The organism is Nonomuraea sp. NPDC049607 (genome assembly GCF_040675375.1).
Classification (GTDB): domain Bacteria; phylum Actinomycetota; class Actinomycetes; order Streptosporangiales; family Streptosporangiaceae; genus Nonomuraea.
The window spans coordinates 167,910-222,095 of the sequence record NZ_JBFAOV010000017.1; the positions used below are offsets into that span (position 1 = coordinate 167,910).

Consider the following 54,186-nt stretch of genomic DNA (forward strand, 5'->3'; position numbering starts at 1 on the left):
ACCCGCGCGGCCGCCTGCGGGGAGCTCTCCCCCGGCTTGGGGTCGCGCAGGAGGTGGGAGAAGTAGGCGACCTCGCTGAAGTAGGCGCCGGTCCCGCCGCCGAGCGCCGCGTGCAGGTAGCGGTCCCATTTGAGGCGCATGGCCTCGGCGGCCCCGGCGGCCGACCCGCCGGCCTCCAGGAAATAGTTGTACTTGCCGATCCCGTGCACGCCCACGATGGCCGTCACAGCGCCTCCCCCACCCCTGACCGCTCGATCTTCCGCGGATATTGGCATACGCCGCTCGTCCACGCGCGTCAAGAGCGGTCGGGGTTTAGGCTTGCCTAAAGGTTTAGGTAGAGCTAAAGTGGAGTCACGAGGACGGACAGCGTCGAGAGCGAGACCGAGATGGCCTTCCGCCGGAACTCCCGCGACGAGGTGGGCGGTCTCGCCCAGGAGGTCGTCGACGAGATCACCTGGTACATGCGGGAGCACAAGATCACCCGGGCCGATCTCGCCGCGTCGCTGGGCGTCTCGCCCGGCCGGGTGAGCCAGATACTCTCCGGCGACGAGAACCTCACGTTGCGCACGCTCGGCGCGGTCGTCGACGCGCTCGGCGCCCGCCTGGAGCTCACGCTCGGCGACGCCGAAGGCTCCCCCACGGCACTCACCTGAGCCGGTTCAGCGCGCCCGTTCAGCGTGCTCGCATGATGTGCTCGCCGGCGCGGGCCCGTGACGGCGGCACGTACCCCGGCAGGGAGCGGTAGCCGGCCCGGTAGGCCGCGGCCAGCAGGCGCAGCACGTCGTTCTCGGCGTCGTGCCGCAGCACGCCGTGCAGGCGGTTGAGGTTGCCGAGATAGCGCTCGTACCTGGGGGTCTTGGTGTGGCGGGAGAGGGTGAGCGCGGTGGCCACCTTCGAGCGGGCGGCGCCGTCCTCGATCAGGGCGGCCACGTCCAGCCTGCGCTCGACGGCGTCCAGCCGGGCGTGCACCCGTTCGCGCCGCCGGTCGTCGGCCGACAGGCGGTCGCGCATGCGCTCGTGGTAGCGCGCCGCGGCCAGGCTCAGCTCGTAGACGTTCCAGGACGGGTCCACCCGCTTCTCGCACCAGACGCGCTCGTCCTCGGCCATCGCCTGGTCGAGCCGGGCCAGCAGCGACACCAGCCAGAACGTGGCCGCCTCCCGGGCCAGCGAGCGCCGCTCGTCCTGCCTGGCCCGCATCTGGCTGAGCCACAGGCCGCTCGGCGCGACTGCGCCCAGGACGGTGGCGAGGGAGTCGTTCAGCAGCGCGTGCCCGGCCAGCGCGACAGTGGCCGACAGGCCGCCGGTGAGCAGGCTGATGGCGACCGCGAGCCGCCGCCCGGCGGGCCCGAACGGCCGCCCCTTCCCCTGGCACCGCAACAGCAGGAAGACGACGGCGGAGACCACCGCGAGTCCAACGGTGAGCGCCGCCTGGGCGACCCACTTCGGGTCCATGGAATTAGCCCCTCCCGCGGAATGTTCTCTCCATATTCGCAGTGAGGGCAAACATTGAAAATGCCGTTGCGTACGGTATATGTCGCTCATATACGGTGACAATGACCTCGACAAGGCGCATCCACCTGGAACAGGAGCCCCACCCATGCCCGGCCCGCTGATCGTCAACGACTCGATCGTCATCCCCGACGCCGAGCTCGTCTGGCGTTTCTCCCGTTCCTCAGGTCCGGGCGGCCAGGGTGTCAACACCACCGACAGCCGCGTGGAGCTGGTCTTCGACGTGGCCGCGAGCACCGCGATCCCGCCCGCGCTCAAGGCCCGCGCGCTCGACCGCCTGGGCGCCGGCACGATCACCGTCGTGGCCTCGGAGTACCGTTCCCAGCTGCGCAACAGGGAGGCCGCCGGTCACCGGCTGGCCCAGCGCCTCAGGGAGGCCGTCGCGCCGCCGCCCAAGCGCCGCCGTCCGACCAAGCCCAGCCGCGGCTCCGTCGAACGCCGCATCGCGGGCAAGAAGCTCCGTTCCGACGTCAAGCGCCTGCGCCGCGCCCCGCACTGATCCCCGCGCGGGCTCAGAGGGAGAACGCCGGCTCCCTGACGCCCGCCGGGCAGAGCTGCCCGATCACCGCGCGCACCTGGCCGCGCAGCACGGGGTCGGTGAGGTGGCCGTCGTCGTCGAAGTGCGGGCAGGCCGGCGAGATGACCAGCTCGGCGCCCATCACGACCGCGTCCGCGCCCTGGAGCCGCTTGTAGAGCTCCGCCTGCGCCCACATCGCGCCGCACGCCCGCGCGCTCGCGCTCATCACCGCCACGTGCTTGCCGGACAGCACGTCCCCCGCCGACAACCACTCCAGCGTGTACGTCAGCTCCACCGGCAGCAGGCTGTGCTCGGGAGCCGTCAGCAGTACCGCGTCGGCCCCGGCGACCAGCCCGAGCAGTTCCCTGGCCGCCACCGGCACCTTGCCCGGCTGGTACGGCGGGACGTCGCCCATCCCCGTCCAGATCTCGAACCGGACGCCCTCCGGCAGTTCGCCGCCCGCTGCGTCCAGCAATCTGTTGATGAATGACCCCGCGTGGAGACTGGCGGCGATCCCGATGATTTTCACCTATGCTCCCCAGGCGTTCCGGTGTCACCTGGAAACTTCCCGATGCCTGGGATGTCCAAGACCAGCTCAAGGTCAAAAGCAGCTCTGTCTTCGGCTCAGCGCCGGTGACGCTCCTGGTCAGGCGGGCGCCGGAAGATCAACGCGAGCACCCGCAGCACCATGATCGCCGCGATCACCAGCAGGTTGTAGCCGAGGAGCTGGTACAGGCTCGTGGTGCCGATCACCACGGGGCCGCCCTCGATGCCGAGCAGCAGCACCGCCATGAGCCCGGCCGTGGCGCCGAGCACGGTGAGCAGCACCTGGTGGACCAGCCCGGTGACGTAGCGGCGATCGCGGTCGTCGGCCAGCAGCCGGACGTTCAGGCTGAACCTGCCGTGCTCGGCGGCGCTGGCGATGCGCTCGACCCGGCGGGGCAGGCGGCGCAACATCGGCAGCAGCGCGGCCAGCTCCTGCCCGACGGCCTCCTTGACCGACTCGGGCCCGGCCCGCTCGGCCAGGTAACGGCCGGCGAACGCGCGGGCCTCGCCGATCAGGTTGAAGCCGGGCGACAGGCGCACGAGCGTGCCCTCCAGCGTGGCCAGGGCGCGGAAGACGGCGGCCACCTCGGGCGGGATGGACAGCCCGTACTCCGAGACGATCCTGAACAGGTCGGTGAACATCTGCGCGCTGTCCATGCCGGGCCCGAGGTGCCGGGCCATGAACTGGCCGAGCGCCCTCTCCAGCGCGGCCTCGTCGATCTCCTCCGGCCGCGGCACCACCTCCAGCAGCGCGTCGGTGACGCCGAGCGGGTCCTGCCGGTTCATCGCGAGCAGGAAACGTTGCAGGGCCGAGCGGACGGAGGCGTCCAGGCGGCCGACCGAGCCGAAGTCGAGCAGGCCGAGCGTGCCGTCGTCGAGCAGCATGAGGTTGCCGGGGTGGGGGTCGGCGTGGAAGACGCCCTCGACGAGGATCTGCCTGAGCAGGCAGTCGAGCAGGTCGCGGGCCAGCCCGGGGCCCTGCTCGGGGGCGGCGGCGGTGACCGGGCCGCCCGACAGGCGCCGCATGACCAGCACCTGTTCGGTGCAGAGCGCGGGGAACGGCTCGGGGTAGGTGACGCCGCCGCTGCCGGAGGCGGCCACGGCGGCCATGTTGGCGGCCTCGACGCGGAAGTCCAGCTCCTCGCGGATGGCGGTGGCGAACCCCTCGGCCAGGTCGCGCAACCCCAGCGAACGCCCCCACCGCGTCCTGGACTCCAGCGTGGCGGCCAGCCGGCGGACGATGTCGAGGTCCTGGGCCACCACGCGCTCGATGCCCGGCCTGCGGACCTTGACCACGACGCTCTCGCCGGTGTGCAGGCGCGCGGTGTGGGCCTGGCCGATGGAGGCGGCGGCCAGCGGCGTACGGTCGAAGGCGGCGAACACCTCCTCGACCGGCCCGCCCAGCTCGGCGGCGAGCACCGGCTCGATCCGCTCCCACGGCGCGGGGGCGACGTGGTCCTGAAGGCGGCCCAGCTCGTCGATGAACTCGGCCGGCAGCAGGTCGCGCCGGGTGGACAGGACCTGGCCGAGCTTGACGAAGGTGACGCCGCCGTCGTCGAGCGCCTGGCGCAGCGATCTGGCCAGGCGCACCTTGCCCGACCTGTCGTCCAGGCTGTCGCCGCGGCCCCGCAGGTAGGGGCCGAGGCCGTGCCGGAACGCGATCCTGGTGATCTGCGAGTAGCGCCTGGCCCGGCGGATCCGTCCGCGCAGCGAGCGCAGCACCTCCAGCGGCCCCGGCACCGAGCCGGGCGGCACCAGCGCCTCGGCGAGCACCAGGATCACCATCGGGATGAGCACCATGCACATGGCGACCAGGAGCAGCATCCCGAGCGCGCCCGCGTCGGGCGTGGTCTGCGGGTCGACCGGCCCGAACGAGGCGATCACCGGCGTCAGCATCGGCTGGGCCAGGCCCCAGGCCACCATCGCGGCCAGGAAGGTGCGTAACGCGCCGAACCTGACCCCGAGCAGGCGTTGGGCCGCCGTCGCCAGCAACAGGATCATCACCAGGATGGCGAGCGAGACGAACAGCGTGCCCAGGAGCTCCATGAGGAGGGATCATGCCACGCCGCGCGGGTGGCGGCGGCGCGCCGGCCCCGGTGCCGGCCCCTGGCGTCAGCCCTTGGCGGCGGCGCGGGCGCGGCGCTCGTCGCGGCGCTCGACGAAGCGGGCCGCGGTCACCTCGGTCTTGGCCAGGAACGCCGACAGCTCCTCGCGGGCCTGCTCGCCCTCGGCGTCGAGCCCGGTCTTGTCGAAGACCGCCCACTGCCGCAGCACGGGCATGAGCACGTCGTCGAGGTGCAGGCGCAGGTCGTAGATGCCCTCATTGGCGATGATCATGGCCTTGCGGGCGAAGCCCTCCATGCCCGTGCCGGGCATCTGGAAGGTGGTGACGACCTCGGTCACCGCGCGCATGGTCTGGTTGGGGTCGAGCTCGAAGGCCGCCTTGAGCAGGTTGCGGTAGAAGAGCATGTGCAGGTTCTCGTCGGCGGCGATGCGGGCGAGCAGGCGCTCGCAGCCCTCGTCGCCGGAGGCCCTGCCGGTGTTGCGGTGGGAGATGCGGGTGGCCAGCTCCTGGAAGGAGACGTAGGCGAGCTGCTGGAGCATGGTGCCGTACGCGGTGGTGAAGCCCTGCTCCATGTGGTGCATGCGGGCCCGCTCCAGCGCGACCGGGTCGACCGCCCGGGTGACGGTGAGGTAGTCGCGCAGAGCGGTGCCGTGGCGGTCCTCCTCGGCGGTCCAGCGGTGCACCCAGGTGCCCCACGCGCCGTCGCGGCCGAACGTGGTGGCGATCTCGTGGTGGTAGCTGGGCAGGTTGTCCTCGGTGAGCAGGTTGACGATGAGCGAGATGCGGGCGGCCTCGGGGATCTTCGAGTCGCCCTCCTCCCACGCCTTGCCGCCGTAGATGCCGTCGAAGTCGCGTCCTTCGCTCCACGGGATGTACTCGTGCGGGAACCACTCCTTGGCCGTGGAGTTGTGGCGATCGAGCTCCACGCCGACAACAGGCTCAAGCTCGTGCAGCAGTTCCGTCTGAGACATCGCCATAAAGATCTTCTCCTTCAGGTTACGGGACCGTAGGTTAGGCTACCTGAAGGACATGTGATGCGGTGTCTACCTGGTTGTCCTAAATGCCAACGCGTTGCAACAAGCGGTCCAGCTTGATGTTCAGATCGAGGATCTCCGAGCGCAGCGAGTTGAACTCCTCGGCCATCGCCGTCCGGACGAACCTGAGCTCCTCGGTCACCTCGACGCGCAGTGTCGCCAGCTCCTGCGCGGCCTGCGCGTCCTTCTCCCCGGGCTCGTCACGCCACATCGCTGCCTCCCCGAAATCGGTAAGTCACCTTCCGCCACCAAGGATCTCAGCCGGACGGGCGCCGCGCCGCCGGACGGCGGACGCCGGGAGTGGTTTTCTTCTCCCGCGCCGCGATCCTTCGCGCCCCGGGAGAAGAGTTGTCACCCTGCTCGCGCTCCCCGCCGGGCTCAGATCAGGTCGACGAGGTCGGCGACCGACTCCACGACCAGGGAGGGACGGTAGGGGAAGCGGTCGATCTGGTCGCGCTGGGTGACGCCGGTCAGCACCAGGATCGTGAACAGCCCCGCCTCCATGCCGGAGACGATGTCGGTGTCCATCCGGTCGCCGATCATGGCGGTGGTCTCGCTGTGGCCCTCGATGGCGTTGAGCGCGCTGCGCATCATACGGGGGTTGGGCTTGCCCACGAAGTAGGGCTCGACGCCGGTCGCCTTGGTGATCATCGCGGCCACCGCGCCGCAGGCCGGCAGCGAGCCCTCGGTGGAGGGGCCGATCGGGTCGGGGTTGGTGGCGATGAAGCGGGCGCCGGCCTCGATGAGGCGGATCGCGCGGGTGATCTGGGTGAAGCTGTAGGTGCGGGTCTCGCCGAGCACGACGTAGTCGGGGTCGAGGTCGGTCAGGACGTAGCCGACCTCGTGCAGGGCCGTGGTCAGGCCGGCCTCGCCCATCACGTACGCCGAGCCGCCGGGGCGCTGGTCGTCGAGGAACTGGGCGGTGGCCAGGGCGGAGGTCCAGATGGACTCGGCGGGCACGTCGAGCCCTGCGCCGGCCAGCCGTACGGAAAGGTCGCGCTGGGTGTAGATGGAGTTGTTGGTCAGGACCCGGAATTTCTTGTCGGACTCCTTGAGCCGTTTGATGAATTCGTCCGCACCGGGGATCGGCCGCCCCTCGTGGACGAGGACGCCGTCCATGTCGGACAACCAGGAGTCGATCCGCTTACGCTGAGTCACCCGCTCATGGTATCGAGCGAGCCTTGTCGACTTCTCGCCGCACACATGAACAATGTTCATCATGTCGTTCACTGAATCCGCCCTGGACATGCGGGACGAACTCATCCAGCTCCGCCACTCCCTGCACACCACCCCCGAGCTCGGACTGCATCTGCCGAGGACGCAGGAGAAGGTGCTGGCCGCGCTCGACGGGCTCCCCCTGGAGATCACGACCGGCAAGACGCTCAGCTCGGTCACCGCGGTGCTGCGCGGCGGCCGTCCCGGTCCCGCGGTGCTGCTGCGCGGGGACATGGATGCCCTGCCGGTCGCCGAGCGCAACGACCTGCCCTACATCTCCCAGACGCCGGGCCAGATGCACGCCTGCGGCCACGACCTGCACACCGCCATGCTGGTCGGCGCGGCCCGCCTGCTCAGCGCGCGGCGCGAGGACGTCGCCGGTGACGTGATCTTCATGTTCCAGCCGGGCGAGGAGGGGCACGAGGGCGCCAAGCACATGATCGGCGAGGGCGTGCTCGACGCGGCCGGCACGCGGCCGGTGGCGGCGTACGGGATGCACGTGGTGTCGGCCATGCTGCCGCCGGGGCTGTTCGCCTCCCGGCCGGGCCCGATGATGGCGGCGGCCGACGTGTTCTGCGTGACGGTGAAGGGCAGCGGCGGGCACGGGTCGAGCCCCCACCGCGCCAAGGACCCGATCGCGGCCGGCTGCGAGATGGTGACAGCGCTGCAGACGATGGTGACCCGCACGTTCGACGTGTTCGACCCCGTGGTGATCACCGTGGGCACCTTCCACGGCGGCTCGGCCGACAACGTGATCCCCGACGAGGCGCGCTTCGAGGCGACCGTGCGCACGTTCAGCAAGGAGCACCGGGTGCTGGTCAAGCGGCGGCTGGTGGAGGTGGTCGAGGGCATCGCGGCCGCCCACGGGCTCCGGGTCGAGACGTCGTTCGGCATGGGCTACCCGGTGACGGTCAACGACCAGGGCGAGGCCGGGTTCGTCTCGGCGACCGCCGACGAGCTGTTCGGCCCCGGCCGCTACTTCGTGGCGCCGCAGCCGGTGATGGGGTCGGAGGACTTCTCGTACGTGCTGGAGGAGGTGCCGGGCGCGTTCGTCTTCCTGGGGGCCTGCCCGCCCGACCGCGACCCGGCCACGGCGCCCTACAACCACTCGCCGGACGCCCTCTTCGACGACTCCGTGCTGTCCGACGGCGCCGCGCTGTACGCCTCGCTGGCCTACGAGCGCCTGTCGGGTTCGTGATGCGCGCCTGGGTGGTGGACCGGCCGGGGCCGATGGCGTCCGGCCCGCTCGTACCGGTCGAGCGGGACGTCCCCGAGCCCGGCCCCGGCGAGGTGCTGGTCAAGGTGGAGGCGTGCGGCGTGTGCCGGACCGACCTGCACCTGGCCGAGGGCGACCTCGCGCCGCGGCGGCCGCGGACCACCCCCGGGCACCAGGTGGTGGGCCGGGTCGAGGGCTCCGGCGAGCGGGTGGGGGTGGCCTGGCTGCGCTCGACGTGCGGCCGGTGCCGCTACTGCCTGCGCGGCACGGAGAACCTCTGCCCGGACTCCACATATACGGGCTGGGACGCCGACGGCGGCTACGCCGAGTACGTCGTGGCCCCCGCCGACTACGTCTATCCGCTGCCCGGCGACGTGCCGGCCGAGCGGCTGGCGCCGCTGCTGTGCGCGGGCATCATCGGCTACCGGGCGCTGGCGCGCTGCGACCTGCCGCCGGGCGGCCGGCTCGGCATCTACGGCTTCGGCTCCTCGGCCCACCTCACCGCGCAGGCGGCCGTCGCGCAGGGCGCCACGGTGCACGCCGTGACCAGGTCGGCCGCCTCCAGGGAGCTGGCGCTGGAGCTGGGCGCGGCCTCGGCGGGCGACCGGCCGCCCGAGCCGCTGGACGCGGCGATCCTGTTCGCGCCGGTCGGCGACCTGGTGCCGCCCGCGCTGGAGGCCCTCGACCGCGGCGGGACGCTGGCGATCGCCGGCATCCACCTGACCGACGTGCCCCCGCTGAACTACGAGCGGCACCTGTTCCAGGAGCGCACGCTGCGCAGCGTGACCGCCAACACCAGGGCCGACGGGCGGGCCTACCTGGAGCTGGCGCTGGCCCATCCGCCGCGGGTGGCGACCACGCTCTACCCGCTGGCCGCGGCCGATCGGGCGCTGGCCGATCTGGCCGCCGACCGGCTCAGCGGCGCCGCCGTGCTGGTCGTGGACTGAGGCCCCAGGACCCGTCGTCCGAGGTCGCGCGATGGAGATTGGCGCCATGCCGGACCTCTATGAAGGAAAGTTACATTACACTCACAACATCTGGAGATTATTGACGCTGCCTGCTGGCGACCGTAGGGTCCGGTCAATTCCCTACAGATCCTCAACAGGTCCGACATCCCCCGGAGCGGCAGATGAAGCGACTGGCAGCGGTAGTGGCGTTGCTGGGCCTCGCCACCGCCACAGCGGCGTGCAGCGGTGGTACTAACAACAAGTCCGGCGGCTCGAGCGGTGGTGGTGGCGGGCTCTTCACCACGATCGACGTCAACAGGCCGGGCCTGGAGGCCACGGCCCCGGCCAACCCGTACAACCCCAAGGGCAACTCCTTCCCCGGCTACACGGCGATGAAGCTGGGCTGGGTGAAGAACCACCTGACCGACCCCAACCAGGCCCTCCCCGGCATCGCGGAGAGCTGGGAGATCGCGCCGGACAACTCGGCGATCACCCTCAAGCTCCAGCCGAACGCCAAGTGGTCCGACGGCAAGCCGGTCACCGCCGACGACGTCAAGATGTCCATCGGCATCGCCTACACCCAGGGCAGCACGGCGTTCTCCATCACGCCGGGCGCCGCGGGCGCGGCGGCGGACGTGACCGTGGTCGACCCCCACACCCTGAAGATCACCCAGGACATGGCGAACCCGAGCCCGAAGTTCGCCCGCGGCGTGCTCGACACGTTCGTCCTGCCCTCCCACGTGTGGAGCAGCGTGCTCCCCGCGGACTTCTGGGACCAGCTCAAGGCCTCCAGGGGCGAGGGCGCCGACGCCGACAAGGCGCGCGAGACGATCACCGGCCTCGGTGAGAAGGTGCTCACCTTCGCCCCGCCGAAGGACACCTCGGCCGGCCCGTTCGTGCTGGAGCGGGTGAACCCGTCCGAGGCGCTGCTGGTCAAGAACAAGTACTTCTACAACGCCGCGAACGTGGCGCCGGCTCAGGTGAAGTTCCTCAACTACACCGGCAACGAGCAGATCTGGAACTACCTCACCGCGGGCAAGCTCGACCACGCCGGCTTCACCGCCGCGCCGTCCGACGTGATGAACCGGATCAAGGCGGCCGCCGGCAACGAGGTCATCAAGGGCTACTCGCCGGTCGCGGTCAGCATGGCCTTCAACCAGTCCAAGAAGCCGTACGACAACGTGCACGTGCGCCGCGGCCTGGCCTACCTGATCAACCGCGAGGAGGTCACCAAGGTCGCCTCCCCCGAGGGCGGCACCGCGGCGGTCACCACCAGCGGCATCCACCAGAAGGCCGCGCAGGCGTGGATCCCCGACGAGCTGCCCAAGCTGGAGCCGTACGCGCCCGACGTGGCCAAGGCCGAGGAGGAGTTCAAGCAGGCCGGCCTCACCAAGAAGGACGGCAAGTGGACGCTGGCCGACGGCTCGGCGTGGAAGGTCTCCATGCACGCGCCCGCCGGCTTCTCCGACTGGCTGTCGGCGCAGGAGAACATCAAGAGCCAGCTCGTCAAGGGCGGCGTGGACGCCGAGGTCGTCACGTCCAACGACTACCCCCTCTACCTGGAGGAGCTGGCGGCCGGCAAGTACGACGTGGGCTTCTGGCTGATGGCGCTCGGCCCCGCGCCGTACGACATCTACCAGCGCCTGTACGGCGCCTCCAACGGCTGGACCAACGTCGCGGGCAAGGTCAAGCACTCCGAGCCCGGCAAGGCCGGCAACTGGATGGGCGGCCCCGAGGAGATCGAGGTCGACGGCACCAAGATCAACCCCGGTGAGCTGACCGGCAAGCTGAACTCGGCCACCGAGGACGAGGCCAAGCCGATCATGGCCCAGCTCGCCAAGGCGGCCAACCAGGACCTCCCGGTCATCCAGCTCTGGGACTACGTCAACACCCAGTTCGTCAACAACAGCCGCTTCACCGGCTGGCCGCACGACGACGAGATCCTGCGCATGGGCGCCGGCGTCCTGCCCTCGGGCGTCTGGATCCAGCTCGGCATGATCAAGGCGAAGTCGTAGTTCATGGCGCTCATCGCACGACGACTCGCGGGCCACCTGGCCCGCGGGTTCGTCATGATCCTCGTAGTCGCGACGATCAGCTTCTTCATCATCAACAACATCCCCGGCGACCCGATGGCCGCCCGCTACGAGAAGCTGGTCGAGCAGGGCATGTCGCCCGAGGCCGCCGCCCAGGCCGTCAAGGTCCTGTACGGCTTCCTGCCTGACGGCACGCTGTGGCAGCAGTACACCGACTACATGACCGGCCTGCTCCACCTCGACCTCGGCATGTCGGTCAGCCGGCCCGGCACCCCGGTGCTCGACGTGCTCACCGACGCGGCCAAGTGGACCGTTCTACCGGTGCTGGTCGGCACGCTGCTGAGCTTCCTCGTCGGGATCGTCCTCGGCGTGTACGCGGCCATCAAGCGCACCGGCAAGCTGGGCGACGCCCTGGCCATCTCCGGCTCGCTGCTGCACGGCATCCCGCAGTACGTGCTGGCGATGCTGCTCGTGGTGATCTTCGCGACGCTCATCCCGATCCTGCCGGCCGACGGCACGGTGGACATCCTGTTCGAGCCGGGCTTCAACGCCGGCTACCTCGGCTCGCTGGCCGAGCACGCGGTGCTGCCGGTCGTCACGTACGCGCTGTCGGCCTACGGCGGCTGGATCCTGGCCATGAAGTCGAGCGTGGTCACCGTGCTGGGCGACGACTTCATCCTGGCCGCCGAGCTGCGCGGCATGAAGCGCTCGATCGTGTTCCGCTACATCGCGCGCAACGCGATCCTGCCGCTGTTCACCATGCTCGCGCTCTCGCTCGGCCTGCTGCTGGGCGGCGCGGTCTTCATCGAGAAGATCTTCAACTACCCGGGGCTCGGCTGGCTGCTGATCAGCGGCGTGCAGGACCGCGACTACGGCCTGATGGGCGGGGCGTTCCTGCTGATCACGGTCGGCACGATCATCGCCAACATCGTGGCGGACCTGTTCTACACGGTCATCGACCCGCGGGTGCGCAGCGGAGAGGAGGGCTCGTGAGCGCCACGCTCATCCCTGAGGCCGCGCCGGCCGCGTCGGCCATGCGCCGCAACTTCTGGAACGGCGTGTGGCGGGTGATGAAGCGCAAGCCCAGCCGCATGGCCGGGGTCGTCATCATCGCCGGCTTCATCGTCATGGCGGTGATCGGGCCGATCCTGCTGCCCGAGCACCTGCCGGGCAACGCGAGCGCGATCACCCAGCCGCCGAGCTGGGACCACTGGTTCGGCACCGACCCGCAGGGCCGGGACGTGACCTCGCTGGTGATCAAGGGGTCGCGTTACGTCCTGCTCACCGCCCTGGTCACCGCGATCATCACGGTCGTCGCCGGCACCGCGATCGGCCTGTTCTCCGGCTTCAAGCGGGGCCGCTGGGACACCGTGCTCATGCGGCTGACCGACATGAAGCTCACCATCCCCGGCCTGCCGCTGCTGCTGGTGCTGGCGACCGTGTGGAAGTTCGGCAACCCCCTCCAGATGGGCCTGGTGCTCGGCCTGCTCGGCTGGGGCGGCGTGGCGCGCGCGGTGCGCTCGCAGACGCTGTCGCTGCGCGAGCGCGGGTTCATCGAGGCGGCCCGTGGGCTGGGGCTGTCCACCACGCACATCATCGGCAGGGAACTGCTGCCGAGCATGGCGCCCTACATCGCGATGAACATGCTCATCGCGGTCACCGGCGCGGTCTACTCGCAGGTGGGCCTGTTCTTCCTGGGCGTGCTGCCGTACGAGTCCGACAACTGGGGCGTGATGCTCAACCTCGCCGTGTTCCAGGCGGGCGCGATGATCACGCCGAACGCGCTGGGCTACCTGCTGGCGCCACTGCTGGCGATCCTGCTGCTCACGCTCGGCATCGTGCTCGTGGTGGACGCCATGGACGAGATCTTCAACCCCCGGCTGCGCGAGGAGTAACAAGTGGCCGAACAAGCGCCGGGAGTGCGCATCGACGGCCTGACGGTCGTCTACAAGACCCCCGCGGGCGAGTTGCCCGCCGTCCGGGACGTCACGCTGACGCTGGAGCCCGGCACGATCACCGGCATCGTCGGCGAGTCCGGCTCGGGCAAGTCCACGCTGGCGCTGTCGTTGCTCAACGCGGTGCAGCCGCCGGGCAGGATCGCCGCGGGCAGCGTCGAGATCGACGGCCTCGGCGACGTCACCGGTTTCGCCGGCGAGGAGCTGCGCAAGGCCCGCGGCCGGCACATCGGGTACGTCTTCCAGGCGGCCCAGAACTCGCTCAACCCGCTCAAGACGGTCGGCAAGCAGCTCCTCGACCTGGGCCGTTCGCACGGCGTGGAGGACCTGCCCGGTCTGGTCCGCGAGGCCAAGGAGCTGCTGGGCCGGATGGGCCTGGACGGCGCGCGCGTGCTCGACTCGCACCAGCACGAGCTGTCGGGCGGCATGCGGCAGCGGGTCGGCATCATGCTGGCGCTGGTGCTCAACGCCCACCTGGTGGTGCTCGACGAGCCGACGACCGCCCTCGACATGATCACCCAGGCGAACATCCTGAAGATCGTCCGCGAGGTGCACGCCGAGCGCGGCCTGACCACGCTGGTCATCACGCACGACATCGGCGTCGTGGCCGAGGTCGCCGACCGCCTGGTCGTCATGTACGGCGGCCGCCTGGTCGAGCAGGGCCCGACCCGCGAGGTGCTCGGCGCCCCCAGCCACCCCTACACCAAGGGGCTGATCAGGGCCATCCCGCGCCTCGTGGGCGACATCGCCGAGGCTCAGGCGCTGCCCGGCCGGCCGCCGACGCTGGCCACGGTGCCGAAGGAGGGCTGCGTGTTCAGGGAGCGCTGCGCGCTGCGCATGGACGTGTGCGACACCGTCGACCCGCAGGCCGCGGCACATGGATCGAGGGTCGTGGCCTGCCACGCCGTGACCGTGAAGGAGCACGCGTGATCACCGGGACCGGCATCGTCAAGACGTACAAGCAGCGCGGCAACGTGCTGGCCGGGCGGGAGGTGCGGGCGCTGCGCGGGGTGGACTTCACCATCCCCAAGGGCGGCGCGGCCTCCTTCATCGGCGAGTCCGGCTGCGGCAAGACCACGCTGGGCCGGATCATCGCCGGGCTGGAGACCTACGACGAGGGCGAGATCGTCATCGGCGACGTGTCCATGTCGGGGCTCAAGCAGAAGAAGCGCCAGCCGTACTTCCGCAAGATCCAGATGATCCACCAGGACCCGTACTCGGCGCTCAACCCGACCCGGACCATCCACCAGACGCTGTACGCGCCGCTCAGCCTGCGGGCCGGGCAGACCGGACGGTCGAAGGAGTGGATCGAGGAGCGGGCCGCCGAGGTGCTGTCGATGGTGGGCCTCGACCCGGGCTCGGTGCTGGCCCGCTACCCGCACCAGCTCTCGGGCGGCATGCGGCAGCGGGTGGTCATCGCCCGCGCGCTGACCGTCGACCCGGAGATGCTGGTCGCCGACGAGGCCGTCTCGATGATCGACGTCTCGCTCCGGCTGGGCATCCTGGCGCTGCTGAAGGACCTGCGCGAGCGGCTGGGCGTGAGCGTGCTGTTCATCACCCACGACGTCGCCACCGCCCGCTACATCGGCGACGACGGCGAGCTCTACGTCATCTACCGCGGCCAGGTCGTCGAGCGCGGCCCGGTGGACACGGTCATCGCCGACCCGGTGCACCCGTACACGCAGTCGCTGCTGTCGGCCATCCCCGTGCTGCACGGCCTGGAGGAGCCCGGCGCGCAGCCGGTGTCGCCGCTGGAGTCGCTGGACGAGAGCAAGACCGACGAGGGCTGCCTGTTCGCCCGCCGCTGCCCCTTCCGCGGCGAGCGGTGCGCGAGCGAGCGGCCGCTGCTGCAGATCACCGAGGGCGTGCCGCAACAGCACGCGTGCTTCTACCCCGAGCGGCGCGACGTGATCGCGCGCCCGATGAGCGAGGTGTGATGTCGCCCACCGTCCGCGACGCGGACCTGGCCGAGGCCGCCCGGGTGGCCGAGGCCGCGCTGACGCTGGACGCCCCCGAGGCTCCCGACCTGGTCCGGCGCCTGGCCGAGCCGCCGGCCGAGCGCCGCTGGACGGCGCTGGCGACCGACGGCGGGGTGGTGATGACGTCCGTCTCGTCGAAGGACCCCGAGGTCGGGCACGTCGACCTGCTGGCCGTGCATCCCTCGGCCCAGGGTCGCGGGCACGGGCGGGCGCTGGTACGGGCGGCCGAGGAGTGGCTGCGCGGGCACGGCGTGCGGCAGGCCCGCTTCGCCGGGAACCCGCCCTGCTACGCCTGGCCCGGCGTCGACGTGCGGTACACCGCCGCCGCCTGCCTGGCCGAGAGCCTCGGCTTCGAGCGCTACCACGTCGCCTGGAACATGACCGCCGACCTGCAGGCCGACCTGTCCGTCGAGGACGACCTGCGGCGGCTGGAGCAGGCGGGGGTGACGGTCAGGGCGGCGGACGCCGACCGGTCGGCCGTGGCCGCGTTCGTCGAGGAGCACTGGAACGAGCGGTGGGCCTGGGAGGCGGCCAACGCGACCGGCCTGCACTACGCCGAGCGCGACGGGCGCGTCCTGGCCTTCGCCGCCTGGGGGGCCCGGCCGGCCTGGTTCGGCCCGATGGGCACCGCCCCGGACGCCCGCGGGCTGGGCCTCGGCGGGGTGCTGCTGCGCCGCTGCCTGGCCGACCAGCGGGCCGCCGGCCAGGAGAGCGCCCAGATCGGATGGGTGGGGCCGTTGCGGTTCTACTCGCGCGCCGTGGGCGCGCGAGCCGAACGCGTCTTCTGGCTCTATCGGCGCGATCTGGCCTGATGTCAGCTGTAGAGCAGATGTCCTTCGGGACGGCCCGGCGGCGGGCACAACCCGCGCGGGTCGTCCCCGGCCTCCAGGCAGCGCGTGAGCGCGTCGGAGCCCCACAGCAGGTCCAGGAAGAGGTCATCGCCCTTCCAGACCAGGTCGTCCGGGTAGAGGACGCGGGCCGTGTGCAGCATCGACAACCCGGTCAGCACCGGCCGGAAGGCCCGCGGGTCGTGCACGTGGAGCTGCACCCCGCGTACGGGGACGCCCGCGTGCTTGTGGAACGTCGGCGTGAACCAGGTGTCCCTGAACCGTACGCCCGGCAGGTCCAGCCCGTTCAGGACGGCCGCGTAGCGTTCGTCCGCGTACGGCGCCCCGACCAGTTCGAACGGCCGGGTGGTGCCGCGTCCCTCGGAGAAGTTCGTGCCCTCGAACAGCCCGGTGCCCGGGTAGACCAGCGCGGTGTCGGGGGTGGGCATGTTGACCGAGGGCATCACCCAGGGCAGACCGGTCTCCGCCCAGCCCATGTCCCGCCGCCAGCCCTCCATTGTGACCACCCGCAGGTCGGCGTCGAAGCCGAACAGCGTGGCCAGCTCCCCCGCGGTCCTGCCGTGGCGCACGGGCAGCGGGAAGCGGCCCACGAAGCTGGCGAACGCCGGGTCCAGCAGCGGGCCCTCCTCGACGGTCCCGCCCAGGGGGTTGGGCCGGTCCAGCACCACGAACCGCAGGCCCAGCCGGGTGGCCGAGGCCAGCAGGTCGTACATGGTCCACACGAAGGTGTAGAAGCGGGTTCCCACGTCGGCGATGTCGAAGACCAGGGTGTCCACGCCGGAGGCGGAGACCACCCGGTCGAGGTCGTCGCCCGACAGCTCGTGGGTGTCGTGGACCGGCAGTCCCGTCCCGGGGTCCACCGCGTCCCGCTCGCTCGACCCCGCCTGGGCCGTGCCGCGCAGGCCGTGCTCGGGGCCGAACAGCGCGGTCAGCGGCACGCCCGCGGCCAGCAGGGCGTCGGTCGTGGGGGTCAGGTCGGGCAGGACGCCGGTGGGATTGGTGATCAGGCCGAGACGGGCGCCTCCGGCGAGCGCGGGGTCCGCGGCCAGCCGTTCGGCTCCGGTGCGTACGTATGACATGGATCCATTCTCTGAAAGATATTTACAACTGAGAAGTAAAGGGTGGAAATTAGCGTCATGATTGATCCGCTGCCCGAGCTGTCCACCGAGCAGAGCGATCCCCGCTACAGCCAGATCGACCGGCTGCCGACGGAGCAGATCGCCCGACTGATGAACCAGGCCGACGCCGGGGTTCCCGAGGCCGTGGCCGCGGCCGTCCCGGCCATCTCGGCGGCCATCGACGCGATCGCCGCCCGGATGGCCGAGGGAGGCAGGCTGCTGTACGTCGGCGCCGGCACCTCGGGACGGCTGGCCGTGCTCGACGCCAGCGAGTGCCCGCCCACGTTCGGCACCGATCCCTCGCTGGTGCAGGGCGTCATCGCGGGCGGGCACGAGGCGCTGACCCGGTCGGTCGAGGGCGCGGAGGACGACGCCGAGGCGGGCGCGGCGGCCATCAAGGACCTGGAGGTGGGCGCGCTCGACTCGGTGGTGGGCGTGTCGGCCAGCGGGCGGGCCCCGTTCGTGCTGGGCGCGCTGGCCGAGGCCGCCGGCCGGGGGGCGCTGACGGCCGCGCTGTCGTGCAACACGGGCGCGCCGCTGTCGGCCGCCGCCGAGCACGGGATCGAGGTCGTGGTGGGGCCCGAGGTGGTGGCGGGCTCGACCAGGCTCAAAGCGGGCACGGCGCAGAAGCTCGTGCTCAACATGATCTCGACGATCTCCATGGTCAGGCTGGGCCGGACCTACGGGAACAGGATGATCGAGATGTCGGCCATGAACAGCAAGCTCGCCTCCCGCGCGCTGCGTATGGTGAGCGAGATCACCGGGGCCGACGCCGCGACGGCGGGCGCGGCGCTGGAGGCGTCCGGCGGGCAGGCGAAGACGGCCGTGGTGATGATCCAGCACGGGCTGGACGCCGACGCCGCCCGCGCGCTGCTGGAGTCGCACGGAGAGCGGCTCAGCGACGCGCTCAGCGGCTGACGTCCGGGGCGGGACGCGCGAGGACTCACAAGGTCCTCACGAGGACTCACGCGGGACTCACGAGGGGGGAACGGGGATGTCGGACCGGCTGGAGCGGCTGCTGGCCGCCGCGGTGCCCGAGGTGTGCCCGGCGGCGGTCGCGCTGATCGCGGCCCACGGCACGGTGACCGCCGTCGCGGCGGCCGGCGAACTGGTCAGATACGCCGACGCCGAGCCGACCGGCGTCTCAGGCGGTGGGCCGGACGGCGGGCGGGACGGCGTCTCTGCAGGCGGGCAGGGCGGCGGGGGCGGTGAGCCGGGAAGGCTCGCCGCCGAGCGGCCGCCCGCGCGCCGGGACTCGGTGTTCGACCTGGCCTCGGTCAGCAAGCTGTGCACCACCGCGGTGGTGCTCTCGCTCACCGAGGAGGGCCTGCTCGACCTGGACGAGCCGGTCGCGGCGTGGATCCCCGGGGCCGACCCGCGGATCACGTTGCGCCGCCTGCTCACGCACACGGCGGGCCTGACCCCGACCCGCCGCGTCGACCTGGAACTGCCGCACGCCGGGCCGGACGAGCGCATGGCCGCGATGCTCACCACGCCGGTCACCGGCCCGGTCGGCGGCCCCTACCTCTACAGCGACGTCGGCATGGTGATGGCCGGCCGGATCGCCGAGCTGGCCGCGTCCGCCTCCCTCGACGCCCTGGTCCGCGCCCGGATCACGGACGTGCTCGGCCTCGCGGACACCGCCTACCGCCCGCTCCCCGGCCACGGACGCACCGCACAGGCCCCAGGCCAGGGGCAGCCCGAGCGGGGAGCCGCCCCCGGGATCCCGGTCGAGCGGGTCGCGGCGACCGAGTTCAAGCCCGAACGTCCCGGCCCCGGCTGCGTGCGCGGCGAGGTGCACGACGAGACGGCCCACGCCCTGGGCGGGGTGGCCGGGCACGCGGGCCTGTTCGCCCCGGCGGACGACCTGCTGGCCTTCGGGGAGGCTTTGCGGCTGGGCGGGGGCGCGATGCTGAGCCCGTCGAGCGTGGCCGAGATGACCCGCGACCAGGGGGCCGAGGGAGCCGCGTTCCGGCACGGGCTCGGCGTGCGGATCGGCGACCCCGGCATCGTGGGCCCGCTGAGCGGCGCGTACGGCCACTCCGGGTTCACCGGGACGTCGCTGGTGGTCGATCCGGCGCGCGGGCTGACCGTGGTGCTGCTGACCAACGCCGTCCACCCCATGCGCGGGCGGCCCGGGATGCGCGAGCTGCGGTGCGCGGTGGCCGCCGAGGCGCTGCGGCACGTAGCGTGAGTGCATGCCCGTCCAGCTGAACCACACCATCGTCGCCGCCACCGACCGGGACGCCACGGCCGCCTTCCTGGTCGACGTCCTCGGCCTGGAGCCCGCGCCGGTCTACGGCCCGTTCCGCGTCGTGACGCTGGCCAACGACGTCTCGCTCGACGTGATGCAGGCGCCGGGGAAGGTGACTCCCCAGCACTACGCCTTCCTGGTCGGCGAGGAGGAGTTCGACCAGATCTGGGGCCGGATCAGGAGCCGGGGCCTGACGTTCTGGGCCGATCCCGGACACGGCAGGCCCGGCGAGATCAACACCCACGACGGCGGTCGCGGGCTCTACTGGTCGGCCCCCGACGGGCACAACCTGGAGATCATCACCGTCCCCTACGGCGGTTAGGGCGCCAGCGCCTCCAGGGCCTCCTCGGCGCGGCGCATCGCCTCCCGCGCGTCGGCGGTGACGAACTCCTGGTCGAAGTTGAGGTCGTGGAAGACGTCCGTGACGCCTGCGGCGGCCAGGGCGTCCACGTCCCGCCGGATCTGCTCGTACGTGCCGGTCAGCGGCCGGCGTCCGTCCTCGGGGCCCTCCGGCCGCACCTGCGTGACGCCGCGGCACACGAAGCGGAACGCGGCCGCGTCCCGCCCGGCGCCGGCGATCGTCTCCTTGATCAGCCCGATCCGGCCCGCGACCGCCGACAGGTCCTCCCTGCTGGAGCTGATCCAGCCGTCGGCCAGCCGCCCGGCCCGGCGCAGCGCGACCTCGGCGGTGCCGCCGAGCAGCACCTGCGGCGGGCCGGGCGCCGGTTTGGGGTCGATGTACGAGGCCGGCACCCGGTAGAACTCGCCGTCATGCTCGACGACGTCGTCCGCCCACGCCTTGTGCAGCAGCTCGACGAACTCCTCACCCCTGCGCCCGCGCCGCTCCATGCCGATGCCGGCGGCCTCGAACTCCTCGGGCACCCAGCCGAGCCCGATCCCGGCGCTCAGCCGGCCGCCGGAGACGGTCTGCAGGGTGCCGAGCTGCTTGGCCAGCACGACCGGCTGCACGTACGCGTTGATCACGGCCACGCCGAGCCGGATCGTCCCGGTCACGCCGGACAGGTGCGCCAGGGTGATCAGCGGGTCGTGCACGCTCCGGTAGGTCGGCCCCATGGGATGCCCGACCGGGTAGAGCATGCGCTGGAACGTCCAGAGCTCGTGGTAGCCCAGCTCCTCCGCCCGCACGGCGACGCGACGCATGTTCTCCGGCGTGGCCCACGGCCCTGACTGGGGTACGGCGAAACCGATTCTCATGCCCCCTAGTCTGACCGACGCGAATCTGCGCCCTGTGGGAGCCTTCGACGAACTTCAGTGGAAGATCGAAGCGAGCCTTCCCCCGGCGCAGCCGTTCCGCGCCATTCCGTAGCGGTGTCCGCTCCCTCAAAGTGCCTCCACCGCTTGGTGAGTGCGCCGGTCGGCTCTCTCGTGCCTTCCGTCGATGCACTTGGCGTATGTCTTGAGAAGTGTCTGCACGCTGCGCCCCAGCGCACTCGACGACCTCGGGGCATGCACCCCTGCACGCAGCCAGAGCGACGCCGCCGCGTGCCGCAAGTCGTAGGGGCAGCCCGCCGCCGGGGACTCCACCTGCTCAGGGATGAAGGCCAACTGGCGCGCCTCCCGCCACACCCGGAGATATCCATCGGCGGTAGACCGTCGTCCGTCCGAGGCAGTGCCGTAGGACTTGATGTGATCGCGCAGGATCGCGACCAGTTCGGACAGGATCCCCATCGGGCGGTCCTCGTCGTCTTCGTTTGCACCGGAGCCCGAACTGCCCGCTTCCCATCGCCTTGACATAGGCCGGGGCAGAGCATGGGTATCGTCCAGGCTGAGGTGTCGCCACCTCAGATCAGCTCGTGGGGCCCAAGCGAGGAAGTCCATCTTCTGCCAGTGCGACGGCGTGTCTGGGTTCTTGCTACCAAAAAGTTTCGCGCCCGTCACGGACAGACGGAAGCACACCTGGCTGGTGCGGACTCGCCCAATGCCCAGAGTGCTGGTGGTGATGTCGAACCGGCGCGTCTTTGACGCGGCCATCGTTTGCCCTCCATCACCACGAACCTGCTGACGGGAATCTGTCAGGCACCTCACACGCGTCAGAAAGGTCACGGGAGGCACACTGGCGCTCGCGGCGACCAGGCTGGATACTTGGTGCCATAACCATAAAGAGGTGACTCCCCACACTGGAGGGAAATGAGTCAAGGAGAGGAACTAACAACACAGAGGCTAGTCAAGCGACAATGGGTGAGCTATATGGGCCCACGAATCTTCTTGGCTTTCACGGTGTCCAGCATGGTCTGGGAGACGATAAAGAAGAACTTCGTCCCCGCGCCAATAGACTCGTTTCCCTGGAAGTTGACCGTTCTCGATCTCTCCACAAGTGCGGCACTCACGAGCGCGGCCCTGGCAGTGCTTCTAGCACGCTCTCAACTCTCCAGGACCAACACGCCAAACATCTCGTACAACTCATACGCGCAAGAGAGTTCACATATAAAGAGATCACGACGCGTCGGGCACATCTACAATTCAGGATCCGGCCAGACCGTCATCCGGCTGATAAAATACAGGTGCGCCCTCATGGGTCCCGGGAGCGAACAGGATCGATTCACCGACTGGCTGACATGGGGGCAAATGGTTGAATATCTAGGCACGCTAAACCTTCAACGCAGATATGACTATTGGCTTCTCAATCTCGGCAATGGAGCCGGCCTCCCCCACGCAGACAACGACATGGAGCTTGTCGCCTTCAACCGGAGATCATTACTGGTACTGGCCGAATTTGACGTGCTGATCAGAGTTGAAGACATCCTCGGCGACCAACATCAAAGAGTGTTACGTTTCCTTGGAAGAGAGAAGAATATCGAGGCCTCGCGGCAGCCGAAAGGAATATTTCCATGGCGATAGTCGGCCGCGGTAGAGCTCATCGAGAATTCTTCAGACCTCCGATTGCATGCACGTGAGAGCGGAACAGGCAATCAGTGGACATGTGTGGCGCTTTCGCGTGAGCGGATGGTGACGTTCCTCGGCGTGCCAGGACGTACGGACGCCGGAAACCGGGTGGTTCCAGAGACGGGCGGTATCCAGGGATGTCCGACGCAGCATGGCGATGGATGCGGCTCCAATTGGGGGACGAGCACATCGTCCACACCGTCTTCCAAGCGACCGCACAGCCAGTCGCCGCCACGCAGGCATCCCTGCCGGAGAGCCGGAAGGAACGGCAAGATCATTCCGCGCGCAATTCGCCAGTGACGGCCCTCACGGATCGTGAGCGGCACACCCTGGTACACACAAAGTTGTGCGGCTGGCCTTACCGCAGGTCTGAGTGAACATCTCGCCCGCTCCAGCGACGGCGTCTGGCGGCACGTACCGCCCATACCGCCCCCTAGTCTGTACGAGTGGGTCTAGAGGAGGAGCTTGCGGGTATCGCCGCGGCGTACGGCGGCACGGGCGAACCCGTGCGACACCAGACGCGCACCGACGTGGTCGTGTTACGGATGGGCGAGGTGGTGGTCAAGGCCCACTCGGCCCGCGACGAGGTGGAGCCGCTGCGCGCCCGCCTCAGGGCCGCCGCCGCGGCCGCGGTCAACGGCGTGCTGCTGGCCCCGCTGGAGGGCGAGGTGCTGACGGCGGCGGGCCGCGCGGTCACCGTCTGGCCGGCCGGCCGGCCGGTCCCCCACGACGATCCCGGGTCCGCCCCCTGGGAGGAGGGCGCGCGGCTGCTGGCCCGGCTGCACGCCGTCCCCCTGACGCTGGTGCCGCCGATGCCCCCCGCCGGAGGCCCGGCGCGGGCCGCCCGCGCGGTGTCCAGGATGAGCGGGGACGGCCCGGTCGAGCAGCTGGTCAGGCACGCGTTCAAGGAGCTGCCGGAGCCCGTCCCCGTGCCGGGCCTGCTCACCCACGGCGACTGGCACCTGGGCCAGCTCGTCTGCCGCGACCGGTGGCTGCTCATCGACGTCGACGACCTGGGCGTCGGCGACCCGGCCTGGGACCTGGCGCGACCGGCCGCCTGGTACGCGGCGGGCCTGCTCGAACCGGCCGTCTGGGAGCGCTTCCTCGGCGCCTACCTGGCCTCCGGCGGCCCCGCGCTCGGCCAGGGCGACGATCCCTGGCAGCGGCTCGACCTGCCGGCCAGGGCGCTGACCGTGCAGCTGGCCGCCGTGGCCGTCCTCAACGCCGAGCGCGAGAACCGGGAACTGGACGAGGTCGAGCATTCGTTAATCGAATCGTGCAGCAGAATCGTCAGAGCGTGACGGGGGCCGCACGCGGTAGGTTTCAGCCTGAGACCCCGGATCCAAGGAGAGCGACTTAGATGCAGTGCCCGAAGTGCCGCGGCAACATGCGGACCTATGAGCGCAACGGCGTCCACATCGAGCAGTGCGACAACTGCCGTGGGATCTTCCTCGACTTCGGCGAGCTGGAGACCCTGACGCGCATGGAGTCGCAGTACCACTCCGCTCCCCCGCCTCCCGCCCCCGGGCCGGCCTGGGGCGCTCCCCACCACGGCGGCGGCCACCACTACGGCCACCACCGTCAGCGCAGCTGGGTGGGCATGCTGTTCTCGACCTGATCGCCCCGACAGGCGGAAAAGGGCCGCGCTTTCGCGCGGCCCTTTCGCGTGTTCCGACCCTGTCAGCGGGTCAGCTCGGGAAGTCGTCGGGGTTGACGATCGCGGTGCGGGCGTTGCCGCCGGTGATGGCGTGCAGGGTGACCCGCCAGTCGTGCCAGAGGATCTGGGTGGCGGTGACCGTGGTCTTGAACTTCACCGACTTCTGGAAACGCTCGAAGCTGCACTGACGGGTGAAGGACTTGCTCTTGCCGTCCCAGTCCACGCCGTGGGTGAAATAGATCTTGTACGTGCCGTCGGGCACGCCCCTGACCTTGAACTTGGCCCTCTTGCGCACGTACACGCTGAACGTCTTGCTGCCGCCCCTGACCACCGTGACGACGGCGTCGCGGCTGCCGCCGTTGTCGACCTCCAGGGAGCTGCGTCCGCCGAGGGAGGCCCTGCGGATGAACGCGCCGTTCTTCAGCCGCCTGTTCTGCTTGCCGCCGGCCTTGACGGTGACGATGTCGGCCGGGTAGTCGCCGGCGCTCTGCAGGGCCTCGCCCGCCTTGTTCAGGGCGGTGAGCTTGGTGCCGAGGTCGCTCAGCACGGCCGAGGAGGTGCACAGCTCGCGGCTGCCGACCTTGCCCGCCGTGGAGCCGAGCTCGGTGGCGAAGTCGCGCAGGCTGGTGACGTACGCGTCGTGCTGGGCCCGTACGTCCGCGGGCGGGCTGATCGCGGACAGGGCGTCGGCGGCGCCGCTCAGCGCCTCCTCGGCCTTGTCCACGCGCTGGTTGAGCGACTGGACCCCGCGCGCGCCGGCCAGTCCGTTGATCGCGCCGAGCATCGCCTTGTGCCTGTTGTCGAGCTCGCCCTTGTACGCCTCCGGCGTCAGGGCGCTGACACTGGGACCGGCCCCCGAGGTGGGGTCGCCGCCGGGGGATCCGCCCTTGCCGTCCGCCACGCCGCTGACCTTCGGCTCACCGCCGGTCAGCGGTGGGGGCGAGGAGCAGGCGGCGAGCGTCACCGTCGCCAGGGCGAGAACGCAGGAGATCAACCGGGGTGAAGCCACCCGCCACACTATTGCCCGGTTGATCCCCAAACGTCAATTACGATTCGGCCAGACCCTCATCCCGATCCTGTCGCAGCCACCGGGTGATCCCCAGCGTCTCCAGGAACGGCACGTCGTGGCTGGCCACGATGAGCGCGCCCCGGTAGGCCGCCAGCGCCTGGGAGAGCTGCCGCACGCTGGACATGTCCAGGTTGTTGGTCGGCTCGTCCAGCAGGAGCAGCTGCGGCGGCGGATCGGCCGACAGCAGGGCGGCCAGGGTCGCACGGAAACGCTCGCCGCCCGAGAGCGTGCCCACCGGCTGGTCGGCCCGCCCACCGCGGAACAGGAAGCGGGCCAGCCGGGCGCGCACCTCGTTGACCGAGGCCGCCGGAGCCACGGCCCGGACGTTGTCCACCACGCTCAGGGCGTCGTCGAGCACGTCGAGCCGCTGCGGCAGGTACCGTACCGGGACGTGCGCGCCGTGCTCGACGATCCTTCCGAGCAGGGTCGTCTTGCCCGATCCGTTGGGCCCGAGCAGCGCGATGCGTTCCGGCCCCCGGATCACCAGCCGGTCGAGCGCCTTGAGCCCTTCGCCTCCGGCTGCGGTGGCCGGGGGGTCGAGGGGCAGCGTCAGGAGCGTCCGGCCGGCCGGGACGGCGGTGCCGGGCAGCTCGACGCGGATCTCGGCGTCGTCCCGCACGGCCTGCTCGGCCTCGGTGAGCCTTCCCCTGGCCTCCTCCAGCCGCTCCTGGTGCAGCGCGCGGTGCTTGCCCGCCGACACCTGGGCCTTCATCTTGAGCCCACCGGCCACGATCTTGGGCACCTTCTTGTTCTCGAACGCCTTCCTCGCGTTGCGCCTGCGCCGGTCGAGCCTGGTCCTGGCCTCGATCAGCTCGCGCTGCTGCCGCCGTACCTCGCCCTCGGCGGTCCTGACCGTGCGCTCGGCCGCCTCCTGCTCGGCGGCGACCTGCTCCTCGTAGTCGCTCAGGTTGCCGCCGTACAGGTGGACGGCGGCGTCGCGGAGCTCGGCGATCTGGTCGACGAGGCCGAGCAGCGCCCGGTCATGGCTCACCACGACCAGCACCCCCGCGTACGCCGAGACCGCGGCGTAGAGCCGCCGCCGGGCGTCCAGGTCGAGGTTGTTGGTGGGCTCGTCGAGCAGCAGCACGGCGGGGCGCTTGAGGATCTGCGCGGCCAGCGCGACCATGACGGCCTCGCCGCCCGACAGCGTCGCCACCGTGCGGTCGAGCCCGATGTGGCCGAGCCCGAGCCGGTCGAGCTCGGCGCGCGCGCGTTCCTCGACGTCCCAGTCGTCCCCGATGACGGTGAAGTGCTCCTCGGCGACGTCGCCGCTCTCGACGGCGTGCAGCGCGGCCCGCTTCCCGCTGATCTCCAGCAGGTCGGACACGGTACGGCTGCCTTCGAGCGGCACGTTCTGCGGCAGGTACCCCACCTCGCCCGTGACCGAGACGGAACCCGAGCCCGGGGTCAGCTCGCCGGAGATGACCTTGAGCAGGGTGGACTTGCCCGACCCGTTCGTCCCGATGAGCCCGGTACGTCCGGCGGGGAAGGCGGCGTCGAGACCGTCGAGCACCATCGTCCCATCGGGCCAGCCGAAGGACACGTGATCGACGACAATGGAAAAAGACATCAGGCGGCTCCCATCACAAAACCCGAAATTTCGTGACTTGGCGGGAACACCGCTGCGCGCGCGACAACCAGGCAGCCGAAGCTGGTAAGACTGGGGCGAAGAGGTCGCCGAGGTCGAGGTGTGCGCGCGACAGAGCCCGTGACCGGGCGGATAGGCGCGGTGCCCGCGGCCTCAGATCCTCACGTCAACTGCCCCCATGGGTCGGCGATACGACCCGGACATACTACCCACTTCACGCCGAACGGGCAACGCCCCGCGCCCGATGGGCCGCCACGTTGACCCGGTTCGCGCAGGTCAGCGAGCAGAACCGGCGGCGGCCGTTGCGCGAGGTGTCCACGTAGACGGTCGCACACCCCGTCCGGTCGCAGCGCCCGAGCCGCCGCCCGTCGGAGAAGCACACGGCCATGGCCAGCCCGCCCGCGGTGGTGTCCTTGGCCCTGGAGACGATGTCGGCCTCGGTGGAGAAGAAGTGCAGGTGGGGCTCCAGGCCGTCGTGGGTGCTGATGTGCGGCTTGGAGGCGGTGATCTCCAGGAGCTCGTTGATCAGCGCGACCTGGACGCCGAGGTCGGGCTCGCCGAAGACGGGGGCCAGCCGGCGCGCCCAGGCGGCCAGCTCGGCGGCCTGGGCAGGGGTGACGTCCGTGCGCCACATGGCGTTGGCGGTGAGCGTCTCCCGCACGGCGGCCGGGCTGAAGTCGTCCGCGTTGACGAGGGCCGCCGCGAGCTCGGCGCCGTTGCCGCCGTAAGTGTTGAAATGCACAAGGCCATTACATCAGGTTGGAGTCATGCATCACGGAGAGCCGCACGACCCTTTCGCCCTGACCCTCGTCTCCTCGCACCGCACCTCCGAGGGCCTGGTCTCCTACCTGCGCTGCGCCTGCGGCGCGTGGGAGGTGCGCACGTCCCGGACGGTCGCCTGCGCCGGCCCGCCCCCGGTCGGCGGCAGGTCGATCACGGGCATCGACTGACCCGGCGCACTCGTCCTAGAGTCGGCGGCACACCCCTCAGGAGGTCAGGCATGTCCAGCATTCCCTCCCTGCTGCGCGACCGGATCGCGGCCACCCCCGACGCCGAGGCCTACCGGGTGCCGTCGGGCGACGCGTGGACGTCCCTGTCGTGGCGCGAGGTCGGCGAGCGGGTCCGCGGGCTGGCACTGGGGCTGTCCGGGCTCGGCGCCGGGCCCGGCAGGCGCGTGTCGATCCTCTGCTCGACCAGGCTCGAATGGATCCTCGCCGACCTGGCCGTGCTCTCCACGGGCGCGGCCACCACCACGATCTACCCGTCCAACACGGCCGCCGAGTGCGCCTTCGTCATCACCGACTCCGGCAGCACGATCGTCATCGCCGAGAACGACGAGCAGGTGGCCAAGCTCAGGTCCGTGCGGAAGGAGCTGCCCGACGTCACCGGCGTGGTCGTCGTCGACGGCTCGGCGAGCGACGACGGCTGGGTGGTCACCCTCGACTCGGTCAGCCGCGGCGAGGGCGACTACGACGCCCTGGTGGACGCCATCGCCCAGGACGACCTGGCCACGCTCATCTACACCTCCGGCACCACCGGACGTCCCAAGGGCGTCGAGCTCACCCACGACAACTGGCTGTTCGCGGCCGGCTCGGTCCGCGAGATCGACCTCATCTCCCCCGGCGACCTGCACTTCCTGTGGCTGCCGCTGTCCCACTCGTTCGGCAAGCTGCTGGAGGTCGTGATGATCGACATCGGCGTGCCCACCGCGATCGACGGCCGTCTCGACCGCATCGCCGACAACCTCGGCGCGCTGCGGCCGACCGTGATGGCCGCGGCGCCGCGCATCTTCGAGAAGATCCACAACACGGTCGTCGCCACCGTGCGCCGCGAGGGCGGGATCAAGCTGCGGATCTTCGAGTGGGCAAGGGAGACCGGCATCAGGGTCAGCAGGGCGCGGCAGCGGGAGGCGTCCGTCCCGCTCACCACCCGGGTCGAGCACGCGCTGGCCGACCGGCTGGTCTTCGCCAAGCTGCGGGCGCGCTTCGGCGGCCGGATCCGCTTCTTCATCTCCGGGGCCGCGCCCCTGTCACGGGACGTGGCCGAGTTCTTCGACGGCGCCGGCCTGACGATCCTGGAGGGGTACGGCCTGACCGAGTCGTCGGCGGGCAGCTTCCTCAACCGTCCCGAATCGGTGCGGTTCGGGACGGTCGGCCCGCCACTGCCCGGCACCGAGGTCCGCGTCGCGGACGACGGCGAGATCCTCATCGGCGGGCGCGGCGTGATGCGCGGCTACCACGGCCTGCCCCGGGAGACGTCGGAGGCGCTGGAGGACGGCTGGCTGCGCACCGGCGACATCGGCGAGCTGGACGAGGCCGGGCGGCTGCTGATCACCGACCGCAAGAAGGAGCTGATCAAGACCTCGGGCGGCAAGTACGTCGCGCCCACCTACCTGGAGGGCCGCGTCAAGGCCGCCTGCCCGTTCGCCTCGCACGTGTTCGTGCACGGCGACCGCCGCAACTACGTGACGGCGCTCGTCACCCTCGACATGGACGTCGTGCGCCCGTGGGCCGAGGCCGAGTCGCTGCCGGCCGACCCCGAGGCGCTGTGCGGGCACCCGCGCATGCGCGAGGAGGTCGGCAGGGCGATCGAACAGGTCAACGCCGACCAGGCCAGTTACTCCACGATCAAGAAGTTCGCGATCCTGGCCGACGACTTCACCGTGGAGACGGGCGAGCTGACGGCCAGCCTGAAGATCAGGCGCAAGGCCGTCGAGGAACGCCACGCCGACCTCCTCGACGGCTTCTACACCGACTGACGACGACGGGCTTCTCCATGGTTTCTACGCCGGCTGACGACGGCGAGTTCCCGGGCGGCGGCGACGGGCCCCTCGCCGCCGCCGTCCCGTCACTGGCCGGAGGGCTTGCGGAACTGCTCGATCAGGGCCGTGTAGCCCTGGTCGCCGTGGCCCGCCGCGACGGCCCGGCCGGCCAGGGCCCTGATGAAGCGCGGCAGCTCGGCGTCCACGCCGTGCGACTCGCTCTCGTGGACCAGGTGGTCCATGGCGGCCACATGGGTGTCGAGGGTCGAGTCGGTGGCCGGGTGCGCGCCCTCGTCGATCTGCCGGGCGTAGTCGGCCAGCCAGCCGGCCACGGTCTCGACGCCGTTCTTCGCCACCGGGGCGAACGCCGCCGCCTCCACCCCGGCGGCCCCGAGCAGCGCGGCGCCCTGGAGGAAGCCGTTCAGGATGTTCCACATCAGGCTCAGCACGCCGACGTCGTAGAGCGCCGACAGGCCATGGTCCGCGCCGAGGTACGTCGCGCCGCCGAGGCTGCGCAGGGCCGGTTCGTGCGGGTCGAAGGCCGAACGCGGGCCACTGTAGAGGAGGGCGGCCTCCGGGCTCCCGACGGCGGCGGGGGTGGTCATGATCGCGCCGTCGAGGTAGGCGCCGCCGTGCCGGGCGACCCACCCGGCCGTGTCGCGGGCCTCGGCGGAGGTGCCCGAGGTGAGGTTGACCAGCACCCGGCCCTCCAGGACGTCGGCCAACGGGTCGAGGACCTCGCGCACGGCGTCGTACCCGGTCAGGCAGACGACCACGAGCGGGGCGGCGGCCACGGCCTCCCTGGCCGAACCGGCCCGGACGGCCCCGCGCTCGACGAGCCGGTCGGCCCTGGCAGCCGTACGGTTCCACACGGTCGTCGGCCGCCCGTCGCGCAGGAAGGCCCCGGCCAGCGCCTCCCCCATCAGGCCCAGGCCCACGACGGTCACGGGGGTACGGCGATCCTTCGTCATCACAGTCGCTCTCCCAAAGAGGTTGTCCAGCAGCTATGGGAGAATCGTCAACGTTCAGACCGGTATGAAGGTCAAGGGGGACGGCCATGCTGATCGGGGACCTGAGCCGGCGGACCGGGGTCCGCCCCCACCAGCTGCGCTATTACGAGGCCCAGGGCCTGCTGGAGCCCAACCGCCGCGCCAGCGGCTACCGCGAGTACGACGACGAGGCCGTGCTGACCGTCGCCCAGATCAGGAAGCTGCTCGACGCCGGGCTGTCGACCGACGAGATCGCGTACCTGCTGCCCTGCGTCACGGGCCCCGACCCCGACCTCGTGCCCTGCCCCGAGCTGCTGGACACCCTGCGTGCCCGGCTGCGCGGCCTCGACGAGCAGATCGACACGCTCGCCCGCTCCCGCCGCGCCCTGCGCGGCTACCTGGAGACCACCGAACGGCGCGCGCCTGCCGAACGGCGCGCGCCGGCCTGATCACCTGCCGGGAAGGGCGGTCAGCAGGACAGGTTGCCTCCGGGGGCGACGCCGAGGATCTGGGTGAAGCGCTGGTAGGCGTTGACCCGGCTCTGGACCTGGCCCGGGTTGCCGCCGTTGCACTCCAGGCTGCCGTTGATGCTGCGGATGGTCTCGCCGAACCCGCGGCCGTTGACCATGGCGTTGTGCGGGGTCATGGTGCCGGGGCCGTTCTGGGTCATCCAGTACCACAGCGCGGTCTTCCAGGCCACGGACGCGTTCCGTTCCACCTGCCAGGGGTCGTTCAGCAGGTTGATGCCGAGGGCGTCGCCGGCCGCCTTGTAGTTGAAGTTCCAGCTCAGCTGGATGGGCCCGCGGCCGTAGTAGGCGGCCTGCCCGGCCGGGCAGCCGTAGGGCTGGCTCGTGTCGCAGTAGTGCGGGTAGTTCGCGGTGTTCTGCTCGACGATGTAGACCAGCCCGCCGGTCTCGTGGTTGACGTTGGCGAGGAAGGCGGCGGCCTCCTGTTTCCTGACGGTGTCGGAGCCGGTCCCGGCGAAGGCGGGGAAGGCGGCGATCGCCGTGGTCAGGCCGCTGTAGCTGTAGAAGGAGTTACGGCTGGGGAACATCTGGTCGAACTGCGCCTGGCTCACCACGAAGCCTCCCGGGGTCGGCGGGTCGGTCGGCGGGTCGGTCGGGCCGCCGCCACCGCAGGCGCCCTTGTCCGCCCAGACCTCCGCGGTGCCGGGGGTCTCGTTCAGGGTCCACCACCGGGCCGACCAGTTGTGCCCGCCGCGGGACACCAGCGCGCCGCCGTTGTAGACCGTCGCGGCGTTCCACGCCGTCGCGCAGGCCGCCGCCCCGGCCGGCGAGGCCGTCACGACGACCGAGAGGACGCCCGCCACCAGCAGCGCGGCGGCGGACAGCGTCAGGCTCCGTCGCACCCGATCACTTCCCTTCACAGAATCCCTTAGGAAAGTTTCCTAAGAGTTAGCGCGATGGTGACACGCCGCCGGCGACCCGGCAAGGCCCAAAGTCAAGCCCGGAGGGTCAGAGGATCCGCCTGGCCCCCGGCACCGACCGGACCGCGTACGCCAGCGCCCAGCACAACGGCAGCGACACCGCCACCACCAGGGCGAACTTGACGACCGCCGCCGCGTGCAGCTCCCGCACCGCCCAGGCCACGGCCACCAGCACCAGCGGATGGATGACGTAGACCGCGTAGGCGTGCTCGGACAGGAACCTGCCGCGCGCCCCCTGCCCGGCGAACCGCTCCCGGAACAGCACCGCCAGCCCGACGATCATGCCGACCGCGACCACGGACTCCCACAGGGCCATGGCCGCCGACGCCACCAGGCCCGTGGTCAGGCTCGACACCGGGAGCAGCACCAGGCTCGCCACGCCCGTGACGGCGAACCCGGCGCGGGCGGCCCGCCTGGGCAGCGCCTCGAACCAGCCGCGCCGGAAGGCGACCACGCCGGCCGCGAACATGGCCGCGTACTGCGGCAGGAAGTAGGGCGTGGGCAGCCCCAGCACCGGCACGTACGTGCCCTGCGGCACCGGCACGCGCCACAGGACCGTGACGGCCGCCAGCCCCAGGGTGAACAGCACGACCCCCTTGAGGCTCGGCGCGCCGGCTCCCCGCCCGTCGGACCTGCCCGCACGCCGCCACCACGCGTAGAGCAGCGCGAAGACGATCAGCACCTCGACGAACCACATCGGCCCCGGGTCCCACGAGACGATGTACCACTTCCAGAACGGCATGCCGTGGTCCCCGAGCGTCAGCAGCGGCCGCAGCAGCACGACGAAGATCAGCAGCGGCACCCCGAGCCGGACCAGCCGGTCGCGGACGAACGCCCGCCCGCCCTTGCGGTCGTGGGAGCCGGGGGTGAAGAAGCCGGAGATGAGGAAGAAGAACCCCATGAAGAACGCCTGGTTGAAGACCACCAGGAGGTCGAGCGCCACCCCGGAGGGGTCGGTGGCCGGTTCGCTGTAGTACCAGATCGGGATGTTGCCGTACGTGACGGCGACGTGATGGACGACCACCAGCGCGGTCAGTAACACGCGCAGGTTGTCGATCGCGAAGAGCCTGGTGCCGGTCTCGGTCCTCATCGCCTGCATGCCCTCTCGAACAGGTCGGCCAGCTCCGCGGCGTGCGCGTCGAGGTCGTGGTCGGGGTTCGCCACCCAGTAGGCGAACATGTTGTCGATGGCGGAGGAGTGGGTGATGGCCATGACCCGCCGGTCGAAGTCGCGGAACTCGCCGGCGGTCTGGCCGTAGGCGTAGATCTGCTCCATCGCCTGGTAGAGCTCCTCGTTGGCCTTGACGCCGTAACGCGGCTCCCCGTCGGCGGTGCGCAGGTTGTAGAAGATCTCGCCGAGGGCCTTGAGCCGCGTGCGGTGGTCGCGCATGTGCTCGGCGACCGCGAGGATGTGCGTCCGCAACATCGCGGTGGGGCCTTCGACGCCCTCGATGCGCTCCATGACGTGCGCGGCGATCTCGCCGTAGACGCTGTTGACCACCTCCTCCATCAGCTCTTCCTTGCCGGTGAAGTGGTAGGAGATGACGCCCTTGCTGATGCCCGCGTGCTGGGCGATGCGCGCCAGCGACGCCTGGGCGAAGCCGACGTCGGCGATCACCTCCACGGCCGAGGCGATGATCTGCGCCCGCCTGGCCTCCTCGATGAACGAGCGCGCCTTCTGGCCGCCCGGCTTATTTTCTGACCGCATGGCCAAAACCTAGCACACACGGCCAGAATCGCGATGCACGCGGGCCTCAAGACGGGCCTCAAGACGGGCTTCAAGGCGGGGCCCAAGGCAGGCGACGTCAGGGCGGACGGCGTCAGGACAGGCGGGCCCGGTAGACCTCTCTGGCCTGGTCCAGCAGGGCGACGTGGTCGGCGAGCTGGGCGGGGTCGGTCAGGCGGGCGTGGGACCTGATCAGCTCCTCCAGCAGGTCCAGCCACTCCAGGCACCAGCGCACGTCGTCCCGCCGGGCGACTCTACGGCCGGCCATGTCCACGTAGACGGGGCTGGTGAGGGCGTAGCCGGTGCCGGTCATGGTGCGCACGTGCGGGTGGCACACGACCTCGGCCACCACGTACGTCGGCTCGTCCACACGAAGGTCGGCCGTCACGGTCAGCCGCTGATCGCCGTCCGGGCGGTGTTCGCCGTCCGGGCGGTGTTCGCCGTCCGGGAGCCGGTCGACGTCCGGGAGGCGTTCCGCGCCCGCGCGCACGCCTTCGGCCGTACGGATGCGCACCGCGGCCACCTCCGGGCCGATCGCGGTGGCGGTGACGCGGACATGGTCGCCGGGGCGGGCGTCGATGACGTGGCCGGGGCCGTGCCCGTCCACCGACAGCTCCAGCCAGGGGCCGGTGGTGGCGAACGTGCGGCCCGCCCGTACCGCGTCGGCGAACGCGCGGGCGGTCAGCTCGCCCTCCACCCGGGCGTAGACGCGGGCCCAGCCGGGCGGGTTGGACTGGTTGTCCGACCGCGTGAAGGAGATCATCGAGTCGGTCCCGGCGGTGACGGCGAGCCGGTTGCCCGCGCCGATCAGCCGCCGGTAGACGGCCGCCGTGGAGGCGATCGAGGCGTGGGTGAGCACGTCGAGACTGTCCACCAGGCCGAGCGCGGCGTCGGCGACCAGCTCGCGGGCGGCGCAGTTGCGCGGCACCGGCGAGACGACGGCCTTGGGCGGATCGCCGTCGGCGAGCGGCGTGGCGAAGGGATGGCTGTAGCCGAGGACCGCGCCGAGGCCGCGCAGCTCCCGCAGCCCCTCGGCGTTCGGCGGCCAGTCGGCGTCCCCGGCGAACCCGGTGTGGAAGCGGCCGGGCGCGCGCTCCGGGGCGAAGGCGTAGACGTGGCCGAGCAGGTCGTTGCGGTACTCGACGCCCATCCGGGCCAGGTGGGTGGCGTCTGACCACGGTAGGTCCTTCCCCGCCCAGTGGTCGAGGGCCTCCCGGTCGTAGACGCGCGGCCCGGAGACGTTCCCGGCGAGCAGGTTGAGCACGTGCAGGTCCTCGCCGTGCTGGGCGGCGGCCGCGTCGGCGGGCAGGCCCACCAGGTCGCCGGCCCAGTTGAGGTGGACGTGCAGGTCGCCGCCGTACCAGCCGCGGGCGGCGGCGTCGTAGAGCCGCTTCGGGGAGAGCCGGACCACGCGTTCCCCGCCCGGGTCCGGGGTGATCTCCAAGGCGGACTCGGCGTACTCCATGCCCCTGGTGACGGTGATCGTCAGCGGCTCGGCCGGGACGTCGAGGGTGAGGCCGTCACCGTGGAAGTACGGCCTCCCGTGGTAGTCGTGGCGGCTCGGGACGCCCGGCGGGTACCAGCCGCGGCCGTCCGCCGAGGCGACGCTCCACCGGCACGGCTCCCCCGCCACCAGGGTGAGCCGGGCGGCCGGCACTCGGCGGAGCAGGGGTTCCAGCCGGACGCGCCGCCCGTCGACCGTGATCACGCTGTCGGCGTCGACCTCGACCAGCCAGGCACCGCGGGGAGCCAGCTCGCGGTGCGCGTCGTCCACGGTGACCGGGCAGGGGGCGTCGCGGGCGGAGTCGACGAGCAGGAAGATCCCCTCCTCACCACGCCCGGCCCGACCGCTGCCGGTCACGGCGGACGCCTTCGCGGGCTGGGGGACGTCTGTCACCGCGGTCGCCTCTGCAGGGTGACCGCTGCCGGTCACGGCGGACGCCTTCGCGGGCTGCGGGGCGTCGGTCACGGAGGCGACCGGTACCTGGCCCACCCGGCGCGGGCCCGTGCCGGGGGTGCCGGGGGTCAGGACCGTTCTCGGGGCACCCCGCAGCTCGATCCCGTCCGGGCCGATCCGCAGCGCGGTGAGGTGCGGTGGCAGCTCGCCGCCCAGGGTGTCGCGCAGCACCCGGTCGTAGTCGGGCTCGGCGAGGTGGGCGGCCAGCCGGTCGATCGGCTGTCCCCGGTGCAGGCGTGCGACCTCCTCGAAGGCCAGGCGCCAGAACGTACCGAACAACGAGGGCGGCAGCACCCTGCGCCTGGCGAAGAACTTCACGTTGTGGATCTCCGGCTCACCCCAGGTGATGCCGTGCTCGGCCAGCAGACGACCGTACTCCTCCAGGGCCCCCGCGACCGTTTCGGGCAGCATCGGTTCCGCACACATCTGCGCTTCTCCCCACGTCGGTTGCGCGACATCGTGGCATGTCCTGCTCAGGCCGTCGGATCGGCGATGACGCTGCGGATACTGATATTTCTCCCACGGGCGCAAGTCTGTTCCTCCGGGGTGCAGACTCCCGGCGACCACCACAGGGGTCCGGCCGCCACCGAGGGTCGGCGCCGCCAGATGTCAGGGCCGCCAGATGTCAGGGCCGCCAGATGTCAGGGCCGCCGCCGAGGGGCCGGCCGCCGGGGCGGGTCAGGGCCGTTTGAACACCGACAGCAGGCGGTCGGCGGCGAGCGACGGGGTCAGTTCCCCCGCCAGCACCTCCCGCTCGACCTCCGCCCTGATCGCCGCCACCTCGGGGTCGTGGCGCAGCTCGGCGAGCAGGCGGTCGCGGACCAGCGTCCAGGTCCACTGGACCTGCTGGCTGCGGCGCTTGGCGGGCAGGTCGAGCGAGTCCTGGTGGGCCAGGATCCGCCGCCACAGCTCCTCCAGACCGTCCCCGGTGAGCCCGCTGCAGGTCAGGACGGGCGGCGGCCCCGAACGCGGGTCCGAGCGCAACATGCGCAGCGCCCCGGCCAGCTCCCTGGCCGCCTTCCTGGCCGCGAGCTCGTGCTCGCCGTCGGCCTTGTTGACCGCGATCACGTCGGCCAGCTCCAGCACGCCCTTCTTGATCCCCTGGAGCTGGTCACCGGTACGCGCCAGCGTGAGCAGCAGGAACGTGTCCACCATGTCGGCCACGGCGGTCTCCGACTGCCCGACCCCGACGGTCTCGACCAGCACCACGTCGAACCCGGCCGCCTCCACCACGACCATGGCCTCCCTGGTCGCCTTCGTCACGCCGCCGAGCGTGCCGGAGGTCGGCGACGGGCGGATGAACGCGGCGGGGTCGGCCGACAGCCTGGCCATCCGGGTCTTGTCGCCGAGGATGCTGCCGCCCGTCCGGGTCGAGGACGGATCGACGGCCAGGACGGCCACCCGGTGCCCCTGGCCGGTGAGGTACGTGCCGAGCGCGTCGATGAACGTGGACTTCCCCACGCCGGGCACGCCCGAGACGCCGATCCGGCGGGCCCGGCCGGACAGCGGGGTGAGCTCGACGAGCAGCCGCTGGGCCAGCGCCATGTGGTCCGGCCTGGTCGACTCGACCAGGGTGATCGCGCGGGCGATCCACGTACGGGAGCCTGCCCGTACGCCTTCGGCGTAGTCCTCCAGCGAGCGCACCCGGTTGGCTCCTTTCTTCGCTCTGATCAGCCTAACTTCTGACAAGTCCCGACATTTGCCAGTAAGGTGCTGGAGTTCTGATCACAGCCGTCACAGGAGTCACTCCCCTCATGCCCAACGTCGAACCCCTCCGCGAGGGCGACCCGGCAGCGGTGGGACCCTACCGGCTGGCCGGGCGGCTCGGCGCGGGCGGCCATGGTGTCGTCTACCTCGCGCGCGGGCGCGACGGCGGTCCGGTGGCCGTCAAGGTGCTCGCCGAGGGCGTCACCGCGGGTGAGCCGTTCGTCAGGGAGGTCACCGCCGCGCACGCCCTGGAGCCGTCCTGCGTCGCGAGGGTGCTCGACGCCTCGGCCCGGGGGCGGCCGTACATCGTGACCGAGTACGTGGACGGGCCCTCCCTGCAGGAGACCGGCGCGCTGCGCGGCGCGGACGAGCTGCGGCGGCTGGCGGTGGCGACCGCCACGGCGCTGGCCGCCGCGCACCGGGCGGGCGTCGCGCACCGCGACTTCAAGCCGGCCAACGTGCTGCTCGGGTCGGACGGGCCGCGGGTGACCGACTTCGGCGTCTCGGCGGCGTTCGGGACGGGGGTGAGCGCGACCGGCAACATCACGGGGACGCCCGCGTACATGGCGCCCGAACAGCTCTCCGGGCGGGAGGCGGGCGCCCCGGCGGACGTGTTCGCGTGGGCGTCGGTGATCGTGTTCGCGGCGACGGGGACGCCGCCGTTCGGCGACGACTCGCTGCCCGCCGTGATCAACCGCATCCTGCACGACGAGCCCCGCACCGGCGACCTGCCCCAGCCACTGCTCGGCGTGGTCCTCGCCTGCCTGGCCAAGGATCCGGACCGCCGTCCGGCCATGGGCGACGTCCTCCGCCACCTGCTCGGCGGCCCACCGGACACCTCCCCCTCACCGCCTCGCCCGGCCCCGTCCGGGACACCGGACACCTCCCCCTCGCCGTCCCGCCCGGCGCCGTCCGGCCCGCAGGACGCCTTCCCCCCGCCGTCCCGCCCGGCGCCGTCCGGGACGCCGGACGCCGCGTCGGGGACCACCGGCCTGCGCCTGGTCGCGGGCACCCCGCCCCACCCCCACGGCGGAACGCCGCACCCGGAACCCCTGCCCCAGCGGGGCCCCGCCCCCGAGGCCCGGCCAACCCCCCTGGCGGCCCCCGCGCCCTACGAAGGTCCGACCCCGCAGGCGCCCACGCCCTACGCCGGCCCGACCCCGCAGGCGCCCGTGCCCGACGCCAGTCCGGCCCATCACGCGCCCGCGCCCGACGTCACTTCGGCCCACCACACGCCCGCGCCCGACGTCAGTTCGGCCCCCCGAACCCCCCAGCCCAAGGTCAGGGTGCGGCGGCGGGTGAAGACGGCGGTGGTGGCCGGGGTCTCCGGGGTGACCGTGCTGGTACTGGCGGGCGCGATCGTGTGGCTCACACCTTCGACGCCCACACCCAAGGCCACCCACGTGACGGACGTCACCGGCGCCCCCACGCCCGTCTCCACCCCCACCCCCAAGCGGCGTCCTCAGCACACCCGCACGCCCGGCCCCGGGCCCGGCGCGGAGAGCACGCCCAGCACGACCCCCACGACCAGCCGCCTCACCCTGGCCTCCCTGCGCCCGTCCGGCGGCACCAGGAACGGCGACTGCTGGGACGGCGCGGTGCGGCTCCAGGCCGCCGTGACCAGAACCGGCGACCCCGTCACCCTCCGGTACGCCTGGATCGTCGACGGCACGGTCACCGCCCGCTCATCGGCCACGGTCGCCGAGTCCGGCCCCCGGTACCTGACCTCGCCGACCGCCGTGACGGGCTCGGGCTCCCACAGCGTCACGCTCCGGATCACCGCGCCCGTCGCCCGCCAGCGCACCGTCGCCGTCACCGTCTGCGACGACACCACCGGCTGACGCCCGCCCAGCCCTCCGACGCCCGCCAAGGCCCCCGGCCGTACGTCGCCGGAAGGCTAGTGGCGGTCGCCGAGGGTCTGGAGGAGGTCGAGGGCGGCGTCGGCGATCACCGTTCCCGGCGGGAAGATGGCGGCGGCGCCGGCGGCGCGGAGCTCGTCGTGGTCGCCCGGCGGGATGACGCCGCCGACCACGATCATGATGTCCTCGGCGTCGAGGTCGGCCAGGGCGCGCCGGAGCGCGGGCACCAGCGTCAGGTGCCCGGCCGCCAGCGACGAGACGCCCACGATGTGCACGTCGGCCTCGACCGCCTGCCTGGCCACCTCTTCCGGCGTCTGGAACAGAGGGCCGACGTCGACGTCGAAGCCGAGGTCGGCGAAGGCGGTGGCGATCACCTTCTGGCCGCGGTCGTGGCCGTCCTGGCCCATCTTGGCGACCAGGATGCGCGGGCGGCGGCCCTCGTGCCGCTCGAAGTCGGCGCAGGCCAGGCGGACGCGCTCGATGGCCTCGGCGGGGCCGGACTCGTCGCGGTACACACCGGAGATGGTACGCACCTGCTCGGCGTGCCGGCCGAACACCCGCTCCAGGGCGTCGGAGATCTCGCCGACGGTGGCCTTGGCGCGGGCGGCGTCGACGGCCAGCTTGAGCAGGTTGGCGTCGAGGCCGGGCGCGGGGTTGTCGGCGGCCTTGGTGAGCGCGTCGAGGGCGCGCTGCACGGCCTCGCCGTCGCGTTCGGCCCGCAGGCGGGCCAGCTTGTCGAGCTGCTGGGCGCGTACGGCGCTGTTGTCGACCTTGAGCACCTCGATGGGCTCGTCGTCGGCGGCGCGGTACTTGTTGACCCCGATGACCGGCTGGCGGCCGGAGTCGATGCGCGCCTGGGTACGGGCCGCGGCCTCCTCGATGCGGAGCTTGGGCAGGCCGGCCTCGATGGCCCTGGCCATGCCGCCGGCGGCCTCGACCTCCTCGATGTGGGCCCAGGCGCGCTCGGCGAGGTCGTGGGTGAGGCGCTCGACGTAGTAGGAGCCGCCCCACGGGTCGATCACCTGCGTGGTGCCCGACTCCTGCTGGAGGAGGAGCTGGGTGTTGCGGGCGATGCGGGCGGAGAAGTCGGTGGGCAGCGCGAGCGCCTCATCGAGGGCGTTGGTGTGCAGCGACTGGGTGTGGCCCTGGGTGGCGGCCATGGCCTCGACGCAGGTGCGGGCGACGTTGTTGAAGACGTCCTGGGCGGTGAGGGACCAGCCGGAGGTCTGGCTGTGCGTACGCAGGCTCAGCGACTTGGGGTTGGCCGCCCCGAACCGCGACACCAGCCTGGCCCACAGCAGCCGGGCGGCGCGCAGCTTGGCGACCTCCATGAAGAAGTTCATGCCGATGCACCAGAAGAACGACAGCCGGGGGGCGAACCGGTCGACGTCCATCCCGGCGGCGATGCCGGCGCGCAGGTACTCGACGCCGTCGGCGAGGGTGTAGGCGAGTTCGAGGTCGCAGGTCGCCCCGGCTTCCTGGATGTGATAGCCAGAAATGCTGATCGAGTTGAATTTCGGCATCTTTTCGCTCGTATAAGCGAAAATATCCGAGATTATGCGCATCGAGGGGCCCGGCGGATAGATGTAGGTGTTGCGGACCATGAACTCCTTGAGGATGTCGTTCTGGATGGTCCCGGCCAGCTCCTCCGGCGCGACGCCCTGCTCCTCGGCCGCCACGATGTACATCGCGAGGACGGGCAGCACCGCGCCGTTCATGGTCATCGACACCGACATGCGGTCGAGCGGGATGCCGTCGAAGAGCTGCCGCATGTCGTAGATGGAGTCGATCGCCACCCCCGCCATGCCCACGTCGCCGGCCACGCGCGGATGGTCGGAGTCGTAGCCCCGGTGCGTGGCCAGGTCGAAGGCGACCGACAGGCCCTTCTGCCCGGCCGCCAGGTTCCGCCGGTAGAAGGCGTTGGAGTCCTCGGCGGTGGAGAAGCCCGCGTACTGGCGGACCGTCCAGGGCTGGTTGACGTACATGGTCGGGTAGGGCCCGCGCAGGTACGGGGCCGCGCCGGGGTAGGTGCGCAGGAAGTCGAGCCCGTCGAGGTCGGCGGCCGTGTAGAGGGGCTTGACCGCGATGCCCTCGGGCGTCTCCCACACCTCGCCCTCGGGAGCGGCGCTCGCGCCGGGGCCAGGGCCCCCGTCGAGCGGGACGCCGGAGAAGTCGGGGATCATCGCAGCACCTCCAGGTCCTCGAACGTCTGACGGAGCACGGCGAGCGCGTCGCACCCCGCGTAGAGGCAGGCGTCCACGCCCTCGTAGTCTCCCTTCCCCGCCAGCCAGACGCGTCTCGCCCCTGCGTGCCGCAGGGCGGTGGCCACGGCGCGGGCGTGCTGGGCGTACAGCTTGTCGGTGGAGCACAGGCAGGCGACGGCGGCGCCGCTCACGGCGAAGGCGGTGGCGATCTGCTCGGGGTCGGCGCCCGGCCCGGCGGTCTCGGTGGCCAGGCCGCCGGAGTGGAAGAGGTTGGCGGCGAAGGAGGCCCGCGCGGTGTGCGCGGCGACCGGCCCGATGGTGGCCAGGAACACCTTGGGACGCTCGGGCAGTGCGTCGGCGACGTCGCGCAACGCCTCGAACTCCTGGGCGTGGCGGGCCACGGGCCGCCCGGCGGGGGCGGGCGGGCGGCGCAGCGGCTTCTCACCGGGGTCGGGGAACTCGCTGACGCCGGTGATCGGGAAGCGGCGGTGGGCGATGTCGTCGTCGCGGCGGGCGCGGGTGGCGGCGACGCGCCGCTCGATCAGCTCGCCCGCGGCCTCCACGCCTCCGGCGGCCTCGATCTCCTGGAACCAGGCCCAGGCCCGCTCGGCCAGGTCGGCGGTGCGGCGCTCGACGTACCAGGAGCCGCCGGCGGGGTCGGTCACCCGCCCGATCCCCGACTCCTCCAGCAGCAGCGACTGCGTGTTGCGGGCGATGCGCCGGGAGAAGGCGTCGGGCAGGCCGAGCGCGGCGTCGAACGGCTGCACGGTGACCGCCTCCGCCCCGCCGACGCCCGCCGCGAAGCAGGCCAGGGTGGTGCGCAGCATGTTCACCCAGGGGTCGCGGGCGGTCATCATGGCGGCGCTGGTGACGGCGTGCTGGCGCTGCCCGCCGTGCTCGGCCGCGCCGCACACCTCGGCGACCCTGGCCCACAGGCGGCGCGCCGCCCGGAGCTTGGCGATGGTGGCGAACTGGTCGGCGGTGGCGGCGTACCGGAAGTCGACCTGGCCTAGCGCTTGCTCAACGGAGAGGCCGGCGCCGGTCAGCGTCCGCAGCTCGGCCACGCCCCGCGCGATCGAGCAGCCCAGTTCCTCGGCGTCGGAGGCGCCCGCGTCGTGGTAGGGCGTGGCGTCGACCATGACCGCCCGCAACCCCGGGTACGCGGCGCAGCGCCCGGCCAGCGCGGCCGCCTCGCCGCCGCTCGCGCCCAGGTTCCCGCTGAGCGGGACGCCCCGCCCGGCGGCCAGGCCGAACAGCACCTCGGCGGCCTCCCGCGTGCGCTCCCCCGCCTCCAGGACGATCGGCGCCAGGTCGAGATAGACGTCCTTCAGCACGGCGGGCAGCGCGTCGACCGGGATCGCGTCGTCGCCGACGACCAGCCAGAGCGAGGTGACGCCGTTCTCCAGGTCGGCCAGGACCGCCTCGGGGTCGGCCACGGCGTGCCGCTGCCGGACGTCCCATCCGGGCAGCGCCCGCGCCCCCCGCGTGAAAGGCGGCGCGCCCGGCGCCCCGGGATCGCCCGGCAGGTCGCCCGCGTCGTAGAGCGGCGCGACGGTCACGCCGTCGTAGGTGGGGGTGGACAGCGCCTCCTCGGGCGAGCCCGCCTCGACCCCCGACTTGCGCAGGACCTCGACCGCCAGTCTCCGCCAGTCGTCGCGAGTGGTGGGAGGAAACCCCGCTGCCAGTTCCATGCAACGGATAGTAGGCGCTGCCGGGCCGCCGCAGTAATCCGGGGGTTACCCGTCGGCGGGCGGCGCCTCCCATGCCAGCCTCCATGTGAGCGGGCCCACGATCCCGTCGTCCTCGACGCCCTGCTCGCGCTGGAAGCTGCGGCACACGTCGCGGGAGGCGGCGCCGTACGCGCCGTCGACGGTCAGGTCCCAGCCGCGCTTCTTCATCTGCCGCTGCCAGGTGCGCACGTCCTCGCCCTCCATGACCGGCGGGTACTTCAGCAGCCGGCCGGGGAAGGGCGGCGTGGCCGGGGGCGGAGTGGTGGGGCCGCCGCCCGGACGGGGGGCGCCGCGCTTGATCCAGGCGTACAGGGGGTCGCCGGGGCAGTCGGTGGAGTAGCCGTCGCGGTGGCCCTTGATCTCCTTGCCGGCGCCGCCGTGGTCGCGCACGTACTGGACGGCGTCGACGATCGCCTCCAGCATCGTGTCGGGCGGCTGCACGAGCCCGGCGTTGCCGACCAGCCCGAGCACGGCGTAGTGACCGGCGTTGAGCCCGGGACCGTTGGCGGCGGGCAGATGGTGCAGCCCCCGCCCCTCGAACACCTTCCGGTGCGGGCAGGCCACGAAGGAGTAGCCGATGTCGATCCAGCCGTTCCCGTCCATGTGGTACGCCTGGATCGATCGCACGAGGGACACGCAGGCGGCGTGGTCGGAGACGATGCCGGGCTCGACCCTGCCGCCGGTGTAGTGGACCTTGACGCCCTTGGTCGAGTCGAGCTGGGTGTAGGCGCCGCGGGGCGTGCGCGCCTGCCAATCGCGCCTTAACACCAGATCTATGTCCACGGCTGCTCTCCGAGAGTAGATATCGGGACGACCGAGCGTAACGCGAGCGAGGTGAGCAGGTCCGCGGATCGCGCTATTTCACGGCCTGATCACCCGCCGTTCGGTCACGATCGCGGTGATCAGATCGTGCGGCGTCACGTCGAACGCGGGGTTCAGCGCCTGAGTGCCCTCGGGCGCGACGCGTACACCTCGGACGGACAGGATCTCCTCGGGGTCGCGGTCCTCGATGTGGATGTGGTCGCCGGTCGGGGTGGCGGGGTCGATGGTGGACTCGGGCGCGACCACGACGAACGGCACCCCGGCCCGTTCCGCGCCGAGCGCGAGCGCGTACGAGCCGATCTTGTTGGCGGTGTCGCCGTTGGCGGCGATGCGGTCGGCGCCGATGAGCACGGCGTCCACCTCCCCCTTGGCCAGCAGGTACGGCCCCGCCGAGTCGGCCACCAGCCGGTGCGGCGCGCCCATCCTGGCCAGCTCCCAGGTGGTGAGCCGGGCGCCCTGGAGCAGCGGGCGGGTCTCCAGGGCGAGCACCTCGGCCAGGCGGCCGCGTTCGTGCAGGGTCTGGACGACGCCGAGGGCGGTGCCGCGTTCGACGGCGGCCAGGCCGCCGGTGTTGCAGACGGTCATGATCCGCAGCCGGTCGCCCTCCAGCAGGCCGGCGCCGCGCTCGCCCATGGCCAGGCAGGCGGCGATGTCGTCGTCGCGGACGCGCAGCGCGGCCGCCAGCACCGCCTGGCGGCCCCTGCCCAGGTGGGCGGCGGCCTGGTCGACGCCCCAGGCGAGGTTGGCGGCGGTCGGACGGGCGGCGCGCAGCTCGGCGATCTGGCCGAGGTCGCCGTCGGCGAGCACGACGCCGAGCGCGCCGGCCACGCCGAGCGCGGGGGCGCCGCGCACGGCCAGCCGCCGGATCGCCGCGACGAGCTCGGCCACGGTCTCGACGCGCAGCCGCACGCACCGGTCGGGCAGCAGCGTCTGGTCCACGAGCTCGACGGCGTCGCCGGCCCAGTCGATGGTCCTCACGCCGCACACGCTAACCCACGGGCCCGGGGCCGGGCCCGTGCCCGGATCAGCGTTCGGCCAGGACGATCACCGAGTCCTGCCGGCCGAGGACGACGGTGTCGCTCTTGGCGGGGTTGAGCACGATGCCGTAGTGCGGCGGGACGTTCCTGGAGACATTGTCGCGGTAGCCGATCGCGGTCTCGCCCCTGCGCCGGGCCGCCTCGACGATGGTGGCGAAGGTGACCTCGGAGCCGGTCTTCACGTACGAGGCGGCGGGCCTGGGGTAGATCTCCGAGCCGTGCGAGTCGAACAGGTAGCCGAACACGTCGGCGAGGTGGCGGTTCTCGGCGAGCTGGGCCAGCAGGAGGCCGATGACGGTGTCGCTGATGACGATGTCGTCGGCCTCGGTGACCTCGGCCAGCGCCCGGTTGCCCTCGTCGTGCATCTCGCTGACGATCGAGTAGTGCTCGCCGAGCGTGCTCTGCATGTCGCGGAGCTGGAGCAGGGTCATGAGCGTGCGGGTGTCGGCGTGGTGGGGCTTGAAGCGGTCGTCGGAGAGCACGATGACGTGCTGGTAGAGGCCGACGCCGAGGGATTCGAGCGCGTACCGGTCGGTGGTGTCGCAGTCCTTGACGTTGACGGTGAGGGTGCGCAGCCCGGTCAGGCCGGTGCCGGCGTCGGGGTGGTCGGCGGCGATGTCCAGGACCGAGCCCGGGGAGACGTAGCCGTCCAGGTAGCGCACGATCTGCTCGGCGCGGCCGTTCCAGTTGAGCAGGAGGGTGCGCTCGGGCTCCGGCGGCGCGGCGCCGGTGGCGGTGACGGCCTGCTCGTCCACCGGGGGCTCGCCGGTGGCGAGTTCGATGTGGGAGTCGTCGTGGGCGATGACGACGACCTGGTCCTTGGCGGTGATGACGGTGTCCAGGGGCGGGTTGAGCACGACTCCGGCCGGCCCGCGTAAGCCGATGACGGCGGCGGTCTCGTAGGCGTGCAGCGCCTGGCCGTAGGTGGCGCCGACCAGTTCCTCGTCGGCGCGCAGGTAGATCTCGCCGCCGTCGAAGTTGAGCAGGTCCATGCAGACGACGGACATGCCGGACTGGCGGGAGGACTGCACGATCAGCCGGGCGGCGGTGTCGTCGGAGTCGACCAGGTGCACGTCCTCGCCGCCGGCCAGCCGGGCGGCGGCGAGGTTGCGGGCGGAGGCCAGGGCGGCGACCACGGGCGGGTGGGAGCCGTCACGCTTGGCCAGGGCCAGCAGGATCTTGATGACGTGCGCGTCGGGGTCCTCGCCCTCGGGGGAGAGCACGACGACGGACCTGGCGGCGGTGAGGTTCATCAGGCCGAGGTCGCGCGGCTCGGTGGGACGGCCGGTGCGGCAGACCAGGCGGGTCCTGCCGAGGTCGCCGACGTGCTCGCGGATGTCCTCCTCCATGGCCAGCTTGTCGCGGTCGGCCAGGATGGCGATGACCGAGTTCTTCTGGCTGGCGTGCGCCTTGACCAGCTCGGTGACGATCGTGAACACCTGGTCCGACCAGCCGAGCACCACCGTGTGGCCGGACTCGACGATGCGCGAACGGCCTCTGCGCAGGCGGTCCACCTTCTGCTTGAGGCCGTTGGACAGCAGGCCGACGAGCATGCTGACGATGAAGATGCCGCCGAGCGACCCGGCGAACATCACGGTCATGTAGCCGAGCGAGCCCTTGTCGCTGGCGACCTTGCTGGGGGTGAGGGCGTGCATGAGGGCGATCCACAGCACCTGCCCCGCGCCGCCGACGCCGTCGGGCTCGTCCGGCGCGAGCCAGAGCGTGAACGCGGCCACCACGAGGATGAGCGCGACCGACACCACCGCGAGCCAGCCGATGAGCGACGCCGTCCCCCTGGACATGGTGTTGTCGAACCAGTACCGCGCCCGTTCGCGGACCGTGACCCTCGACACTTCCCCGATACCTCCGTGTAAGGAGTGATTTAGACCGACGACACAAGGTACCGGGCGATCTTGGCTTCCGCATGGCGAGCGGTAACGTAGCCGCCATGGTGACCCCCCTCACACCGGACGATCCGGCGTCCCTGGGCGATTTCCGCCTGGCCGGGCGGCTCGGCGAGGGTGGGCAGGGCGTGGTCTACCTGGCCCACTCCCCCGCCGGGGAGCAGGTCGCGGTCAAGCTGCTCAACGCGGGCGACCAGGAGACGCGGGCCAGGCTGGCGCGCGAGCTCGACGCGCTGGAGTCGATCGCCTCCTTCTGCACGGCCCGCGTGCTCGACGTCTCGACCCGGGGCTCGCGGCCGTACGTGGTGAGCGAGTTCGTCGACGGGCCCTCGCTGGCCGAGCGGGTGGCCGGGCGCGGGCCGCTGCGCGGCGGCGAGCTGGAACGCCTGGCGGTCGGCACGGCCACCGCGCTGGCGGCCATCCACGCGGCCGGGGTCGTCCACCGCGACTTCAAGCCGTCCAACGTGCTGCTCGGGCCGGACGGGCCGCGCGTGGTGGACTTCGGCATCGCCAGGGCCGAGGGCGCGGCGACGCACACCTCGGGGCTGATCGGCACGCCCGCCTACCTGTCGCCGGAGCAGATCGCGGGCTCGCCCGCCTCGGCGGCCTCCGACGTGTTCGCGTGGGCGGCGACGATCGTCCACGCGGCCACGGGGGTCAGCCCGTTCGGGGCGGACACCGTGCCGGCGGTGCTGCACCGGGTGCTGCACGCCGAGCCGGACCTGTCGCCGCTGCCGTCCCGGCTGCGCGGGCTGATCGCCGCCGCCCTGGCCAAGGACCCCGCCCGCCGCCCGACGGCCGGCGCCCTCATGCTGGCCCTGGTCGCCCCGGGCACCCCGCCGCTCCCTGCCTCCGGCCCCGCGTCCGGCGCGCCTACCGGCCCCGCATCCGGCCCCGCCCCCGGCCCCGCATCCGGCCCCGCCCCCGGCCCCGCATCCGGCCCCGCCCCCGGCTCGCCTGCCGGCACCGCCTCGGGCGGGCCTCCGGAAGGCCCGCACGGCCTCGGTCCGGGGGTGGCCGACACGCGCGAGAGTCGGGAGGGCCGGAACAGGGGGCGCGGCGCCCTCGCCGGGGCCGTGGCGGTCGTGGTGGCCCTGGCCGTGGTCGGCGGCGTGGTCCTGCTGACCGCCCGTGCGCCCGGCTCGACCGCCACCCGGTCCACCTCGCCGCCGTCCGCGACCGCCGCCCCGTCCGACTCGCCGTCCGACCCGCCGTCCACGACCGCCGCTCCCGAAACGCCCGTCGCCGCCCGTACGGCCACGGCGCGGACCACCGGCGGGACCGGGGCTCTGAAGATCCCCGCGGCCTTCGCCGGCACCTGGACGGGCCACACCGACACCACCAACCCGCTCGACCCCGACGGCGCCGACAACACGGTCGAACTGAAGGCCGGCCGGCCGGAGGCGGCCTGGCAGGAGAAGGACTCCCAGGTCGACTGCACCGCCACCATCACCCTGACCGAGGTGCGCCCCGACCGGCTGACTTTCTCCCTCGGTGCGACCACGGGCGGCTGCATCCCGGGTACTGTCTGGCTGGAGCTTAAAGGCGACACTCTCACCTACACCTGGCGAGACGTGCCCGGCCTGGGAATGGTCACCCAGACCGGCGATCTCGGCAAGAAGTGAACGATCCGCTCGCATAACCCTTCGACATCCGAGCCCACGAAGGAGATCCTTTACCTATGTCTGTGATCAGGGAGGTGCCGTTCCCCAGCCCGGACTCCTCGTCCGAACTGCCGATGAACATCTGGATCGACGACGCCGACTCGGCGATCGACGTCATCGACGCCCTGGCGTTGTCGCCGTTCGCGACCGGCGTTCAGCCCTGGTCAAGGCTGGCCAACCTGGAGCGGGTGCGCCCGGACGCCCGGCTGCAGCCGGCCGAGGGGCGGGTGCTGCGCACCGCGCAGGTGGAGGACGGTTCGGAGTCGCGGCTCATCTGCGGCGAGGGGTGGACGCTGCGGGTCATCCGGCACCGCAACCGCACCGCCACGGTGAGCGTGACGGCGGTGAGCGAAGAGCTGGCCACCTCGGTGATGAAGGAGAGCATCGACGGCGCCGAGGAGCCGATGCCCGACGCCGACCACGTCGAGATGGGCTTCTGGTGGCGCGGCTCCCACGGCGGCAACCGGTCGGAGAAGCCGATCACCGCCCAGCCGTGGGACGAGATCGGAACGAACTACTCGGCGCAGGTGCGCCCGGCGCTCGGCCGCCTGATGGCGACCACGCCCGCCGACGTCAACGGCCGGCTGATCCTGCTGCACGGCCAGCCCGGCACCGGCAAGACCACGCTGCTGCGCACGCTGGCCAAGCAGTGGCACGACTGGTGCCAGGTCGACTGCGTGCTCGACCCCGAACGGCTGTTCAACGACCCGGGCTACCTGATGGAGGTGGCGGTCGGCTACGACACCGACGACGACACGCAGCGGTGGCGGCTGCTGGTGCTGGAGGACTGCGACGAGCTGATCAGCTCGGGCGCCAAGGCCCAGGCGGGCCAGGGGCTGTCGCGGCTGCTCAACCTCACCGACGGCCTGCTCGGCCAGGGCCGCGACGTGCTGGTGGCCATCACCACGAACGAGGACCTGACCCGGCTGCACCCGGCGGTGATCCGTCCGGGCCGCTGCCTGGCCCAGATCGAGGTCGGCCCGCTGACCCGGGACGAGGCCGTCGCCTGGCTCGGCTCGCCGCAGGGGGTCGGCGCCTCGGGGGCGACCCTCGCGGAGCTGTACGCCCTGCGCGCGGGCCGCGCGATCAGCCCGGCGGGCCCCGACGAGTCCACCGGCCTCTACCTCTGACCGAGCCCACCGGCCCCTCCTGGTGAGCGAACCCGCCGGGAGCGGGGCCGGGCCGGTACGTAAACCAACCGATGTGCGACACCCGGTGTGAAACCACAATATGGCTGGTGCTCACCGTCGATCTGGCGCGCGTCGCCTTCACCCGTCTCACCGTGCCCGGAGGCACGTGGACCAGCGAGGAACACCGGGTCGGCTTCGCGGCCACCCAGCTCGTCCCCTCGTGGACCGCGCGTACCCCGCCGGGCGCCTGGGTCGAGGTGGAGCTGCGGGCCAGGACCGAAGCCGGCACGCTGACCAAGTGGTACGTCATGGGCCGCTGGTCCGAGCACGGGCCGCGTACCTCGGTGCCCGGCCAGGGTGACGAGGACGGCGACGTGGCCGTGGACACGTTCGTGGCCAGGCGGCCGGTCGTGGCGTTCCAGACGAGGGTCACCGCGCGTGGCGAGGGCGCGCGGATGACCTCTCTCGGCGTGCTGGCCTCGTCCCTGCCGCAGCGTCCGGTCGCGGTGAGCGCGTCCGGGGTGGCCGGGCGGGTCGAGCTCGACGTGCCCGGCCACTCCCAGTACGCGCACGCCGGGCACCACCCGCGCTGGGACGGCGGCGGCGCGAACTGGTGCAGCCCCGCCTCGGTGGCGATGGTGCTGGCCTTCTGGGGCCGCGGCCCCGAGCCCGGCGAGCTGGCCTGGGTGGGCGCGGACGACCCCGCCCCGGCGGTGGACCACGCCGCCATGGGCACCTACGACGACGGCTACCAGGGCACCGGGAACTGGCCGTTCAACGTGGCCTACGCGGGGCGTTACGGGCTGACCGGCTTCGTGACCAGGCTGCTGTCTGCGGCCGAGCTGGAGGCGTTCGTCCTGGCGGGCATCCCGGTGATCGCCTCGCTGTCGTTCAAGGCCCACGAGCTGCCCGGCTCCGGCTACTCCACGAACGGCCACATCCTCGTCGTCACCGGCTTCACCGCCGGGGGCGACGTCGTCGTGAACGACCCCGCCGCGCCCGCGGACGGCGAGGTTCGCCGGGTGTACCCGCGGGCAGCGTTCGAGAACGTGTGGCTGAGGAGCTCGGGCAGCGGCGGCATCGTGTACGTCCTCCACCCGCCCGGGCATCCCCTGCCTCCCTGTACCAACGGCAATTGGTGATTTTTCATGAGCATTCGACCGATCGATGTGGCGCGTACCGACGGCGGCCCCCAGTGGGTGGAGGCCGTCGCCACGCCCGAGGGCGTGGAGGTGTGGTGGGACGAGCCACGCCCGCACGAGGGCGGCCGGCGCTGCGTGGTGCGCCGCCTGCCCGACGGCTCCCGCGCCGACGCGCTGCCTCCCGGCTGGAACGCCCGCAACCGCCTGATCGAGTACGGCGGCCGCTCCTGGCGTCCGCTGCCGGGCGGCGGCCTGGTCTTCACCAATTGGTCCGACCAGCGGCTCTACCGCCTGGACGCCTCCCCGGGGAAGGCCGCCGACCCGGTCGCCCTCACGCCCGAGGGCCCGGCGCGCTACGGCGACCTCTACCTGCCGCCCGGCCGTGACGAGGTGTGGGCGGTGCGGGAGATCGACGACGTGCGGGACCTGGTGGCGGTCCCCCTGGACGGCGGCCCGGTCAGGGTCGTGGCCCGGACGCACCACTTCCTCATGAACCCCCGCCTCTCCCCCGACGGCGCCCGGATCGCCTGGATCGGCTGGAACCACCCCGACATGCCCTGGGACGGCACCGAGCTGTGCGTGGCCCCCCTGTCGCCGGACGGCGTCGCGGGCCCCCACCAGGTCGTGGCCGGCGGCCCCGAGGAGTCGGTGGCCCAGGCCGAGTGGCGCGACGCGGAGTCCCTGTACGCCGTCACCGACCCGACCGGCTGGTGGAACGTGCACGTCGTGCACCTCGACGGTTCCCCCTCGCGCAACCTCACCCCCGTGGAGCTGGAGTTCGGCGCGGCGGCCTGGAAGCCGGGCCTGGCCTGCCTGTCCCCGGCGGGCGAGCACCTGGTCGTCGTGTACGGCACCGCCGACCAGCGCCGCCTGGGCGTGCTCGACCCGGCGACGGGCGGCCTGCGGGAGATCGGCGGGGCGGAGCACACGTACTGGGCCTCGACGGTGTCGGCGGCCGGGGGCAAGGCGGCGGCGGTGGGGGCGACGCCGTACACGCCGCTGGAGGTCACGCTGGTCGATCTGGCCACCGGCGGGCACGAGGTCGTCTCGGCCCCCAAGCCCCTGCCCGACCGGGCGCTGCTGCCCACGCCGGAGGCGGTGACGGTCGAGGGCGTGCACGCCCACCTCTACCCGCCGGCCGGGGTCGCGGGCCCGGCGCCGTACGTGATCTTCGTGCACGGCGGGCCGACCGGGAACTCGCCGGTCGTGCTCGACCTGGAGATCGCCTACTTCACCAGCAGAGGGATCGGCGTGGCCGTGGTGAACTACGGCGGCTCGACCGGCTACGGCAGAGCCTACCGCGAGCGGCTGCGGCACCAGTGGGGCGTGGTGGACGTCCAGGACTGCGCCAAGGTGGCGCGCGGGCTGGTGCAGCTCGGCCGGGCGGACGCGGCCAGGATCGCGATCCGGGGCGGCAGCGCCGGCGGCTGGACGACGGTGGCCGCGCTGGTGCACAGCGACGTGTTCGCGGGCGGCGTCGCGCACTACGCGATCACCGACCCGGAGAGCTGGGCGGCCGAGACGCACGACTTCGAGTCGCGCTACCTCGACGGCCTGGTGGGCCCGCTGCCCGAGACGCGGCAGCGGTACACCGACCGCTCGCCGCTCCTGAACGCGGCCCGGGCATCGGGCCCGTGCCTCATGTTGCACGGTCTGGAGGACGCGATCGTGGACGTCAGCCAGGCTGAGCGATTCACCGCCGAACTGGACAAGCACGGCAAACAGTGGGCTCTGCTCACCTTCGCCGGTGAGCAGCACGGCTGGCGCAGGGAAGAGACCATCGTGGCGGCGCTGGAGGCCGAGCTGGCCTTCTACGGGCTGATCTTCGACCTGGAGACGCCCGGCGTGCCGCCGCTGACGCTGAAGGGGAGAGCGTGAAGAGCGTCGCCGAGATCTGCTCGGACCTGATCAGGTTCGACACCACCAATCCGGGCTCGGGCGAGCGCCCGGCGGCCGAGTACGTGGCCACGCTGCTGGCCGACGCGGGGCTGGAGCCGGTGGTGTTCGAGTCGGCGCCCCGGCGCACCACCGTCGTGGCCAGGATCGACGGCGACTCCCCCGACGCGCTGCTCGTCCACGGCCACCTGGACGTCGTGCCCGCCGACCCCGCCGAGTGGCGGATGCACCCGTTCTCCGGCGAGATCACCGACGGCTGCGTGTACGGCCGGGGCGCGGTGGACATGAAGGGCTCGTGCGCGATGACCCTCGCGGCCGTGCTCGGCATGGCGGCGGACGGCGTGCGGCCGAAGCGGGACCTGGTGCTGGCCTTCCTGGCCGACGAGGAGGCGACCGGCGACTACGGCTCCCGGCACGCGGTGACCGAGCACCGGCACCTGTTCGACGGCGTCACCGAGGCCATCAGCGAGTCGGGCGGCTTCAGCGTCGACTCCGGCGGGCGGCGCGTCTACCCGATCGCCGTCGGCGAGCGCGGCACCGCGTGGATGAAGGTGACCGCCCACGGCGTGGCGGGCCACGGCTCGCGGCCTGCCGTGGACAACCCGGTCGCCACGCTGGCCCACGCGCTGTCGCGGGTGGCCGCCCACCAGTGGCCGGTACGCCTGACGCCGTCGGTCGCCGCGCTCCTGGAGAGCCTGTCGGAGATCACCGGGCAGCCGATCGACCTGGACCGGCTGGACGCCGAGGCCGACCGGCTGGGCGCGCTCGGCGAGCTGTTCCACGGCCAGATCCGCAACTCGGCGAACCCGACGATGCTGGAGGCCGGCTACAAGGTCAACGTGGTGCCCTCGACCGCCTCGGCGCACGTGGACGGCCGGTACCTGCCGGGCCTTCAGGAGGAGTTCCTCGCGACGATCGACGAGCTGCTGGGCCCGAAGATCACCCGCGAGTTCGTGAACCTGGAGGAGGCGCCCGCCGCGCCGTACCCGTCGGCGTTCTTCGACGAGCTGGCGGGGGCGCTGGTGGCCGAGGACCCGCTGGCGCGGCCGGTGCCGTACGTGATGAGCGGCGGCACCGACGCCAAGTCCTTCGCCACCATCGGCATCCAGGGGTACGGCTTCGCCCCGCTCATGCTCCGGCCCGACCTGGACTACTTCGGCATGTTCCACGGCAAGGACGAGCGGGTGCCGGTGGAGGGGCTGGAGTTCGGCACCCGCGTCCTGACCCGCCTGCTCACCTGACCGTCCCGGCCGTCCCCCGGGCCCGTGTCCGGGGGACGCTCATGACGCCGGGCCGAACCAGGTGGTGAGCGCGTCCATGAGCGCCCCTCCTGGCGCGCCCGCCCAGGCCACGTACCCGTCGGGCCGGACGAGCAGCGCACCACCGCCTGCCTGGGGCGGGGCGGCCACGGCCAGGCTCACGCGGTCGTGGTGGCCCGCCAGGGCGGCCGTCAGTTCGGCCGCGTCCGCGCCGCCGGACAGGTCGAGCAGCAACCCCCGCCCGTCCCGCAGCAACTCCGCGACCGGCCGCCCGGTCCCGGCCGCCGCCGGGCTCTCGCTCCCCCGCCGACCGCCGCCGGGAACACCGGAACCCGCCGCGCCCGGAACCTGAGGGCCGCGATCGTGCGGGCCCTCGGGCGGGGTGACGGTCAGGGGCGGGGTGACGGTCAGGGGCGGGGTGGCGGTCAGGGGCGGGGTGGCGGTCAGGGGCGGGGTGGCGGTCAGGGGCGGGGTGGCGGGCTGGGGCGGGGTGGCGGTC

49 protein-coding genes and 1 pseudogene (1 of these 50 cut by a window edge) are annotated in these 54,186 nt (G+C 72.0%); 25 read left to right on the forward strand and 25 right to left on the reverse strand.

Annotated elements, in window-relative coordinates:
• Window positions 1–227: the start of a hypothetical protein gene (locus AB0J97_RS30215; RefSeq protein WP_357695726.1), read on the reverse strand. It extends 595 nt beyond the left edge of the window; the window shows 227 of its 822 coding nt (coding positions 1–227); its start codon is at window positions 225–227; its stop codon lies beyond the left edge, outside the window.
• A 159-nt stretch (window positions 228–386) separates the two neighbouring features.
• Here AB0J97_RS30215 and AB0J97_RS30220 point away from each other — a divergent pair, with 159 nt between their 5' ends.
• Window positions 387–653: a helix-turn-helix transcriptional regulator gene (locus tag AB0J97_RS30220; protein ID WP_357695724.1), complete on the forward strand. Its 267-nt coding sequence runs from the start codon at window positions 387–389 to the stop codon at window positions 651–653.
• Window positions 654–672: 19 nt separating this feature from the next.
• Here the strand turns inward: AB0J97_RS30220 and AB0J97_RS30225 are convergent, their stop codons facing one another.
• The gene (locus tag AB0J97_RS30225) at window positions 673–1,452 is read right to left on the reverse strand and encodes a hypothetical protein (RefSeq protein ID WP_357695722.1); all 780 of its coding nucleotides are present in this window, start codon (window positions 1,450–1,452) and stop codon (window positions 673–675) included.
• A gap of 145 nt (window positions 1,453–1,597) precedes the next feature.
• On the opposite strand from AB0J97_RS30225, the gene arfB reads away from it, so the two are divergent.
• Window positions 1,598–2,008, forward strand: a complete 411-nt coding sequence (gene arfB / locus AB0J97_RS30230) for an alternative ribosome rescue aminoacyl-tRNA hydrolase ArfB (protein WP_364094655.1) — start codon at window positions 1,598–1,600, stop codon at window positions 2,006–2,008.
• Between the two features lie 13 nt (window positions 2,009–2,021).
• Here arfB and AB0J97_RS30235 read toward each other — a convergent pair whose 3' ends face one another.
• The 5 genes from AB0J97_RS30235 to AB0J97_RS30255 form a co-directional block, all read right to left on the reverse strand.
• Complete coding sequence (locus AB0J97_RS30235; protein WP_364094658.1) at window positions 2,022–2,555, reverse strand: NAD(P)H-dependent oxidoreductase; 534 nt, start codon at window positions 2,553–2,555, stop codon at window positions 2,022–2,024.
• 95 nt (window positions 2,556–2,650) lie between these two features.
• Window positions 2,651–4,618 carry an AarF/UbiB family protein gene (locus AB0J97_RS30240; protein WP_364094661.1) on the reverse strand — a complete coding sequence of 656 codons (1,968 nt, stop codon included), beginning with the start codon at window positions 4,616–4,618 and terminating at the stop codon, window positions 2,651–2,653.
• Window positions 4,619–4,684: 66 nt separating this feature from the next.
• On the reverse strand, window positions 4,685–5,614 hold the full coding sequence (locus AB0J97_RS30245) for an acyl-ACP desaturase (RefSeq protein WP_364094664.1): 930 nt from the start codon (window positions 5,612–5,614) through the stop codon (window positions 4,685–4,687).
• 79 nt (window positions 5,615–5,693) lie between these two features.
• Entirely contained in the window at window positions 5,694–5,882 is a 189-nt protein-coding gene (locus tag AB0J97_RS30250) for a hypothetical protein (RefSeq protein ID WP_364094667.1), read from the reverse strand.
• Between the two features lie 167 nt (window positions 5,883–6,049).
• The gene (locus tag AB0J97_RS30255; protein ID WP_357696073.1) at window positions 6,050–6,790 is read right to left on the reverse strand and encodes an HAD-IIA family hydrolase; all 741 of its coding nucleotides are present in this window, start codon (window positions 6,788–6,790) and stop codon (window positions 6,050–6,052) included.
• A gap of 100 nt (window positions 6,791–6,890) precedes the next feature.
• On the opposite strand from AB0J97_RS30255, the gene AB0J97_RS30260 reads away from it, so the two are divergent.
• The 8 genes from AB0J97_RS30260 (at window position 6,891) to AB0J97_RS30295 (ending at window position 15,828) form a co-directional block, all read left to right on the forward strand.
• A complete protein-coding gene (locus tag AB0J97_RS30260; RefSeq protein WP_364094670.1) occupies window positions 6,891–8,084 on the forward strand; it encodes a M20 family metallopeptidase in 1,194 nt (397 codons plus the stop codon).
• A complete protein-coding gene (locus tag AB0J97_RS30265) occupies window positions 8,084–9,049 on the forward strand; it encodes a zinc-dependent alcohol dehydrogenase family protein (protein WP_364094673.1) in 966 nt (321 codons plus the stop codon). The genes AB0J97_RS30260 and AB0J97_RS30265 overlap by 1 nt, the downstream gene beginning before the upstream one ends.
• Before the next feature lie 182 nt (window positions 9,050–9,231).
• On the forward strand, window positions 9,232–11,064 hold the full coding sequence (locus tag AB0J97_RS30270; RefSeq protein WP_364094676.1) for an ABC transporter substrate-binding protein: 1,833 nt from the start codon (window positions 9,232–9,234) through the stop codon (window positions 11,062–11,064).
• A 3-nt stretch (window positions 11,065–11,067) separates the two neighbouring features.
• Window positions 11,068–12,075, forward strand: a complete 1,008-nt coding sequence (locus AB0J97_RS30275) for an ABC transporter permease (protein WP_364094679.1) — start codon at window positions 11,068–11,070, stop codon at window positions 12,073–12,075.
• The gene (locus tag AB0J97_RS30280; RefSeq protein ID WP_364094682.1) at window positions 12,072–12,977 is read left to right on the forward strand and encodes an ABC transporter permease; all 906 of its coding nucleotides are present in this window, start codon (window positions 12,072–12,074) and stop codon (window positions 12,975–12,977) included. Before AB0J97_RS30275 ends, AB0J97_RS30280 begins: the two co-directional genes overlap by 4 nt.
• Window positions 12,978–12,980: 3 nt before the next feature.
• Window positions 12,981–13,967, forward strand: a complete 987-nt coding sequence (locus AB0J97_RS30285) for an ABC transporter ATP-binding protein (RefSeq protein WP_357695701.1) — start codon at window positions 12,981–12,983, stop codon at window positions 13,965–13,967.
• Window positions 13,964–14,974, forward strand: coding sequence for an ABC transporter ATP-binding protein (locus AB0J97_RS30290; RefSeq protein WP_364094685.1), 1,011 nt, complete (start codon window positions 13,964–13,966; stop codon window positions 14,972–14,974). The genes AB0J97_RS30285 and AB0J97_RS30290 overlap by 4 nt, the downstream gene beginning before the upstream one ends.
• Window positions 14,974–15,828, forward strand: coding sequence for a GNAT family N-acetyltransferase (locus AB0J97_RS30295; protein WP_364094687.1), 855 nt, complete (start codon window positions 14,974–14,976; stop codon window positions 15,826–15,828). Before AB0J97_RS30290 ends, AB0J97_RS30295 begins: the two co-directional genes overlap by 1 nt.
• Before the next feature lie 2 nt (window positions 15,829–15,830).
• On the opposite strand, the gene AB0J97_RS30300 is transcribed toward AB0J97_RS30295, so the two are convergent.
• A complete protein-coding gene (locus tag AB0J97_RS30300) occupies window positions 15,831–16,943 on the reverse strand; it encodes a DUF1343 domain-containing protein (RefSeq protein ID WP_357695695.1) in 1,113 nt (370 codons plus the stop codon).
• 57 nt (window positions 16,944–17,000) lie between these two features.
• Between AB0J97_RS30300 and murQ the strand changes: the two genes are divergently transcribed.
• From murQ to AB0J97_RS30315, 3 genes are all read left to right on the forward strand, one after another.
• On the forward strand, window positions 17,001–17,900 hold the full coding sequence (gene murQ / locus AB0J97_RS30305) for an N-acetylmuramic acid 6-phosphate etherase (RefSeq protein ID WP_357695693.1): 900 nt from the start codon (window positions 17,001–17,003) through the stop codon (window positions 17,898–17,900).
• 76 nt (window positions 17,901–17,976) lie between these two features.
• On the forward strand, window positions 17,977–19,176 hold the full coding sequence (locus AB0J97_RS30310) for a serine hydrolase domain-containing protein (RefSeq protein ID WP_364094691.1): 1,200 nt from the start codon (window positions 17,977–17,979) through the stop codon (window positions 19,174–19,176).
• A gap of 4 nt (window positions 19,177–19,180) precedes the next feature.
• The gene (locus tag AB0J97_RS30315) at window positions 19,181–19,558 is read left to right on the forward strand and encodes a VOC family protein (RefSeq protein ID WP_364094694.1); all 378 of its coding nucleotides are present in this window, start codon (window positions 19,181–19,183) and stop codon (window positions 19,556–19,558) included.
• Here the strand turns inward: AB0J97_RS30315 and AB0J97_RS30320 are convergent.
• A complete protein-coding gene (locus AB0J97_RS30320; RefSeq protein WP_364094697.1) occupies window positions 19,555–20,451 on the reverse strand; it encodes a TIGR03619 family F420-dependent LLM class oxidoreductase in 897 nt (298 codons plus the stop codon). The genes AB0J97_RS30315 and AB0J97_RS30320 overlap by 4 nt on opposite strands.
• A gap of 126 nt (window positions 20,452–20,577) precedes the next feature.
• Window positions 20,578–21,228 (reverse strand): hypothetical protein, encoded by a 651-nt coding sequence (locus AB0J97_RS30325; RefSeq protein ID WP_364094700.1) that lies wholly within the window; start codon window positions 21,226–21,228, stop codon window positions 20,578–20,580.
• 255 nt (window positions 21,229–21,483) lie between these two features.
• On the opposite strand from AB0J97_RS30325, the gene AB0J97_RS30330 reads away from it, so the two are divergent.
• From AB0J97_RS30330 to AB0J97_RS30340, 3 genes are all read left to right on the forward strand, one after another.
• Complete coding sequence (locus tag AB0J97_RS30330) at window positions 21,484–22,095, forward strand: hypothetical protein (protein ID WP_364094703.1); 612 nt, start codon at window positions 21,484–21,486, stop codon at window positions 22,093–22,095.
• A 491-nt stretch (window positions 22,096–22,586) separates the two neighbouring features.
• A complete protein-coding gene (locus tag AB0J97_RS30335; protein WP_364094706.1) occupies window positions 22,587–23,441 on the forward strand; it encodes a phosphotransferase in 855 nt (284 codons plus the stop codon).
• A 59-nt stretch (window positions 23,442–23,500) separates the two neighbouring features.
• Window positions 23,501–23,758, forward strand: a complete 258-nt coding sequence (locus AB0J97_RS30340; protein ID WP_357695683.1) for a zf-TFIIB domain-containing protein — start codon at window positions 23,501–23,503, stop codon at window positions 23,756–23,758.
• 70 nt (window positions 23,759–23,828) lie between these two features.
• Here AB0J97_RS30340 and AB0J97_RS30345 read toward each other — a convergent pair whose 3' ends face one another.
• The 3 genes from AB0J97_RS30345 to AB0J97_RS30355 all read right to left on the reverse strand — a co-directional run bounded on the left by AB0J97_RS30345 (window position 23,829) and on the right by AB0J97_RS30355 (window position 27,196).
• Window positions 23,829–24,806 (reverse strand): hypothetical protein, encoded by a 978-nt coding sequence (locus tag AB0J97_RS30345; protein WP_364094710.1) that lies wholly within the window; start codon window positions 24,804–24,806, stop codon window positions 23,829–23,831.
• A 37-nt stretch (window positions 24,807–24,843) separates the two neighbouring features.
• Window positions 24,844–26,436 (reverse strand): ABC-F family ATP-binding cassette domain-containing protein, encoded by a 1,593-nt coding sequence (locus AB0J97_RS30350; protein WP_364094712.1) that lies wholly within the window; start codon window positions 26,434–26,436, stop codon window positions 24,844–24,846.
• Window positions 26,437–26,668: 232 nt separating this feature from the next.
• Window positions 26,669–27,196: a CGNR zinc finger domain-containing protein gene (locus tag AB0J97_RS30355; RefSeq protein WP_357695677.1), complete on the reverse strand. Its 528-nt coding sequence runs from the start codon at window positions 27,194–27,196 to the stop codon at window positions 26,669–26,671.
• Window positions 27,197–27,221: 25 nt separating this feature from the next.
• Between AB0J97_RS30355 and AB0J97_RS30360 the strand changes: the two genes are divergently transcribed.
• Both AB0J97_RS30360 and AB0J97_RS30365 read left to right on the forward strand, forming a co-directional pair.
• The gene (locus AB0J97_RS30360) at window positions 27,222–27,404 is read left to right on the forward strand and encodes a hypothetical protein (protein WP_357695674.1); all 183 of its coding nucleotides are present in this window, start codon (window positions 27,222–27,224) and stop codon (window positions 27,402–27,404) included.
• Between the two features lie 50 nt (window positions 27,405–27,454).
• Window positions 27,455–29,212: a long-chain fatty acid--CoA ligase gene (locus tag AB0J97_RS30365; protein ID WP_364094716.1), complete on the forward strand. Its 1,758-nt coding sequence runs from the start codon at window positions 27,455–27,457 to the stop codon at window positions 29,210–29,212.
• Between the two features lie 89 nt (window positions 29,213–29,301).
• Here the strand turns inward: AB0J97_RS30365 and AB0J97_RS30370 are convergent, their stop codons facing one another.
• Window positions 29,302–30,186 (reverse strand): NAD(P)-binding domain-containing protein, encoded by an 885-nt coding sequence (locus tag AB0J97_RS30370; RefSeq protein WP_364094719.1) that lies wholly within the window; start codon window positions 30,184–30,186, stop codon window positions 29,302–29,304.
• Between the two features lie 86 nt (window positions 30,187–30,272).
• Between AB0J97_RS30370 and AB0J97_RS30375 the strand changes: the two genes are divergently transcribed.
• Window positions 30,273–30,653, forward strand: a complete 381-nt coding sequence (locus tag AB0J97_RS30375) for a MerR family transcriptional regulator (protein WP_357695666.1) — start codon at window positions 30,273–30,275, stop codon at window positions 30,651–30,653.
• A gap of 20 nt (window positions 30,654–30,673) precedes the next feature.
• Here the strand turns inward: AB0J97_RS30375 and AB0J97_RS30380 are convergent, their stop codons facing one another.
• From AB0J97_RS30380 to meaB, 5 genes are all read right to left on the reverse strand, one after another.
• The gene (locus AB0J97_RS30380) at window positions 30,674–31,573 is read right to left on the reverse strand and encodes a glycoside hydrolase family 19 protein (protein WP_364094723.1); all 900 of its coding nucleotides are present in this window, start codon (window positions 31,571–31,573) and stop codon (window positions 30,674–30,676) included.
• Window positions 31,574–31,679: 106 nt separating this feature from the next.
• Window positions 31,680–32,741, reverse strand: coding sequence for an acyltransferase family protein (locus AB0J97_RS30385; RefSeq protein ID WP_364094726.1), 1,062 nt, complete (start codon window positions 32,739–32,741; stop codon window positions 31,680–31,682).
• The gene (locus AB0J97_RS30390; protein WP_364094729.1) at window positions 32,738–33,358 is read right to left on the reverse strand and encodes a TetR/AcrR family transcriptional regulator; all 621 of its coding nucleotides are present in this window, start codon (window positions 33,356–33,358) and stop codon (window positions 32,738–32,740) included. The genes AB0J97_RS30385 and AB0J97_RS30390 overlap by 4 nt, the downstream gene beginning before the upstream one ends.
• 112 nt (window positions 33,359–33,470) lie before the next feature.
• On the reverse strand, window positions 33,471–35,759 hold the full coding sequence (locus tag AB0J97_RS30395) for a CehA/McbA family metallohydrolase (protein ID WP_364094732.1): 2,289 nt from the start codon (window positions 35,757–35,759) through the stop codon (window positions 33,471–33,473).
• Between the two features lie 252 nt (window positions 35,760–36,011).
• A complete protein-coding gene (gene meaB / locus AB0J97_RS30400) occupies window positions 36,012–36,977 on the reverse strand; it encodes a methylmalonyl Co-A mutase-associated GTPase MeaB (protein ID WP_364094735.1) in 966 nt (321 codons plus the stop codon).
• 110 nt (window positions 36,978–37,087) lie between these two features.
• Here meaB and AB0J97_RS30405 point away from each other — a divergent pair, with 110 nt between their 5' ends.
• Window positions 37,088–38,881 (forward strand): protein kinase, encoded by a 1,794-nt coding sequence (locus AB0J97_RS30405; RefSeq protein ID WP_364094738.1) that lies wholly within the window; start codon window positions 37,088–37,090, stop codon window positions 38,879–38,881.
• Between the two features lie 56 nt (window positions 38,882–38,937).
• Here the strand turns inward: AB0J97_RS30405 and scpA are convergent, their stop codons facing one another.
• The 5 genes from scpA to AB0J97_RS30430 all read right to left on the reverse strand — a co-directional run bounded on the left by scpA (window position 38,938) and on the right by AB0J97_RS30430 (window position 46,545).
• Window positions 38,938–41,082: a methylmalonyl-CoA mutase gene (gene scpA, locus AB0J97_RS30410; RefSeq protein ID WP_364094741.1), complete on the reverse strand. Its 2,145-nt coding sequence runs from the start codon at window positions 41,080–41,082 to the stop codon at window positions 38,938–38,940.
• Window positions 41,079–42,794: a methylmalonyl-CoA mutase family protein gene (locus AB0J97_RS30415; RefSeq protein WP_364094744.1), complete on the reverse strand. Its 1,716-nt coding sequence runs from the start codon at window positions 42,792–42,794 to the stop codon at window positions 41,079–41,081. The genes scpA and AB0J97_RS30415 overlap by 4 nt, the downstream gene beginning before the upstream one ends.
• A 45-nt stretch (window positions 42,795–42,839) precedes the next feature.
• Window positions 42,840–43,601, reverse strand: coding sequence for an N-acetylmuramoyl-L-alanine amidase (locus AB0J97_RS30420; protein WP_364094747.1), 762 nt, complete (start codon window positions 43,599–43,601; stop codon window positions 42,840–42,842).
• 93 nt (window positions 43,602–43,694) lie between these two features.
• Entirely contained in the window at window positions 43,695–44,633 is a 939-nt protein-coding gene (gene mtnA, locus AB0J97_RS30425) for an S-methyl-5-thioribose-1-phosphate isomerase (protein WP_357695640.1), read from the reverse strand.
• Between the two features lie 46 nt (window positions 44,634–44,679).
• Entirely contained in the window at window positions 44,680–46,545 is a 1,866-nt protein-coding gene (locus AB0J97_RS30430) for a potassium transporter TrkA (RefSeq protein WP_364094750.1), read from the reverse strand.
• A gap of 95 nt (window positions 46,546–46,640) precedes the next feature.
• Between AB0J97_RS30430 and AB0J97_RS30435 the strand changes: the two genes are divergently transcribed.
• The 5 genes from AB0J97_RS30435 to AB0J97_RS30455 all read left to right on the forward strand — a co-directional run bounded on the left by AB0J97_RS30435 (window position 46,641) and on the right by AB0J97_RS30455 (window position 53,669).
• On the forward strand, window positions 46,641–48,221 hold the full coding sequence (locus tag AB0J97_RS30435; RefSeq protein WP_364094753.1) for a protein kinase: 1,581 nt from the start codon (window positions 46,641–46,643) through the stop codon (window positions 48,219–48,221).
• A 56-nt stretch (window positions 48,222–48,277) separates the two neighbouring features.
• Window positions 48,278–49,390: a DUF5925 domain-containing protein gene (locus AB0J97_RS30440; protein WP_364094756.1), complete on the forward strand. Its 1,113-nt coding sequence runs from the start codon at window positions 48,278–48,280 to the stop codon at window positions 49,388–49,390.
• A 107-nt stretch (window positions 49,391–49,497) separates the two neighbouring features.
• The gene (locus AB0J97_RS30445; protein WP_364094759.1) at window positions 49,498–50,532 is read left to right on the forward strand and encodes a C39 family peptidase; all 1,035 of its coding nucleotides are present in this window, start codon (window positions 49,498–49,500) and stop codon (window positions 50,530–50,532) included.
• Window positions 50,533–50,538: 6 nt separating this feature from the next.
• Entirely contained in the window at window positions 50,539–52,410 is a 1,872-nt protein-coding gene (locus AB0J97_RS30450; protein WP_364094762.1) for a prolyl oligopeptidase family serine peptidase, read from the forward strand.
• Entirely contained in the window at window positions 52,407–53,669 is a 1,263-nt protein-coding gene (locus AB0J97_RS30455) for a M20/M25/M40 family metallo-hydrolase (protein WP_357695628.1), read from the forward strand. Before AB0J97_RS30450 ends, AB0J97_RS30455 begins: the two co-directional genes overlap by 4 nt.
• A gap of 39 nt (window positions 53,670–53,708) precedes the next feature.
• Here the strand turns inward: AB0J97_RS30455 and AB0J97_RS30460 are convergent.
• Window positions 53,709–54,186, reverse strand: a pseudogene (locus AB0J97_RS30460) (hypothetical protein); the annotation flags it as partial.

Coding starts and splice junctions, on each gene's coding strand:
- AB0J97_RS30390 (WP_364094729.1), bottom strand. CDS start 33,358: ATGCGGTCAGAAAATAAGCCGGGCGGCCAGAAGGCGCGCTCGTTCATC.
- AB0J97_RS30250 (WP_364094667.1), bottom strand. CDS start 5,882: ATGTGGCGTGACGAGCCCGGGGAGAAGGACGCGCAGGCCGCGCAGGAG.
- AB0J97_RS30260 (WP_364094670.1), top strand. CDS start 6,891: ATGTCGTTCACTGAATCCGCCCTGGACATGCGGGACGAACTCATCCAG.
- AB0J97_RS30320 (WP_364094697.1), bottom strand. CDS start 20,451: ATGAGAATCGGTTTCGCCGTACCCCAGTCAGGGCCGTGGGCCACGCCG.
- AB0J97_RS30315 (WP_364094694.1), top strand. CDS start 19,181: ATGCCCGTCCAGCTGAACCACACCATCGTCGCCGCCACCGACCGGGAC.
- AB0J97_RS30240 (WP_364094661.1), bottom strand. CDS start 4,618: ATGGAGCTCCTGGGCACGCTGTTCGTCTCGCTCGCCATCCTGGTGATG.
- AB0J97_RS30310 (WP_364094691.1), top strand. CDS start 17,977: ATGTCGGACCGGCTGGAGCGGCTGCTGGCCGCCGCGGTGCCCGAGGTG.
- AB0J97_RS30365 (WP_364094716.1), top strand. CDS start 27,455: ATGTCCAGCATTCCCTCCCTGCTGCGCGACCGGATCGCGGCCACCCCC.
- AB0J97_RS30265 (WP_364094673.1), top strand. CDS start 8,084: ATGCGCGCCTGGGTGGTGGACCGGCCGGGGCCGATGGCGTCCGGCCCG.
- AB0J97_RS30330 (WP_364094703.1), top strand. CDS start 21,484: ATGGTCTGGGAGACGATAAAGAAGAACTTCGTCCCCGCGCCAATAGAC.
- AB0J97_RS30370 (WP_364094719.1), bottom strand. CDS start 30,186: ATGACGAAGGATCGCCGTACCCCCGTGACCGTCGTGGGCCTGGGCCTG.
- arfB (WP_364094655.1), top strand. CDS start 1,598: ATGCCCGGCCCGCTGATCGTCAACGACTCGATCGTCATCCCCGACGCC.
- AB0J97_RS30435 (WP_364094753.1), top strand. CDS start 46,641: ATGGTGACCCCCCTCACACCGGACGATCCGGCGTCCCTGGGCGATTTC.
- AB0J97_RS30220 (WP_357695724.1), top strand. CDS start 387: ATGGCCTTCCGCCGGAACTCCCGCGACGAGGTGGGCGGTCTCGCCCAG.
- scpA (WP_364094741.1), bottom strand. CDS start 41,082: ATGATCCCCGACTTCTCCGGCGTCCCGCTCGACGGGGGCCCTGGCCCC.
- AB0J97_RS30340 (WP_357695683.1), top strand. CDS start 23,501: ATGCAGTGCCCGAAGTGCCGCGGCAACATGCGGACCTATGAGCGCAAC.
- AB0J97_RS30255 (WP_357696073.1), bottom strand. CDS start 6,790: ATGGACGGCGTCCTCGTCCACGAGGGGCGGCCGATCCCCGGTGCGGAC.
- AB0J97_RS30225 (WP_357695722.1), bottom strand. CDS start 1,452: ATGGACCCGAAGTGGGTCGCCCAGGCGGCGCTCACCGTTGGACTCGCG.
- AB0J97_RS30360 (WP_357695674.1), top strand. CDS start 27,222: ATGCATCACGGAGAGCCGCACGACCCTTTCGCCCTGACCCTCGTCTCC.
- AB0J97_RS30395 (WP_364094732.1), bottom strand. CDS start 35,759: ATGTGTGCGGAACCGATGCTGCCCGAAACGGTCGCGGGGGCCCTGGAG.
- AB0J97_RS30440 (WP_364094756.1), top strand. CDS start 48,278: ATGTCTGTGATCAGGGAGGTGCCGTTCCCCAGCCCGGACTCCTCGTCC.
- AB0J97_RS30245 (WP_364094664.1), bottom strand. CDS start 5,614: ATGGCGATGTCTCAGACGGAACTGCTGCACGAGCTTGAGCCTGTTGTC.
- murQ (WP_357695693.1), top strand. CDS start 17,001: ATGATTGATCCGCTGCCCGAGCTGTCCACCGAGCAGAGCGATCCCCGC.
- AB0J97_RS30275 (WP_364094679.1), top strand. CDS start 11,068: ATGGCGCTCATCGCACGACGACTCGCGGGCCACCTGGCCCGCGGGTTC.
- AB0J97_RS30350 (WP_364094712.1), bottom strand. CDS start 26,436: ATGTCTTTTTCCATTGTCGTCGATCACGTGTCCTTCGGCTGGCCCGAT.
- AB0J97_RS30415 (WP_364094744.1), bottom strand. CDS start 42,794: ATGGAACTGGCAGCGGGGTTTCCTCCCACCACTCGCGACGACTGGCGG.
- AB0J97_RS30295 (WP_364094687.1), top strand. CDS start 14,974: ATGTCGCCCACCGTCCGCGACGCGGACCTGGCCGAGGCCGCCCGGGTG.
- AB0J97_RS30385 (WP_364094726.1), bottom strand. CDS start 32,741: ATGAGGACCGAGACCGGCACCAGGCTCTTCGCGATCGACAACCTGCGC.
- AB0J97_RS30405 (WP_364094738.1), top strand. CDS start 37,088: ATGCCCAACGTCGAACCCCTCCGCGAGGGCGACCCGGCAGCGGTGGGA.
- AB0J97_RS30375 (WP_357695666.1), top strand. CDS start 30,273: ATGCTGATCGGGGACCTGAGCCGGCGGACCGGGGTCCGCCCCCACCAG.
- AB0J97_RS30325 (WP_364094700.1), bottom strand. CDS start 21,228: ATGGCCGCGTCAAAGACGCGCCGGTTCGACATCACCACCAGCACTCTG.
- AB0J97_RS30300 (WP_357695695.1), bottom strand. CDS start 16,943: ATGTCATACGTACGCACCGGAGCCGAACGGCTGGCCGCGGACCCCGCG.
- AB0J97_RS30450 (WP_364094762.1), top strand. CDS start 50,539: ATGAGCATTCGACCGATCGATGTGGCGCGTACCGACGGCGGCCCCCAG.
- AB0J97_RS30270 (WP_364094676.1), top strand. CDS start 9,232: ATGAAGCGACTGGCAGCGGTAGTGGCGTTGCTGGGCCTCGCCACCGCC.